The sequence below is a fragment of the Bacteroidota bacterium genome, assembly GCA_016713765.1.
GTDB lineage: Bacteria > Bacteroidota > Bacteroidia > AKYH767-A > 2013-40CM-41-45 > Pollutiaquabacter > Pollutiaquabacter aromativorans.
The window spans coordinates 865,071-922,741 of the sequence record JADJON010000001.1 but is presented as its reverse complement, the minus strand read 5'-3'; the positions used below and the strand labels follow the sequence as shown (position 1 = coordinate 922,741).

Annotated in this window: 44 protein-coding genes, 1 tRNA gene and 1 pseudogene (2 of these 46 cut by a window edge); 17 read left to right on the top strand and 29 right to left on the bottom strand. The window is 52.6% G+C overall.

Translation table 11 applies throughout. The features are described 5' to 3' along the window. The 6 genes from IPJ96_03565 to IPJ96_03540 all read right to left on the bottom strand — a co-directional run. Positions 1-1,135, bottom strand: partial view of an Ig-like domain-containing protein gene (locus IPJ96_03565; GenBank protein ID MBK7909426.1) — the 5' portion only. The gene continues 476 nt to the left of window position 1, outside the view; only the first 1,135 of its 1,611 coding nucleotides appear in the window; its start codon is at positions 1,133-1,135; its stop codon lies beyond the left edge, outside the window. Next, positions 1,132-1,620, bottom strand: a complete 489-nt coding sequence (locus IPJ96_03560; GenBank protein ID MBK7909425.1) for a GAF domain-containing protein — start codon at positions 1,618-1,620, stop codon at positions 1,132-1,134. The genes IPJ96_03565 and IPJ96_03560 overlap by 4 nt, the downstream gene beginning before the upstream one ends. A gap of 40 nt (positions 1,621-1,660) precedes the next feature. After that, positions 1,661-2,353, bottom strand: coding sequence for a ComF family protein (locus IPJ96_03555; GenBank protein MBK7909424.1), 693 nt, complete (start codon positions 2,351-2,353; stop codon positions 1,661-1,663). A 111-nt stretch (positions 2,354-2,464) separates the two neighbouring features. Continuing rightward, positions 2,465-6,256 (bottom strand): T9SS type A sorting domain-containing protein, encoded by a 3,792-nt coding sequence (locus IPJ96_03550; protein ID MBK7909423.1) that lies wholly within the window; start codon positions 6,254-6,256, stop codon positions 2,465-2,467. Between the two features lie 615 nt (positions 6,257-6,871). After that, complete coding sequence (locus IPJ96_03545) at positions 6,872-9,220, bottom strand: hypothetical protein (GenBank protein ID MBK7909422.1); 2,349 nt, start codon at positions 9,218-9,220, stop codon at positions 6,872-6,874. A gap of 180 nt (positions 9,221-9,400) precedes the next feature. Then, positions 9,401-10,072 (bottom strand): hypothetical protein, encoded by a 672-nt coding sequence (locus IPJ96_03540; GenBank protein MBK7909421.1) that lies wholly within the window; start codon positions 10,070-10,072, stop codon positions 9,401-9,403. Between the two features lie 41 nt (positions 10,073-10,113). On the opposite strand from IPJ96_03540, the gene IPJ96_03535 reads away from it, so the two are divergent. The 8 genes from IPJ96_03535 to IPJ96_03500 all read left to right on the top strand — a co-directional run bounded on the left by IPJ96_03535 (position 10,114) and on the right by IPJ96_03500 (position 22,837). Next, positions 10,114-10,647, top strand: coding sequence for a hypothetical protein (locus IPJ96_03535; GenBank protein MBK7909420.1), 534 nt, complete (start codon positions 10,114-10,116; stop codon positions 10,645-10,647). 469 nt (positions 10,648-11,116) lie between these two features. Beyond that, positions 11,117-13,354 carry a PAS domain S-box protein gene (locus IPJ96_03530; protein ID MBK7909419.1) on the top strand — a complete coding sequence of 746 codons (2,238 nt, stop codon included), beginning with the start codon at positions 11,117-11,119 and terminating at the stop codon, positions 13,352-13,354. Beyond that, positions 13,351-14,016: a response regulator transcription factor gene (locus tag IPJ96_03525; GenBank protein ID MBK7909418.1), complete on the top strand. Its 666-nt coding sequence runs from the start codon at positions 13,351-13,353 to the stop codon at positions 14,014-14,016. Before IPJ96_03530 ends, IPJ96_03525 begins: the two co-directional genes overlap by 4 nt. Before the next feature lie 173 nt (positions 14,017-14,189). Further along, positions 14,190-15,197 carry a glycosyltransferase gene (locus IPJ96_03520; GenBank protein MBK7909417.1) on the top strand — a complete coding sequence of 336 codons (1,008 nt, stop codon included), beginning with the start codon at positions 14,190-14,192 and terminating at the stop codon, positions 15,195-15,197. Between the two features lie 324 nt (positions 15,198-15,521). Continuing rightward, the gene (locus IPJ96_03515) at positions 15,522-16,367 is read left to right on the top strand and encodes an N-acetylglucosamine kinase (GenBank protein ID MBK7909416.1); all 846 of its coding nucleotides are present in this window, start codon (positions 15,522-15,524) and stop codon (positions 16,365-16,367) included. 96 nt (positions 16,368-16,463) lie between these two features. Beyond that, the gene (locus IPJ96_03510) at positions 16,464-18,095 is read left to right on the top strand and encodes an MFS transporter (GenBank protein ID MBK7909415.1); all 1,632 of its coding nucleotides are present in this window, start codon (positions 16,464-16,466) and stop codon (positions 18,093-18,095) included. A 181-nt stretch (positions 18,096-18,276) separates the two neighbouring features. Further along, on the top strand, positions 18,277-18,633 hold the full coding sequence (locus IPJ96_03505; protein MBK7909414.1) for a hypothetical protein: 357 nt from the start codon (positions 18,277-18,279) through the stop codon (positions 18,631-18,633). 34 nt (positions 18,634-18,667) lie between these two features. Beyond that, complete coding sequence (locus tag IPJ96_03500; protein MBK7909413.1) at positions 18,668-22,837, top strand: T9SS type A sorting domain-containing protein; 4,170 nt, start codon at positions 18,668-18,670, stop codon at positions 22,835-22,837. On the opposite strand, the gene IPJ96_03495 is transcribed toward IPJ96_03500, so the two are convergent. After that, a complete protein-coding gene (locus IPJ96_03495; protein MBK7909412.1) occupies positions 22,824-23,888 on the bottom strand; it encodes a hypothetical protein in 1,065 nt (354 codons plus the stop codon). The genes IPJ96_03500 and IPJ96_03495 overlap by 14 nt on opposite strands. Positions 23,889-23,973: 85 nt before the next feature. Here IPJ96_03495 and IPJ96_03490 point away from each other — a divergent pair, with 85 nt between their 5' ends. Further along, positions 23,974-25,839: a hypothetical protein gene (locus IPJ96_03490; protein MBK7909411.1), complete on the top strand. Its 1,866-nt coding sequence runs from the start codon at positions 23,974-23,976 to the stop codon at positions 25,837-25,839. Positions 25,840-25,856: 17 nt separating this feature from the next. Continuing rightward, entirely contained in the window at positions 25,857-26,618 is a 762-nt protein-coding gene (locus tag IPJ96_03485; GenBank protein MBK7909410.1) for an energy transducer TonB, read from the top strand. Between the two features lie 10 nt (positions 26,619-26,628). Here the strand turns inward: IPJ96_03485 and IPJ96_03480 are convergent, their stop codons facing one another. After that, complete coding sequence (locus IPJ96_03480; protein MBK7909409.1) at positions 26,629-27,330, bottom strand: DUF2807 domain-containing protein; 702 nt, start codon at positions 27,328-27,330, stop codon at positions 26,629-26,631. Between the two features lie 125 nt (positions 27,331-27,455). Between IPJ96_03480 and IPJ96_03475 the strand changes: the two genes are divergently transcribed. Beyond that, the gene (locus IPJ96_03475; protein MBK7909408.1) at positions 27,456-27,929 is read left to right on the top strand and encodes a hypothetical protein; all 474 of its coding nucleotides are present in this window, start codon (positions 27,456-27,458) and stop codon (positions 27,927-27,929) included. Positions 27,930-27,944: 15 nt separating this feature from the next. On the opposite strand, the gene IPJ96_03470 is transcribed toward IPJ96_03475, so the two are convergent. The 18 genes from IPJ96_03470 to IPJ96_03385 form a co-directional block, all read right to left on the bottom strand. Continuing rightward, on the bottom strand, positions 27,945-28,418 hold the full coding sequence (locus IPJ96_03470) for an OsmC family protein (GenBank protein MBK7909407.1): 474 nt from the start codon (positions 28,416-28,418) through the stop codon (positions 27,945-27,947). Positions 28,419-28,505: 87 nt separating this feature from the next. Continuing rightward, positions 28,506-29,078 carry a nucleotidyl transferase AbiEii/AbiGii toxin family protein gene (locus IPJ96_03465; protein ID MBK7909406.1) on the bottom strand — a complete coding sequence of 191 codons (573 nt, stop codon included), beginning with the start codon at positions 29,076-29,078 and terminating at the stop codon, positions 28,506-28,508. Then, positions 29,075-29,368 (bottom strand): hypothetical protein, encoded by a 294-nt coding sequence (locus IPJ96_03460; protein ID MBK7909405.1) that lies wholly within the window; start codon positions 29,366-29,368, stop codon positions 29,075-29,077. The genes IPJ96_03465 and IPJ96_03460 overlap by 4 nt, the downstream gene beginning before the upstream one ends. 260 nt (positions 29,369-29,628) lie before the next feature. Then, entirely contained in the window at positions 29,629-31,329 is a 1,701-nt protein-coding gene (locus IPJ96_03455) for a hypothetical protein (protein MBK7909404.1), read from the bottom strand. A gap of 257 nt (positions 31,330-31,586) precedes the next feature. Next, positions 31,587-31,657, bottom strand: a tRNA-Cys gene (locus tag IPJ96_03450). A 142-nt stretch (positions 31,658-31,799) separates the two neighbouring features. Next, positions 31,800-36,074 carry a T9SS type A sorting domain-containing protein gene (locus IPJ96_03445; protein ID MBK7909403.1) on the bottom strand — a complete coding sequence of 1,425 codons (4,275 nt, stop codon included), beginning with the start codon at positions 36,072-36,074 and terminating at the stop codon, positions 31,800-31,802. 171 nt (positions 36,075-36,245) lie between these two features. Further along, the gene (gene folB, locus IPJ96_03440) at positions 36,246-36,608 is read right to left on the bottom strand and encodes a dihydroneopterin aldolase (protein MBK7909402.1); all 363 of its coding nucleotides are present in this window, start codon (positions 36,606-36,608) and stop codon (positions 36,246-36,248) included. A 283-nt stretch (positions 36,609-36,891) separates the two neighbouring features. Next, on the bottom strand, positions 36,892-38,547 hold the full coding sequence (locus IPJ96_03435; GenBank protein MBK7909401.1) for a glutamine--tRNA ligase/YqeY domain fusion protein: 1,656 nt from the start codon (positions 38,545-38,547) through the stop codon (positions 36,892-36,894). Positions 38,548-38,599: 52 nt separating this feature from the next. Next, positions 38,600-40,153: a glutamate--tRNA ligase gene (locus IPJ96_03430; GenBank protein ID MBK7909400.1), complete on the bottom strand. Its 1,554-nt coding sequence runs from the start codon at positions 40,151-40,153 to the stop codon at positions 38,600-38,602. A gap of 126 nt (positions 40,154-40,279) precedes the next feature. Beyond that, a complete protein-coding gene (locus IPJ96_03425; protein ID MBK7909399.1) occupies positions 40,280-40,828 on the bottom strand; it encodes a hypothetical protein in 549 nt (182 codons plus the stop codon). A 429-nt stretch (positions 40,829-41,257) separates the two neighbouring features. Beyond that, positions 41,258-42,292 (bottom strand): RHS repeat-associated core domain-containing protein, encoded by a 1,035-nt coding sequence (locus tag IPJ96_03420; protein ID MBK7909398.1) that lies wholly within the window; start codon positions 42,290-42,292, stop codon positions 41,258-41,260. After that, entirely contained in the window at positions 42,264-42,761 is a 498-nt protein-coding gene (locus IPJ96_03415) for a hypothetical protein (protein MBK7909397.1), read from the bottom strand. The genes IPJ96_03420 and IPJ96_03415 overlap by 29 nt, the downstream gene beginning before the upstream one ends. After that, positions 42,758-43,690, bottom strand: a complete 933-nt coding sequence (locus IPJ96_03410) for a hypothetical protein (GenBank protein MBK7909396.1) — start codon at positions 43,688-43,690, stop codon at positions 42,758-42,760. Before IPJ96_03410 ends, IPJ96_03415 begins: the two co-directional genes overlap by 4 nt. A 348-nt stretch (positions 43,691-44,038) precedes the next feature. Then, entirely contained in the window at positions 44,039-44,965 is a 927-nt protein-coding gene (locus tag IPJ96_03405) for a hypothetical protein (GenBank protein MBK7909395.1), read from the bottom strand. Positions 44,966-45,149: 184 nt separating this feature from the next. Next, positions 45,150-45,767 (bottom strand): hypothetical protein, encoded by a 618-nt coding sequence (locus IPJ96_03400; protein ID MBK7909394.1) that lies wholly within the window; start codon positions 45,765-45,767, stop codon positions 45,150-45,152. Further along, on the bottom strand, positions 45,767-46,708 hold the full coding sequence (locus IPJ96_03395; GenBank protein ID MBK7909393.1) for an RHS repeat-associated core domain-containing protein: 942 nt from the start codon (positions 46,706-46,708) through the stop codon (positions 45,767-45,769). Before IPJ96_03395 ends, IPJ96_03400 begins: the two co-directional genes overlap by 1 nt. A 216-nt stretch (positions 46,709-46,924) precedes the next feature. After that, positions 46,925-47,188, bottom strand: coding sequence for a hypothetical protein (locus IPJ96_03390; protein MBK7909392.1), 264 nt, complete (start codon positions 47,186-47,188; stop codon positions 46,925-46,927). 2 nt (positions 47,189-47,190) lie between these two features. After that, positions 47,191-48,435 carry an RHS repeat-associated core domain-containing protein gene (locus tag IPJ96_03385; GenBank protein ID MBK7909391.1) on the bottom strand — a complete coding sequence of 415 codons (1,245 nt, stop codon included), beginning with the start codon at positions 48,433-48,435 and terminating at the stop codon, positions 47,191-47,193. Positions 48,436-48,588: 153 nt separating this feature from the next. Here IPJ96_03385 and IPJ96_03380 point away from each other — a divergent pair, with 153 nt between their 5' ends. Continuing rightward, the gene (locus IPJ96_03380; protein ID MBK7909390.1) at positions 48,589-48,837 is read left to right on the top strand and encodes a hypothetical protein; all 249 of its coding nucleotides are present in this window, start codon (positions 48,589-48,591) and stop codon (positions 48,835-48,837) included. Next, positions 48,834-49,262, top strand: a complete 429-nt coding sequence (locus IPJ96_03375) for a PIN domain-containing protein (protein MBK7909389.1) — start codon at positions 48,834-48,836, stop codon at positions 49,260-49,262. The genes IPJ96_03380 and IPJ96_03375 overlap by 4 nt, the downstream gene beginning before the upstream one ends. A gap of 366 nt (positions 49,263-49,628) precedes the next feature. Here IPJ96_03375 and IPJ96_03370 read toward each other — a convergent pair whose 3' ends face one another. Continuing rightward, on the bottom strand, positions 49,629-50,507 hold the full coding sequence (locus tag IPJ96_03370) for a class I SAM-dependent methyltransferase (protein ID MBK7909388.1): 879 nt from the start codon (positions 50,505-50,507) through the stop codon (positions 49,629-49,631). A gap of 181 nt (positions 50,508-50,688) precedes the next feature. On the opposite strand from IPJ96_03370, the gene IPJ96_03365 reads away from it, so the two are divergent. Continuing rightward, positions 50,689-51,393 (top strand): hypothetical protein, encoded by a 705-nt coding sequence (locus tag IPJ96_03365; protein MBK7909387.1) that lies wholly within the window; start codon positions 50,689-50,691, stop codon positions 51,391-51,393. A gap of 242 nt (positions 51,394-51,635) precedes the next feature. Here the strand turns inward: IPJ96_03365 and IPJ96_03360 are convergent, their stop codons facing one another. Then, positions 51,636-52,481 (bottom strand): hypothetical protein, encoded by an 846-nt coding sequence (locus IPJ96_03360; GenBank protein MBK7909386.1) that lies wholly within the window; start codon positions 52,479-52,481, stop codon positions 51,636-51,638. A 539-nt stretch (positions 52,482-53,020) separates the two neighbouring features. Here IPJ96_03360 and IPJ96_03355 point away from each other — a divergent pair. The 3 genes from IPJ96_03355 (at position 53,021) to IPJ96_03345 (ending at position 56,801) form a co-directional block, all read left to right on the top strand. Then, the gene (locus tag IPJ96_03355; GenBank protein MBK7909385.1) at positions 53,021-54,283 is read left to right on the top strand and encodes a hypothetical protein; all 1,263 of its coding nucleotides are present in this window, start codon (positions 53,021-53,023) and stop codon (positions 54,281-54,283) included. Between the two features lie 75 nt (positions 54,284-54,358). Further along, a complete protein-coding gene (locus tag IPJ96_03350) occupies positions 54,359-56,371 on the top strand; it encodes a hypothetical protein (GenBank protein MBK7909384.1) in 2,013 nt (670 codons plus the stop codon). A gap of 10 nt (positions 56,372-56,381) precedes the next feature. Then, positions 56,382-56,801, top strand: coding sequence for an ATP-binding protein (locus tag IPJ96_03345; protein ID MBK7909383.1), 420 nt, complete (start codon positions 56,382-56,384; stop codon positions 56,799-56,801). A gap of 232 nt (positions 56,802-57,033) precedes the next feature. Here IPJ96_03345 and IPJ96_03340 read toward each other — a convergent pair. Further along, positions 57,034-57,671 (bottom strand): annotated as a pseudogene (locus IPJ96_03340) (IS481 family transposase) (it continues 408 nt past the right edge of the window).

The window sequence follows — 57,671 nt, the reverse complement described above, 5'->3', positions numbered from 1 at the left end:
TTACCGGTACCGAATCTGCACTGAACCGGATGCGTGAAGAATCGATGCTGGCGACAGGTACGCGGAACTCGACGGAGAACGGCATCCGGCGCTGTTGTTTGCCGTTGACGAAACTAGTGGTCGCAAAATCCGAGGCGATGATCTTTTTGGAAATGCCCTGGTTCTTTTCCGCTTTCTTGAACAGCCGGAAGTCCGCCGTATCGATGCGGCCGGCTTGCAGGAATCGAATGGCCATTGAATCCGCGGTCTGATTTCGGTACCAGAGCGTGACCGAATCCTGTTTCAGGTTCCATTCCCAGCCATAGGGATTTACGTAAAGGCTATCGGTGATCCAGTCCCATTGCAAACCGGACGCAGGACCGGAAAACGCAAAGGCTGCTTTTCCCGCGACGATGGAGAAACCGCGGATCAGTTTTGATTCCGGGACTTCGCGGAACATGCGCAAGCGAAGCCCGGAAACCGGAACCTCGATCATGGAATCCGTAAAAGCGACACGCTCATCGCCTCCATCGTACCGGTAATTGCTGTTCAGGTCATTGACGGCAAGTACGTAGTACTTACCCGGTGATACGTTGCTGATCCTGAATTTTCCGTCGGAACCCGTGCGGGAGAAATTCGCCGGCAAGTCGGTCACCGGAACCGAATCCGGTAACGAACGATACAGCATCACCAGCGCGCCGTTGACGGGATTGTCGTTGTAGGCATCTACGACCGAGCCATCGACAGTGAGTGAATCAATAACGGATCCCGTGCTCAGCACCATCTGGTAGTCGGCTACCGGATTGGCCTCGTTGTTATCAACGATGCAATTCCCGAAACTGAACGTATAGGTCGTCGCTTCGCGCAAAGTATCGTCCCAGCTTACGAGAATGCTTTTTTTCCGGGCCTTGATCAAGGGAGGCTGGGCTAAGGGTGGCGATACCACGAACTGACTCGCAGCGTCTTTCAGTTGGACGTATTCATCGAAATCCAGCCGGATCGAGTTACCACGAAAACCGGCTGTATGATCCGGCGGATCGGCACGCAACAAGACGGGCGGTTTCGTATCACGCTCACCCCCTTGCGGTGCAACCTGGATCGCACAGGAAGAAACGACCAGCGCGATCAGCGCTAAGCAGCATAGACGGCGACTCATAAGCATTCCTCCAGCAGGGCGAGCACCTGTGAAAGTCCGCGTGCATCTACTTCGGAAAAGTCATTCAATTTGTCACTATCGACATCCAGGACGCCGACGATCGTTCCCTGCTTTCGGATCGGAAGCACGATTTCCGAACGCGAATCCGAGCTACAGGCGATATGCCCGGGAAACTGATCCACGTCCGGAACCACGATGACACGGCTCTCCGCCCAGGCGGTACCGCAAACGCCTTTGCCTTTCGCAATGGTCGTACAAGCCACCGGGCCTTGAAAGGGTCCAAGAACGAGTCGTTCGATAGCAGGATCGACCAGGTAAAAGCCGACCCAGAAGAAGCCGAATGCTTCCCGTAAGGCGGCGGCAACGTTGGCCATGTTGGCCACCGGACCGACCCCGGCATCCAGCAAGGCCTTCAGTTGCGGCAGCAGCAATTCGTACCGCTCCGCCCGGGTTGCCGACTTCGGAAGTTTGATGGATTCCGCCACGGCGCAAAGATGAAAAAAAGAGGGCAGATAGCCGTCAGCGTCAGGCGGCGGCCATCCCGACGATGCTGATCCGAACACCCGGCACTTCGAGCAAGGTCTCCGCGCACGACACGAGCGTGGAGCCGGTCGTGATGACATCATCGACCAGCAGGATGTGCCGACCGGTCAAACCAGCCGGGTCGGCCGCCTGGAAAACATGCTCGACATTCCTGAAACGATCGAATCGGTGCTTGCGTGTTTGGGTTGAGGTTGCCACCACTTTCCGAAGGCCATCCGGCAGAACCGTCTTACCCATGCCGATTCCGAGTCCTTCCGCAAAACAGGCCGCCTGATTGTAGCCACGCAGCCGGAGCTTCTCCGGGTGTAAAGGAACCGGAATGATCAGGTCGATCGAAGCGAAAGCGGGCACCTGAAGCAAGTCCCTGCCGTACCAGGCTCCTACCTCGACGCCTACATCCGGTCGTTGTTTGTATTTGAGGTGATGGATCATGCGCTGTACGCGTTCCCCTTTGCTGAAGTGAAAACAAGCCGCAGCCGCCACCAATGGTATCTTTCCCCAGAAGTGACGTTCCACGACATTGCCCGGAAAGTGATGGAAATGCGTTCGAGGCAAACGGTACCGGCAATGCGTGCAAATAGCCTTCTCCCCTTCCACCAGGTCGCGTTCGCAGGCGGCGCAGCGCAGGGGATATAAAAGCCAAAGAAGGTCCGTCCACAATCGAAGGATTCGCATGCCGCAAAGTGCTGCATGCTGCCCGCATTCACATCCACTTAATGCGGTTTCTTTAAAAGCAAACGGGCGATGACTGATCAGCCATCGCCCGTTCGTAGTATCAAGAAGAGCTTATCGTGCGGATTTGATCGCGCGCACCACCTTGGTGGCGGTCTGGTTGGTTACTTCCACCAGGTACATGCCGGGCGCGAAATCACGGCCTGCTTCAATGCGACCTTCGACCTGTTCCTTTCGGAACAACAGTTTACCGTTGGCGTCGTAGATGGTCACGGTTACAGGCTGGCCCGTCAGGATGATGAATTCTTCGGTGGTAGGGTTCGGGAACACATAAACTCCCGGGACCACTGCCGGGCCGGGTGTGATTCCCGCACAAGCGTCGAAGGTGATCAGCAAGGTATCCTGCGCGCTGCAGTTGGCCGCGTTGGTAACGGTCACCCAGACGGTCGCTACACCGATACCCGTGCCGGAACTGTCGACATTGATCGATTGCGTCGTCGCGCCGTTGGACCAACGGTACGTCACGAAGCCGGAGCCGGCGTTTACCTGCACGACAGCACTGCTACAAACGGTAGAGTCGTTACCCAGACTCACAACCGGAGCGGCGTTCACCGTGATTGATCGCTGTGCCGAATTCGTGCACCCGTTATTATCAGTGTATGTGTAGGTGATGTTAAATGTACCGGTACCGGAAACGGACGGATCGAATGCGCCGCCGGATACACCAGTGCCGCTATAGGTACCGCCCGCGGGAGAACCGCCGGTGAGGGTGAGCGGAGCGCTGTTGCTGCACTGCGCCGGCAGGGTGGCAAGTGCAACGGTCGGGAGCGGTCGCACCTGGACGTTCTGAGAGGCAGAACCGGTACAACCGTTCATATCGGTATAGAGATATTGGATGGAGTATGTTCCGATGCCGACCGACGGATTGAATTGTCCGCCGCTCACACCGGTACCCACATAGGTCCCACCTGCAGGCGATCCGCCGGTGAGGGTAACCGGTGAAGCGTTGAGGCAAACCGGATTGATCGTGGAGAACGTGACGCTTGGAGCAGCATTCACGACGATGTTCCGCTGCGCGGAATTCGTACAGCCGTTGTTATCGGTATACGTATAGGTTATGGCAAACGTACCGTTACCCGATACAGCAGGGTTGAAGGTGCTGCCACTCACACCTGTGCCGCTGTAGGTACCACCGGCAGGCGATCCGCCGGTGAGGTTCAATACAGGGGTGTTGCTGCAGACGTTGGGTAATGTTGCCAGCGTTACGTTCGGCAAAGCGTTGACGCGCCAGGTGGCGGTCGCGGAATTGCTGCAACCGGCGGCATCGGTGTAAGCGTAGGTGATCGTATGGTTACCAGCGCCTGCTACAGCGGGATCGAAACTCGTTCCGCTGACACCAGGTCCGCTGTACGTGCCGCCGGCAGGCGAACCGCCGGACAACGTCTGTACCCCGGCATTCTGACATACCGCTGTAAAGCTCCCCAACGAAACCGTCGGAGCGGCATTCACCGTGATGGCGGAAGTATCGTTTCCGGAGCAACCGTTGTTATCCGTATAGGCATACGTCAGTACAAAAGTTCCCGTACCGGCTGTTACCGGATTGAAGCTTGAACCGCTGACGCCGGTTCCGCTATACGTGCCGCCGGCAGGCGAGCCACCGCTCAGCGTGACAGCACTTCCATTGGAACAAGCCGGAGCAAGTGCAGCAAAGCTAACCACCGGAGCGGCATTCACCCGGATGGTCGCGGTATCGGTACCGGAGCAACCGCCGCTGTTCACCGTATAGGTGATGATGTGCACACCGGCACCGGCAGCGGAAGGATTGAAATTCCCGGCGCTGACACCAGGGCCGCTGTAGGTGCCGCCTGTTGGTGTTCCGGTCGTCAGCGCGAAAGCGGCGCTGTTGGTACAGACCGCATTCAGCGTATTCAGGATGACCGTCGGTTGCGTACCCACGGTGATGGTGACATGGGCAACCGCGATACAACCGCTGCCATCGTTACCGGTGACGGTATAAGTCGTGGTAACCGTAGGGGTGGCGGTGACGATCTGCGAAGTGGTAGAGGACAAACCCGTTGCTGGCGACCAGGAATAACTGGACGCGGTGCTGGCGGTGAGGGTAGCCGATCCTCCGTTGCAAAGTTGCGACGTATTGGTCGAAACCGTGAAGTTGAAACTGTTGGCGACCTGGTTGGCTTGCGGGTAGCCGGTCGTGAGGTAATTCGTTGTAAAGCCGGTGCCGTTGTATTCGATGACGGCGAAGAAGTAGCGTTCTCCGACCGTCAGGCCGGTTACAGTGACTGTTGTATCGGTTCCGTCATAGACGACATAATTTCCCGAGCCCAAATTGCTCCCCAATCCGAATACGCTGTTGGCCGTGTAATAACTTCCATCGATCGGAAGCGCGTTCACCGAGCCATTCTGTCGGGCAACAACAAGTCGTCGGGTTCCATTGCCGTTGGTCCAGCGCAGGGTAAGGTCATTGCAGTTACCGGTAGCAAGCGCAAGATTGCTGGTTGCCGTAGTCGGCTGACTGGCCTGTGCCAGGGTGATCTGGGTCACCACGAAATCGGCCAGCGGGTTTCCGTATAACGTTGTGCCGCCGAAAAGCGCGGTATCGTTGAAGAAGCCCGTAGCATAGACAGCACCATAATTATCCGCGACGGCGACTCCGAACGCGGCATCGCGCCAGGGGCTGCCGGCTTTCTTCACCCATTTGATGCGTCCGCTGGTATCGTAACAGGAGACAAAGAAATCGCGGTTGCCGTAGCCATAGACCGTCAACGTATCGAAAACGCCGCGGTCGTCGAACTGCCCTGATAGGTAGATCTCATCGCGGGAAGGACTATACGCCAGACCCTGGCCGAAATCTTCGTAGATATAACCGGCGCGCTTGAGCCAGATGGGATTTCCGTTGGGGTCAACCTTCGCAAAGAAGATGTCCCAGCTACCTGCGGAAGTGATCGACAGGGAACCCAGCGTCATCGTAGATCCGAAGTAGCCAGTCGTGTAGATGTTACCCGCGTTATCCCTGGTAATCGAATACGCGCGGATCGTATCGCAACAACCGCCCATGGGAAGGATCCATTGCAGTGATCCGGAGGTGTCGTACTTGGCCAGGAATGCGCCTTGTTGCGCGCTGTTGCTGGTGATGGTCGTTCCACTAAAGGTGGCGCTTGTTCCGAAAGACCCTACGACGTAGAGGTTACCCTGTCCGTCGAGCATGGCACCACGGCCGCGATCGTCTCGGTTTCCGCCGCCTTTCCGCACCCAGACGGCCTGACCGTTGGCGTTGTATTTTGCGATGTAGCAGTCTTGACCACCGTTGCTACTGGTGATGTTGATGCCGCCGAAATTGGACGTTCCGCCGAAGCCTCCGGTCCAATAAGAGTTACCATCGGCATCAACAGCAAGTCCGCGCGCGCGGCAGTCGCTGGAACCACCGGCTCGCCGAACCCATTGAAGGTTACCATTGTTATCATATTTCGCAATGAACGAGTCATTGGCGCCGCCGACGGTAATGGAGTCGGTAGGCGAGAAATAGCAGGTCGTTTCAAATTCACCGACGATGTACACATTGCGTTGCGCATCCAGTCCGATGGCCGAGCCGGCATCGCCGTCGCTTCCGCCGGCATGTCGCATCCAGAGGAGGGTACCGGTGGGTGAGTATTTACAAAGGAAGATGTCGTGCTGGCCGGCGGAATAAAAGGACACGCCTCCGCCGAAGTCGGTTCCATATTCACTCTGACCGACAACATATACATAACCGGAGTCGTCGGTGATGATACCGTTTCCGTACTCGTATCCTTCGGACAGTCCGGTTCGGGACCATTGGATGGTTTGCGCCTGGGTCGTAAGTGTGGTGGCTAAAACGGCAATAAACAGGACGCGTAACAGCTTAAGCATGGCGGATTGGATTTTTTCGCTCTATGGTAATCGAATCTGGGGCTACAAAGTTACCGCAGCGAGGGGCATGTAAATCACGGCTGTAAGGTTTTTACCAAATCTTCATGAAGACGCCACAAAAAACCGGAAGCCGGGCTGTTACGCCCGGTTCCGGTACACAAACACACACCTACACAAACTGTTTTATTCGACGATAAACCGCCCCTGTAGCCGTTTTCCGGAGGTTTGGCAATCGATGAAGTACTGATACAAGCCAGGACTTTTACCTTCCCGTTGATTTCAAAACGGTCAGAATTCGTCCTTATTTTTTCCAGAAGCCGCCCATTCAGATTAAAAACGCTTAATACAGCCTCTTCGGCGGCATCGTTTCGGAAGTATAATCTGGCTTTTTCACACTCGAGAGTATCAAAACGCCAATTCGAAAACTGCCCGCTTTACTTTTTGAACTCATTCGGAATAATTCTTTACCAGACATTCCGGCAAGATCAATGAAAATTCGCTTTTGAGAATTGTGATCGTGCCATCATTCATGATGCTGTTGTAAAGGATCTCGCAAGTCTGAAAAAACGGACCGCCTCACACCAGGCGATCCGTTTATTACACACACACTACCTGTTAATCCATAACAATCCGGCCGGAGTACGAGCGATCCGAAGAACTCCACATGATCACATACGAATATACTCCCGCTGCCAGCTTGCCGCGTTGCAGCTCGAAGCGGTCGCCGGTGGTCATTTGCTGTATGACTTCGCGTCCGTGGATGTCGATCACCTTCAGCATCACCTGCTCCGCTCCTTCGTTCCGGAACAGCAGGAAAGCGCGATCGTGCATCGGGTTCGGGAAGAAGACGGCCCGGTCGTTCGGTACCACCGGCACTTCAATCGCCGTCGGAATCACCGACACCATCGAGTTCCAGACGGTGTTCGTTTCCACCGGTGCGTTCAGATCGAAATAAATAAACGCCGTGTTCTCGACGCGGGTCTTTTCGGGGAGGCCCTGCACGGACTTGATACGGTAACGAACGAAGCCGTTACTGCCGGGCTCGTCCACGTTACTGTCGGGCAGCAGGATGTTATTGAAGGTGAAGACTGCCGCGCGGTTGCTGTCGATGCTCAGCTCCACCGGGTGACTGGAGGCCACCAGTTCGAGCGTAGTCAGGTCGAGGCCGGCATCGATCGTGTCGCGGATGATGACCACGAAGGCCGTATCGGTACCCGTATTCTGGAAGCGGATCTTGTAGTCCAGCGTATCGCTGAAGAGCGTATAGTGCTCGACCGAATCGACACCCGCCGGTATCACCGCCTTGTCGTTGGGGTCGTAGGAACAGGTAACAGTCTGTGACATGGACGTTGCATCGGAGAACATCGGTGTGCCGCCACTGTCGGTGACATTGACACGAACCCTGGTGGTGACGGTGCCGGAAAATGGCTGTACCACGCCATACGTAAACGTCTGACTCCCCATCGGCTGCAGGTTGGAAAAAGCCCAGGTCAGCGTATCACCGCTGATGACGGCCGTACCGGGACTGAAACCGCCCGTGTAAGTCTGGTTGGCCGACTTGATAACCTGAAGGGTCCCCTGGCTGACAACGTTGCTTCGGTTGGTGATGGTAACATAATTGACCACCGACCAGGAGCAACGGGCGATTCCCGGATTGAAGGAAATAGCAGTCGTATAATCGGCGGCAGTGGATCGCAGTCCGAAATCCAGGCCGGTCTGATTTCCCGTGTTGGTAAAGGTGTAGGTAGCAGGACTGGACGACAAATAAAACAAGCCGTTGGTCGATTGCCAGCTTACATCGTGTGTTCCCAGGACGGCTCCGATCGAGAACAGTCCGGCATTATTTGAAAATGAATAAGCGCTATCCGGCGAAGCAAACACCCGTTGCCCGCTGATCGGCGGTTCGCCTACATCAAAAGCGCCGTTATTGTTCGCGTCAAAATAGATGGAACCACTCAGGTACGAGGGCGCATCTACCACTGTAAAGACAGAGTCGAGGTAGTGTTGACCTCCGCTGATCACGATGTACAAACGGTAATCGCCCATAGCCTGTCCGGAAGGAATGTTGAATACCAATTGCACCTGATTTTGTGAAAGCACGTTGAAAACGGTATTGGTCAGGTACAAACTAGCACCACCTCCTACACGAGTAAGGTACCCGTAGCTGATATTTCCCCAGGGATTACCACTGGTGGTGAAGATGTTGTCGTACGCGTTAACCGTTGCGTTGATATTGGCTTGCCCCCGAAAACCCACGCGAGGCGACATCGCGTACAAGGGATCGATCGCGCCGATATCCAGGCCGCTCGTATTGTTATTGCTCACCGTGACCGGTATTGTGGACGGGCTGGTAAAATGATACTGCCGTCCGGGCGAACCTGCAGTCAAGGTGTAGGATCCATTCGCGACACCGAAACTGAAATCTCCATTGGTATTGGTATAGACGGTGTAGTTGGACGGTCCGGTCAATTGGACAACCATGTTTGACAAGCCGGTTTCACCACCATCTCGTATCCCATTGGCGTTTGCATCATAGTACAAGCTTCCGGAAACATACCCATCCGGCGGATTGATCGTGAAAGCGCTGTACAGCGTATCATAATAGTAGACCCAGGGCATACCCGGATCAAGGGTTGTCACACAAACGTCGTAAACCCCGGCCACTGCATTGGTAGGAATATCCCATGTAACATCCGCCACATCCTGGGTGTTCACAAAGGCATTCCAGTTGCCACCCATATAATTGAACACACTAATGCTACCGGATCCGTTGCGCAACTCGACATTTTCCAGGTTTCCCCACTGACTGATACTTGTGAAGAAAATGTTGCTACCGGTGATCGTGGTCGTGATCTGGTTCTGTCCGACTGTTCCGGAGTTCGGCGTGATCGCCGTTAACGATTGGGCGGAGAGTTGAAGCTGCAGGCCGACGAAGCCCAGCAGGAGCAGTAAAAGTTTTTTCATGGTCAGTGTGGTTAGACAGGGCGAAAAGTAGGCAAGTGGTTGATACACACAAAGAAAAACGAATCAAAATCCAAGTATTTTGATGATGAAACAGTTTTCATAGGTGAATGCATCTTTCCCGTGGGTGACCGAAACCGATCAATCGATTGCCCAGGATAAAAGAAATGGAAGTAAGCTGCCTCAGGCTCTCTCCGGAACGATCCGGTGAACATTGACCTGGATCGTAAGCTGGTTCCGCACTACCCGGATCGTGTGATGGGAATAACCCGGAAGCAACGACAACGATTTGAAGAACTCCGCTGCGAATGTACGGTTGGGTTCGCTGATCAGTATTACGGATCCTTTGTCGAGGTAATGTCCGATCAAGCTTCGGATAAACGGAAAAGCACGCGACTCATACGCAATATCGGAAGCCAGGACAAGATCGGCCTCCGGAAGATCTTCGCCTTGCCTCCAATCGAACTGGCGTACACTGGCCGGTCGTTGGATGTTTCGTTCCCAATTGTAGCGAGCCAACTCCAAAGGTTCGGAAAGATAATCTGTCAACAAAACTTCCGCACCCAGCCTTCCCGCCACTATGCCGGGCAGTCCGAGCCCACAGCCGATCTCAACGACTTTCTTTCCCATTACCAGGGACGGGTGCAGGAAAAGGTACTCCGCTAATCCGATCGCGGCGGGCCAGATCTCCGCCCAATAGGGTATCCGTTCATCCGTTACATCCGGGTGTGTGCTGGGCTGATTGAGCAGTTGGGCAAACAGCGCATCGATATCCGCCACCCGTGCCATGGAGAAATCATGACCGGCAAGCGTGATCAGCTCGTGCGACAAGGGGAAACCCTGAAACTCCTGCATCCGCGATAAAGGTCGGAAACCCGGTTGGAAATGCGGTATCTTTGATCGACAAACTCCTTACCGGCTTGCGGCTCGTCCAATACTTTTTATTCAGTTTCTTTTTGTTGGCGCTCACCCCAAGCACCAACGCACAATCCGCTTTTGTCACCCGCCTCGACCTCGGGCTGGGGAGTGAACGCAAGCTGCTGGTGGAATGGCTGATCCGACAGGGCTTCGAGACTGACACGCTCTCTCAACCCGTCACCGAAACGATGGCACAGGGCATCAGTACGGTATTAGGAAAGGAACTTTTCGGGGAGACCTACCAGAACCGGGAAGGCAATATCCGGGTGCGCCTGTTCACAGACCAGGCGAATGTCGTACAACGACTACAGGTACAGATGGCCAATCCTGCTCCGGGCGAAGCGTATAATTTGAAGTCGTCCTTCCGGACATCGGGCTACTCCACCGGCTCTGAGTTTACGAATCAGGAAGACAACACCCATTCACTCCTGCTGGAAAAAGAAGATCGTCGCTTTACCCTGGTGGAATCGGACGATGGCAGTTGGCTGCTGTTAAATGGGCAAATGCGCTAAGTTGTCATTGTCTCTGATCTTCAGGCACCGGAATTGTTCCATCGCTCGCCGGAAATGCAACCTGGGTTCAGGTTGATTATCATCCCATGAGCTGTTTGTTCTCTTTGTCACGTAACCGAATACTGCTACCGCAATGCCGCCATTTGTCCGTTTTGCGCCATTCAACAATAGCAATTCAGATTAATAAACGGCATGCCTGAGCCGGTTGATACCTGACTGAAAGTATCTGCATCCTCCGTTCGATCAGCGTTCCAGGCACATTTGGCAGGGCGGAAGCCGGCATTAAAAAGCTGAACAACGGGTCCGAACTACTGAATTACCCCGTCAAATCCTTATCTTTACTAAGGAGTAAAAAGTGGCGGAAAGTTGTTGCGACCGACTTTTCGAAAACGGTGACTGAATAAATACGGCAATCTCATTCCGTTTCAGAAGCCATCCTGCAGACTTGTACAATAATGGAATTGGCCTGATGGAACAATTCATTTCCCGCGTAAAGTCATCACTGGCCGAGCGGCTGGAGCTTGCCCAATCCTTCGGTAAAATCGGAGAATGGGAGTTCGATTTCCTGAGTGGATCGGCGATCTGGTCGAAGGAGGTGTATAATTTCTACGAAGTCGACTTGGATCTGCCACCGGTACTCTTCCACGAAAGCGATGAATATTATCGACCGGAAGAAAAAACAAGACTCTTCAGTCTCATTGAACGCCTGCGGCTTACGCGGACCGCTCAACAGGACGTATTTCAGGTCCACTTACCGAACGGCAAGGTCAAATGGCATCGTTCGCTCCTGATCCCGGAAGTCGATGTGAACGGACAATTGGTGCACATGCACGGCTTGTTGCAGGACATCACCGACGAGATGATGGCCCGGACACGACTGAAAGAAGAACAGGTTTTCTTCCAATCGGTGCTGGACAGCATTCCGGCTGATATCGCCGTATACAGCGAAGACCAGCGCTATCTATACATCAACGAGACCGCAGTGGCTGACGCCGAGGCGCGAAAGTGGATCGTTAACAAGAACGACTTCGACTACTTCACCATGCGCGGCCTGCCACTCGACCGGGCCTATAAACGGCAGGCGCAGTTTCGCTCCATGCTGGAGGGAAAGGAAAAAAAGTTCTTCGAGGAACATTCCGTTAAGAACGGGAAGGACATTTATAAGCTTCGACAGTTCGCTCCTATCTGGGACAAACAAACCGGCAAGTTGCGGTACGTCATCGGATACGGCGTCGACATCACTGACTGGAAATTGTCCGAACAACGCCTGGTCAGTTCCGGCATCGCAATGGAAGCTTCGACCGACGGTATCGCGATTCTGGGTGCTGACGAGACCTATCAGTATCTCAATAACGCACACATCTCGATGTTCGGATACGACGCCGAGGAAGACCTGAAAGGGAAAACCTGGAGAGCCATTTATCCGAAAACCGAAGTTGAACGCATTGAAAAGATCCTGCTCCCGCTCTTGATGCAGGAGGGTTATTGGCAGGGCGAGACGGTGGGCAAAAAGAAGGACGGAACGCTGTTTCACCAGGAGATCACCTTGTCCGCACTTCCCAACGGCGGGATGATCTGCATCTGTCGTGACATCAGTAAGCGACGGGAACGGGATGAGGAGATGCAGAAGCTGGCCCTGGTATCCAACCGCTCGAACAATATCATCCTCATCCTGGACAATCAGCGAAGAGTCGATTGGGTCAACGATAGCTTCCTGCGTCTGACGGGGCGCACCAAGGAGGAAGTGCTCGGCACGCGCTTTCCCTCCGAAACACCGGGCTGGAGCAACGACAACCTGCCGCCCTGGCTGCAATTCGGTATGCACCAGCACCAACACATGAAAGGCGAGCTGGCTTATTACACCGCAACCGGGGAAGAAATATGGTTACAGGGTGAGATCAACCCGGTGTACGACGATAACGGGGAATTTCGCTACAGCGCGTGCATCCTGAACGATATTACCCTCATCAAGGCAGCCGAAAAGAACGCGCTCACGGCCCTTCACAAGGAGCGCGCGCTGAGTGAACTCAAATCGCGGTTTGTCAGCCTGGCCTCGCACGAATTCCGTACGCCACTCGCCGGCATCCTGTCCAGTACCGACATCATCCGTGAATACGCCGACACGATCGAGGATGAGGCAGCCGCGCGTATTCTTAACCATACCGACCGGATCGCCGAAGAAGTGTTACGCATGACGGAGATCATGAACAATGTTTTGTTGCTGGGGAAAATGGATGCAGGCAAGATCCCATTCAGGCCGGGCTCGGGCGATATACACGAGTTCATTCAGACCCATCTGCGAAGAGTCAGTACCGCGTTTCGTGAACGCGTCCGCTTCAATGGCCCCGGACGCCCGGTCCACACCCGCTTCGACCCGAATCTTCTCGACCACATCCTCAACAACCTGTTGTCCAACGCGGCCAAGTACAGTCCGGCTGAACTGGACATTTTCGTCGATCTCCTGCCGGACGAATCCGATGGAATTCAGATCGTGGTCCGAGACAAAGGCATCGGCATTCCCGCCAAGGAACTGCCGTTCCTGTACGAATCTTTCTTCCGCGGCTCCAACACCAACGACTTTCACGGAACCGGGCTGGGTCTTCCTCTGGTCAAACAATTCGTGGATCTGCACGGATGGTCCATCCGCATACAAAGTGAAGAGAACAACGGAACCGACGTTACCATTATTATCCCTACCGAGTCATGAATGAAGTGAAGAAGAAGATCCTGGTCGTTGACGATGAAGTCAGATTGCGGGAGAATATTTGCGAGCTGCTCGACCTGAACGGCTTCCTGACAGCCGCGGCTGAGAACGGACAGCAAGCCGAGCAGCAGGTCCGGGAATTTCAACCCGACCTCGTGATCTGCGACATCCGGATGCCGCTGATGGACGGATACGAATTCCTGCAACGACTACGCGAAAACACGGAACGAAAAGACATCCCGTTGATCTTCATCTCCGCGAAGGTCGAACGCGACGACATCCGGAAAGGCATGAACCTGGGCGCCGACGACTACCTGACCAAACCGTTCATGAAAGATGAGCTCCTGCAAGCGGTCACGACACGCCTGAAAAGGAAAGAACAGATGAGTGCGGGTCATCAGACCGATGTGCAGAACGCCAAACTCCAGTACACGCGTGAAGAGGTCATGCAGCACCTCCGAAAACTCACAAAATCCGAACGGCACATCCTGCGAAGAGTGGCCGAAGGCAAGACCAGCAGGCAGATCTCCGAAGAACTCTTCATCAGCTTCAAGACCGTGGAAAATCACCGGTCCAACATATCCGAAAAACTCGGTATCAGCGGAACGCTTTCGCTGATCACCTACGCGTTTTCCATCAAACCATTCCTCGATTCCATCGAGTAAGGGTGTTCCCTCATTTTATCCCGCTCCATTGGAAATACGTAACCGACCAGAGATCTTACAGTGCAATTCGAACTTCAGTTCCGATTGAATGAGTTACTTGGTTGCAGCCCCGGCATCCCGCAAGATGCCGGGGTTCGCATTTATTCCCCCTGCAAGCCCGTACCTTTTCGGCCGTGAAACCCATCAGAATTTCCGTCCTGCTGCCGTTTCATCACGAAGGTTCCCTGCTGGAGGAAGCCATGGAGAGCGTACGTCATCAGCATTGTGATGGATGGGAATTGGTTCTGGTCGACAGTCAGGCGGATGACCGGACGCGTTCCATCGCAGCCCGATACGCAATATCCGACCCAAGGATCCGCATGGTCCCCGCGAACGCGCCGGGGATCAGTGCAGCCCTGAACACCGGTCTTTCCGAATGTGCCGGCGCTTACATCGCGCGCATGGACGCCGACGACCGGATGCATCCCGAGCGTCTCTTGAAACAAGCGGACTTCCTCGACAGTCATGCAGCAATCGACTTAGTCGCGAGTCGTTGTGCGGTCTTTCCTGAGACACCGGAGAATGAAGGTTACCGGCTATTCGTAGCCTGGCAAAACGAATTACTGACGCCGGAGGATCATCGACGCAACCGGTTCATCGAATCACCCATTGCCCATCCTTCCGTGATGTTCAGAAGATCCTTGATCGATCGTTATGGAGGTTATCGCGAGGATGGCGTTCCGGAGGATTATGAAATGTGGTTGCGTTGGATGGATGCCGGAGTTCGTATTTCCAAGCTGCCGGAGTTCCTGCTGGAATGGCGCGACCACTCCGGGCGATTGAGCAGGATTCATCCGGATTACTCCCTGGATGCCTTCCTCCGTGTCAAAGCCCGCTACCTGGCAAGCTGGCTGCAGCAACATCCTCCGGGTGATCGACCCTTGGTCGTCTGTGGCGGAAGCCGGAACATCAGGAATAAGCTGGAGGTCTTGCAAGGTGAAGGCATTCGCTTCGACGCCTATACCGATGTAGTGAATCGCCCGGGGCATCCGCTCCGCTATATCCCGGTCTCGTCCCTTCCGGCGCCAGGAGAGGCCTTTTTCATCACTTTGATCGGGCAACGGGGAGTTCGGACAGCGATCCGGCAACTTCTAATGGAACAGGGACATCAGGAGGAACAAGACTTTATTTTGCTCGCCTGATCCCGGTCGACTCCGGTTTTGTCCCATTCAGAAGACCCAAATACCTGACCGGCATGGTTCATTCGTCTCAAGGCACATCCCGACCATACTTTAGTGCAACATTGTCCGGCTCACTCCACGTTGTCAGGTGACCCCTGGCGACGCCAAACAGGAGTTTTAGTGATGTGTGTTTCCGGTTTTCAATGCCGCCGCCGGACTGCGCTGTGTGGACGCAGGCCGGCGGTCCATTTTATCCCAGCCCTGTTTACAGATTCATTTCGATCGCTCCTTTCCCCCCGCTTCGTTTTTGTATGATTGCAACTACGAACCAATGCAGGAAACAGCATGTTATTGATCGCCGACGGCGGATCGACCAAAGCCGACTGGGCCGTCCTTGAAGACAATGGCCAGGTACGGCTGTTGAGCTCGGAAGGATTCAATCCGAACCAGCATGATGCGCAACAGATCGCGTTGAAACTGGCAGGCGACCCGGCACTGATGGCGCTGGCGGAACAGGTCATCAGTGTCCGGTACTTCGGTTCGGGTTGTTCTTCGCCGGAACTGAAAGCCATCGCAGGCGCCGGACTTCGCGCCTTCTTCAAACACGCTTCCATTGAAGTGGACCATGATGTCCAGGCCGCAGCCCTGGCGGTTTGCGGAAACACACCGGGCATTGCCTGCATCCTGGGAACCGGCAGCAACGCCTGTTACTTCGATGGCAGGCACGCTCAGCCGGCGCGTTCGGGACTCGGCTATATCCTGGGCGACGAAGGCAGCGGCACCTGGTTCGGGAAGCGACTGGTCACCCGCTATCTGTACGGATTGATGCCGGACGACCTGAGCCGGGAATTCGACAAACACTACGCCTTGACCCGCGATGAAGTCATTCGTCGTGTGTACCGCGAAAGCGGAGCGAACAACTGGCTCGCTTCCTTCGCACCCTTCCTGAGCATGCATCGGGAACATCCCTGGATACTCGAAACGCTGGATGCAGGATTCGCGGAATTCTTCGAACTCTGCGTACGTCCGATCCAAGTCCCGACACCGCTACCGGTTCATTTCGTCGGCAGCATCGCCCACGCCTTTCAACCGGAACTGATCCGGACCGGTGCGCGGCTGGGGCAGCCGGTCGGCACGATCCTTCAAAAACCTATTGAAGGACTGGTTCGACACTTCCGTCAGCTTCATTAACCGCATAGCTGTACAAAGTCGGGCGAATAACTTTCATCAGGACCTTGCGTATCCAAGTACGATTTTACCGTATTTGACAGCATAACACTTCCCGGCATGGCGCAAACGAATCCGACGATCAGCAAGGGCGCATTACCGACGCTCATCACCGTCTTCTTCTTCTGGGGCTTTGTAGCCGCTTCGAACGGCATCTTCATCCCGTTCTGCAAGACACATTTCCAGTTGAATCAGTTTCAGTCGCAACTGATCGACACCTCCTTCTACGGCGCCTACTTCTTCGGTTCCCTGCTGTTATATCTGATGTCCGGAGTTTCAGGTGTCGACATCCTCAACCGAATCGGCTACAAGAACGGGATCATCATCGGATTGTCGATGTCGGTGATCGGCGCGCTTAGTCTGGCGTTCGTCTCGGTATCGGCTTCGGCCACGTTCGCGATGGTGCTCGCTTCGTTCTTCATCATCGCGCTGGGCTTTTCACTGCAGCAGACAGCCGCTCAACCGTTCACCATCGCGCTGGGAAGTCCGGAGACCGGCGCGCACCGGCTCAACCTTGCCGGCGGCATCAACTCGCTTGGCACATTGCTCGGTCCGCTGGCGGTGAGTTATATGCTGTTCGGCGATTTGCAAAACGGCGGCACCGCGACGATTAAGTCGATCCAAACCCTGTACCTCACCCTGGCAGGACTCTTTCTCTTCGTGGCCTTGTTCTTCCTGTTTTCGAAGAACCTCCCGACCATTCACCAGGAAGAGCACGTGGAAAAGAGTTCGAAGGCTACGAATATCCTTTTTCTCATCTCCATTCCGACGGTGCTCATCTTGTTCTTCAACGACCTTATACCTGAAGCGGACCGTGTATATGTGGTCATCGGTTCATTGATCGTAATACTTGGCCTGCTCTTCTACGCCATGGGGGCAGCCGCGAAGAACAAGCAGGGCTGGGGCGCCATGCAATACCCGCAACTGGTGCTGGGCATGATCGCGATCTTCGTGTATGTCGGGATGGAAGTGACGGTGCAAAGCAATATGGGCGCGTTGCTGAAACAACCGGAGTTCGGCGGGCTCGACGAAAAATACATTTCGCAGTTCATCTCGCTCTATTGGGGTAGTCTCATGATCGGTCGCTGGACCGGCGCGGTGGCGGTATTCAAAGTGTCGCCCTCGGTAAAGAAATTGCTGACCGTAATCGTTCCGTTGATCGCCTTCGGGGTCATCCTGTTCGTGAACCACCTGCGCGGAAACGATGTGGAGAACCTGTACGTCTATGTACTGTGCGTACTTGTCCTGATCGCCGCCTTCCTGTATGCGAATGAACAACCGGTTCGCATGCTCTTTACGGTCGCTGCGCTTGGGACCCTCGCGCTGCTTGTCGGATTGTTTACGACCGGGACGGTGAGCACGTACGCCTTCATCAGCGCGGGCTTGTGTTGCTCGGTCATGTGGCCCTGCATTTTCGCATTGGCGATCATGGGACTTGGAAAATACACCAGCCAGGGTTCGGCATTTTTGATCATGATGATCCTGGGGGGAGCCATCATTCCACCGGCGCAGGGAGTCATCTGCGATCTGGACAAACATGCGCCGGGCGGTATCCTTGGCATGAGTTACACGCACTTTTCATACGTATTACCCCTGCTTTGCTTCATCTACCTGGCCTGGCATGCACTGCGTACAGCCGGTATCCTGAAGGCGCAAGGGCTAAGTGTGGACCAGCCAACAACAGGACACTAAGGAACTTAATGGTTATTGAAAAGGCCTTCTGAATATCCAGAAGGCCTTTTTTATTCATTTATAACTGATTTTTTATCAAAAAAGGATGTTTCCCGTTCAGTAGTCCTTTCTTCCCGTTCGGCGCCATTTGTTAAGAAAATCCGGTGTGGAGGATTAATGTTGTGACATCAAATAGTGCACGATGGTCCGTCAACTGCGCCTGATCGCCCTGCTGTTAGTCTGCTCATTTCTGGTCAACGGAACTGCAAAGGCCACAGCACCTTCCTACATCTTCGTTGAAGTGCCCGGTATAAGCCTGGATCGGGGCTTCCCCCAATTGCGCGATGAACTTCGCGCCCTTCCCGAACTGGGCGAGATCGACTTCTGTGAAGGTCTCGGTCTGGCGATCATCGCCGTTCATGGCGACACCCATCTTGCTAAGCAACGAATCAACTCCCTGCTGCATAAGCTCCGGTACAAGTACGCGATCAAACGCGATGCCGATATCGGAGCCGTGAGGACCCTCTGCGAAAGGAAATCACACAACCGGCCACATTGAGGCCAACGGCAATCGGCCGGTAAATTTCAGGGCAATGCAACGAATCATCCGACTACTGGCTGTACTGACCATCGCGTACTGCTGGTCCGTCACTTCCGTCAATGCGCAAACGACGCTGATCAACCCGCTTACCGACGGGGGATTCGAAGCGGGCGCCACCTTCGCGGCCAATAACTGGATTGTCGTCAATACACCGCCGCTTCAAACGAACCAATGGTTCTGCGGCACCGGCGCCGTTGGTTTCACCGGCGCGCGCTGCGCTTTCGTAGGAACCGCGAGCAACAACAACAATTACAGTAACGTCACTTCCGTCGTACACCTGTACCGCGACGTGGTCGTGCCTCCCGGCCAGAACGATATCCGACTCTATTTCAGTTGGAAATGCCGCGGCCGGTCGAATGAGGATTATCTGTCGATCTACGCGATCGATCCGAGCATCACGCCCACAGCCGGTGTACCGGTTTCTTCGGGCTTACTGGCCGGAAACCTTCGCAATCAAACAACCTGGCTCAACGACTCCCTGGATGTTCCGTGTACATTTTCGGGATCTACCGTACGAATCGTCTTCAGTTGGATCAACGACGCGGCGAACGCGACGACTCCCGCGATTGCCATCGACAACATCGCGCTTATCTGCAACGGGAGTTCAAATTGCATCGCAGCGATGGGCCTTGGCCTGGTGAACGTCCCTTCTCTGCCCTACAACTCGGGGCCCGGTACAACTTGTGGGATGGATGATGATGTGACGGACGGCAACGTGACAGTCTGTGGGAATCCTGACTATTACAGCGATGAAGATGTGGTGTATGCATTCACACCGGCCACTTCCGGCCAGATCTCCATTGACCTGAATGCACCCTTGGCTTCTTCCACCGGCCTGATGCTCTATGACGGTTGTCCGGTCGCGGGCTGTTCGGGAGTAGGCGGGAGTTGCGTCGTCTACCAGCAAGATGTGGACGGCAGCAAGAGTATTTGTACCGGGGTGCAGGCGGGTCATACGTATTATCTGGTGCTGGATGGCGACGGTGTTTGCAATGATTACGATAATCTCTTCATCTCCTCGCCAAACACAGTGGCGACAGGCGGAACCTGTGCGAATCCCGTCGTCCTTGGGACCCTGCCGGTCTCTCTGATCAACGAGTCAACCGCCTGCATGGGCGACGACTACAACAACGCGACGGCAGGAAGCTGTGGTTCGTTGTTCGAATCGGGGGAGGACAAAGTCTATCGCTACATCTCGGAAGGGAACGAATGCATCAGCATTACGCTGATGAATGCTTCAAGCACCCTGATCGGCTACCAGGTTTATTATGGTTGTCCGGATGCGGGCGGCTACTGCGTGGCTACCGATGGTGGCTATGATCCGATCGTGAGCACCGTCACCCTCACCTTACCCGGAACATACTTCATCATCGTGGATTCCTGGGCGCCACCATCTTCCGTCGGCTACGACCTGAATATTGCTTCGTTCGGAAACGGTCCGTTGAACGACGATGTCTGTTCTGCCCTGTTCATTCCGAACGGCGTCTTCACATTAGGCAACAACAGTTGCAGCAGTGATATGGGCGAACCTCCCCCACCACTCTGCTGGTCGTTCCCGGGCATCGTCAACAGCGTGTGGTACAAAGCGATCGTACCCGCTTCCGGCAACGTGACTGTCAGCGTTCAACTGCTCACCCTGCAGGATTCGCAGATCGAAGTGTTCACCGGTAGCTGCAGTGCGTTGAATTCTCTTATCGACGGCTGCAACGATAACGCTGCCGACAATTGTGGTGGCGGAAGCCTGGCGTCGGAAGTTCACCTGTCGGGCCTGACGCCTGGCGACACCCTTTTCATCCGGGTCGATGGAACCTTTGATCAGGTTGGCACCTTCAATATCATGGCCAGCGATACCCTGAACAGCCAGGCCTTCAACCAGCAGGACTGTCTCGGCGCCATCAGCGTTTGTAATCCGGTCATCAATCAGACAACTAGTTTCTTTGGCTGCGGGCTTATTTCCGACATACCGGCGCCCTGCAACACCAGCAATCCGTGCGTCAATCCAACCAGTGGAAATTCGGGTTGCTTGTTGTCGGGAGAATTGAACATCATCTGGTATTCGATCCACATCACCGCTCCCGGCTTGTTGCGCTGGACGCACTCGCATCCCATGGGATACTACGACTGGATTCTCTTTGACCTGACGAACAATTCCTGTCAGGATATCGCCAACAATACCCTTTCACCCGTACGCTGCAACTGGAACGGTATCCCGTCGAATCTTTGCGGTATGCAGAATCCGGTACCCGGTGGCGGCAGCCCGTTCAACTTCGAAGCGCCGCTGTCGGTCGTCGCCGGTCAGACCCTGGTCCTGGCACTATCCAACTGGAGCTTTACAACAACCGGCTATACACTCGACTTCTCCGGCAGCAGCTGCGGGATCGGAAACGCCAGCGCGATTTCCTGGACCGGCACCACCAACACCAGTTGGATCACGAGTACCAACTGGGGAGGTTGTGCAGCACCGGCTTGCGGAATCGACGCGACCATCTACCCCGCAGCGAATCAGCCGGTCATCTCGACGAATACCTCCGTCAACAATCTCAACATCCTCGCGGGTTCCTCGCTGACGATCAACCCGGGAGTGACACTCTCCGTTTGCGGGGATTTCAATAATTACGGCGCCATCTTCATTTCACCGAACTCCAACCTGCTGTTCAACAACGGTTCGGTGGTGCAGCATTTCAACGGCAATCTGATCGGCACGAACCGGGTCGGCAACGTCATTGTGACCAAGTCTGGCGGTAGCCTCGTACTCAACGACGATTTGGATATCGGCGGGCTCCTGCTGACCAGCAATGCCACCAGTGTCTTCGACGCGAACAATCACTACGTCCGACTCGCAGGAAACTTCACCAATGCGGCGGGTTCAACGACATACATCAATCCGGGACCTACGGGCACACTTGAATTCAACGGCACGGCGCTTCAACAATATTCATCGGGGGGCATCCTGGATCTGGAAAACATCGTGATTAACAACACCGGCGCAGGGGTGAATCTCCTCAGTGGAAGTTTGCGCACCAGCACTACGGGTTCGCTTCATCTGCAACTGGGAAAGGTGCAAACGAACACGAATGAAGTGTTTGTCCGCAATCCTGATCCTGCATCCGTTTCGGGAGGTCATACCGGCAGCTTCGTCCTGGGAAACCTGCGAAGAGCGCTGAGCGGTGCAGCGGACGCATACGATTTCCCCGTAGGTCACGCGCTCAAGGGTTATCAGCTCGCCAACATCACCTTCACTACTGCCACGACCATTCCGGAATTGCTTGCCAACTTCCAGACCTATGCCACGGTACCCAATGGCCCGGTGACTACGGATTGTCCTGCCTTCGACTACAGCCTGGCGCCGGTCCTCAACAATGGTTATTGGAATTTCACCGCTTCCGCAAATCCGAACAGCGGAACTTACGATGCAACCCTTTACAACCTGAACTACACGAACACGGTGAGCTACGCGACGGTGGTCAAATCCCCGACAAGCCCGCCGACCGCCGCAACCTGGGTGCTGGACGGTAACTGCGAACCGGCCAGCACCGCGGCGGTATCCATCCGTCGCGGGATGAACGGCATTGCGGCGCTGGGGACAGGCACCTCCATTTCGCCGCTGCCTATCGAACTGCTCAGCTTCACCGGCTATCCGGAAGGGAATGCCAACCGCCTGAATTGGGTCACCGCCACCGAAACCAACAATGCATTCTTCACACTTGAACGTTCGGCGGATGGCGCATCCTGGCAGGCATTGGAACGGCAAAGCGGCGCCGGCACGACGAGCGAACGTCACGACTATCAGGCGTTGGATCAGCATCCGCCGGTTGCCCTTACCTACTACCGATTACGACAAACGGACTACGACGGCGCCAACAGCCTGAGCGAGGTCATTGCCATTCACAATCGACTTGACCAAAGAATCGCCTACGGCTACCCGAATCCCGTTGCCAACCAATTGCATGTACATCGGGCGGAACGTCAAGAAGAAGATCTGATCATCGAAATCGATGACGTTTGCGGACACTGCATTCGTCGCGAGACAATCCACGTCGCGAATGGAGAAACCGAACTCACTACGCAGGTCGGACAGCTCTCCAATGGCACCTACTACCTCCGACTGCTACACAACTACGATCAGCAGCCCGAGACGTTCGTCTTTGTCAAAAACCAGTGACCAACAGGCGCTCCAGGTGAACGAGTTTCTCATCCCGAACGATTCGAATCAGGTACATTCCGGGTGCCAGACGCGCCGGTGCCAGATCAAACGTTCGTGTGTCGGATGCCGGCCAGATAAATAGTTCCCTGCCATCTACTGCATGCATGGATACGCGACAACCGGAGGGAAGATTAATCATCCTGAGGCTTGCACGCTGATCAACCGGATTGGGGTAAACCAAAACAGGTTCAACCGACACCAATTGTTGCACGTCGACGGCTGATGGAAATCCATAAAAAGTGACCGTATTATTCCCCGCGTTGGGAATCGCCAGCGTATCATCCACCACATTGTAAAAGATATCGGCCGGATTGGAAAGTCCGCTCACCACCGTTGCAGGAGGAGCAGCGAAGGCGCTATCGAAGCGCACAATGGATTGACCGCTCCAGTTACTTACATAATAACGACCGATCGCGTCGCGGGTGATGCCGTCGCAGCTACCAAGCGTCGTGGTAACAACCGTGGTGACGGCATACGTGGCAAGGTCGATCGCACGGATCGGCGCGTTGCTACCCCAGTTCACGAAGACGCAACGATTGTTGTATCCGTCGAAGACGATTCCGTTGGGCGTATTCGGCAACGAAGTGGCAACCGGCGCGAAAGTCTGCGATGCGATGTGAACGCGGATGATGCTTTTCGTCGAGAAATCCGTTGCAAAAAGATTGCCCGCATTGTCGTGGGTCAATCCGTTCAGGAAACTTCCGCCGACATTCAGGTTGTAAACCGGCGTTCCATCGGAAAGCAGATACCCTTTGATACTGCCGCCGCTGCAACAGAACACCGTATCGCCGACGATCTCGATTCCGTACGGACCACTGGTGGTGGAGTTGACCAAGACGCTCAGGTTGCCCAGGCTGTCGCGGCTCAGGATCTGGTGACTGCTCGTATTTCCAATCAGCCAACGGCGGTTGACGTAATCGAATTCGGCGCTTTCGGGGCCATTATAGGATTGGCCGATGGCCAGGAGCGGGAGCATGGCCAGCAAGAGTGCGTAGAGGCGGTTCATCATGGCGGCAAGATAGAGAATCCGACGACCGGCTTCGCAAGGGTGAAATCAGGAAAACATTATCTTGTAGGACCATCTCCACAGCACCATGCGCCATACTTTCCTGATCGCCGTCTGCATTGGCCTTTTTCTTCATTCCCATGGCCAGGGTACGCTCCCGAAGGAACGCTCCGCGGAAATAGTCCAGAAGATCATCCGCGAAAAACTTCGTCCGGGATTTCTGGATAATCCGGAGGTCCGGAAACATCTGCCGGCCACCCTGCAAGCCGAATTTCAGCAAGAGGCCCGAACCGCGAATATCACCGAAGTGGTGGTGAGTGGCGGAAGTGAAGCGGAGTCGGAAGTGCATGCCACCGGCAGCCCTCAAGACAGCACCATCCTGATCGTTTCTTCCAATACGGTCGACCCCAACGGTTCCGGCGCAACCGATGTTCCTGTCAATCACATTTATTATAGCCATGATTTCGGTTCCACCTGGCAACGCAGCGCATTCGATCCATTGCCCGTAACAAGCGGCGTCACCATAGCCGGAGGCGGGGATCCGAATTTCTGCTACGACATGAACGGCAGGATCTATACCAGTTGGATCAATTTGTACTTACAGGGTTTCACCTCCATCACCTGGGACCTGCTCTGGGCCTATTCCGACGACGATGGCGTGACCTGGCAGCGGGGCACCGATCCCGCTATTATCAGTACGACGGGTCCGATTACTGCACTGTTCGATCCCACTCAGTTCAACGGGCCGATCGCGGACAAAGAATGGCTCGCTGTCGATCGTGGATTTTCATCGTACGCGAACACGGTGTACTGTGTTTACTATGAAGCCGGAGGCCCCGCGAACCTTAACGCGATAGCCGTTCGGCATTTAAGCCCCGGTTCGGGGAGTTTTTCGTCTTCCACGTATGTGACCGATAATTCGTTCGTCTTCGTCCAGTTCGGCTCCATCGATGTTGCCGCCAACGGGAGAGTACACGTTTCGTTTTTCGGTTCAACGGACAATGTCAACTACGGCGTGTACCACTCATTCTCCGACGACGGCGGGCTCACCTTCAATACACCACAACTTGTCAGTGAAGCGCAAGTGCCCAATTTCTCATCAGGTCAATCCGGACAGACCATTGCCGGCATCAACGTTGATCGCATGTACCCGTGCGTGTACCTGGCCGTGGACAAATCCTACATGCAGACCAATTCCGGGAATGCATATCTGGTCTGGTCGGCAAATGGTGTGAACGCGCAGGGAACGACGGGCATGGACATTTACTTCAGCAAGTCGACCGATGAAGGACAAACCTGGAGCCCGGCGATCGTGCTTAACAACACGGCACCCGGAGACGCCTCCGATCAATTCTACCCGAACCTGGCGGTGAGTTACGGAGGGATCGTCGCGGTCGGTTGGTACGATCGACGGAACCATCCCGGCACGGCCAACACCGACTATTACATGGCCTGGTCGTTCGACGGCGGAACTAGTTTCAACAACGACATTCCCGTCAGCGACGCCCCGACCGATTTCAATACGATCGGGTCCGTCAATCAGGATTTCGGTATCGGAGAATACAACGGACTCGTCGTGACGGAGAACTACGGCATTCCCGTATGGGGTGATGGCAGGACGAACGACGGCGAATTGGATCTGGTCGCGGCCCTGGTACCCTTTCGTTTTAACACCGGACTTCCCGCTCATACGGGCAGCATCGCTTCCATGGGCATTGCACCCAATCCGGCCGGCAGCTTCAGCCGGGTGGAGGTCAACCTCCTTACTGCCGGCACGTATCGCCTGCAAATCGTGGATGCTCGTGGACGCATTTGTACAACAAGCACCTTGCAACTCTCGGCCGGCGTCAGCAGGATTCCGATCGAAACCGATCATCTCGCAAACGGCCACTACACGATACTGCTGCGGAATGATAAAGGGTTGTCGCAGGCGGAACTGGTCATTAACCACTAATCCTATCGCGATAATCCATGCATACGTTTCGGACTTTTCTACTTTTCATATTAGCATTTACGCTGAATACAACAGCACAAACGGGCACCCCGCTGGATCCTACACTCGATCAATCGGTCAAGGAAGGCCTCTTGCAAAATCCGAATGACAAAGGCCTGCAATTGATCCAGTCACAGCAGTACTCGACCGCCGAAACGTTCTTGAACAACAGCCTGAAGGAAAACGACCTCGACCCGAAAGCCTACTTTCAACGGGGCGTCGTAAACTGGCAGCAGAGCGATACGCTGGCAGCCTGCCGCGACTGGAGTTCGGTGCTTGCGCTGGGTGACACGGCTACGTACATCCTGCTGACGAAAAACTGCGGCGGCAATGTGCACTTCGGCGACGAGGTGATGCCGGTGAAGACCTTCCGCCGGGCCCTGGTTACCAAACCCGAGCCGGTGATGAGCGCCGCGGAAGCCGATAAACAAACCGAACGTTATGTTGATCAGTTACCGGAATTCCCGGGTGGCACGGAAGGATTGTTCGGTTACCTGAAGAAAAACCTGAACACCGCCGCGGTAAAAGACGGCTCGGCCGGAACGCTGGCATTCGTGGAATTCATCATCGACCGCAAAGGCAAAGTACTGTATCCGCACGTCGTACGCGGCGCGAACAAGGACTTGAATACGGAAGCGGTCCGGGTGATACGGAACATGCCGGCATGGAAACCCGCGACGAAAAAAGGACAACCGGTCCTGGTACGTTATACGTTACCGGTGCGGGTGCACCTGAACTGAACCTGGTTCATTAATTGTCATCCACCACTTTACCGCTGCCGTTGACTTCCGACTTCATTTCGGGTTTGCCTTTGTAGTGAACGGTACCGCTACCGCTGACTTCAGCGTCGAGTTGCTTGATGACATACAAGTAAGCATCCCCGGAGCCGGTCACGTCCACATCCGCGGTATTGCAGGGCAAGGCCATCGCTTTCACGTCGCCGGAACCGGTGATGTCGATCACTTGTTCGTTCGCGGAACCTTCCAGCACGATATCGCCGGAGCCGGTTACTTCGCTTTCTATTCGGGCGGCGACAAGGCGTCCGTGAATGCTGCCGGAGCCGGTCACCGATAGCTCAATGGTTTCAACCATAAACGTGTCCAGCAACACGATATCACCGCTGCCGGTCACTTCCAGTTCGCGCAGGTCCGGTACGGTGATTTCGATCCGAACCGGCTCGTCCACCTCCATGCAGGATTCCGAATTCAATTCGAGTTTTCCGCCGCTCTCCTTGGCCACGATTTCATTCAGCAGATTCTCCTGCGCGTGGATGACAAGACCGGGGACATCACCTTTATGGATCGAAATCCGTGCATCGAAATTCAACTGGATCCGATCAAAGCGATCGAGTTTTCGATGATCGTCGACCACGGGGCCTTCGCCCTGGGTACAGGTCAGACTACAGGAACTGAAAAGGGATAGGCAAAGAATGCCAGGAAGAAGCAGTCGCATGGTCGATCGAAGCATGGTTAAACCTACAGCAAAGGACGTAAATCCGCAACACCCCGCAAGGCTGTTAGCATTTCGAGCATGAAACCATCCGTACCGAATCCGTCGTCCCTAACTTTGAACCCGATATGCGGCCCGCCACCTTAGCAGAAATCTCCAAAGAGCTCGCCACCCGATCTCCCAAGCAGTTGCTGGACTATTGCATCCGGCTGGCGAAACACAAAGCGGAGAATAAGGAACTGCTGACGTACCTCGTCTTCGAATCCTCCGATGAGGCGGGTTACCGAAAGCACATCCGCGACCAGGTGAGCGCCCGGTTCGGGGAAATGAACAGAAGTACGCTTTACCTGGCCAAGAAAAGCGTCCGCAAGGTCCTGCGCGACCTTAACCGCTACATCCGGTACAGCGGGAAGACGGAGACGGAGATCGAGCTACGCATGCATTTCCTGCAGACGCTCCGGGATTCGGACATTCCATTCCGCGAAAGTCCGGTGCTGGTGAACCTGTGGGAAGGTCAGCTGAAGAAGATCCGGCAGTCGGTCGCGAAACAGCACGAGGACCTGCAGTTCGACTACCAGCGTGAATTGCGCACGCTCGAATAGTAAGTCAGCAATCGATTAGGCGATCCGTATGACTGGCTCACAACGTACTGGAAAATTGACCGAGTTGGCGATGTAACAGATCTTGTGCGCCATCCCATGCAGTTGCTTTGCGCGTTCGAGCATGGAAGCATCCTGTACGGTAACTTCCGGCTTGAGCACCAATTCTTCGAACCGGCCTCCGCCCTTTCCCCATTCGATCATCCTGCCCTCCGCGTGATCCGTGTACGCGGTGACCACGACCCGCGCTTTCGCACACAGATAGAGGTACGACATCATGTGACAGGAAGAAAGCGCCGATACCAGCAGGTCCTCCGGATTCAACACACTGCGATCGCCATACAGGGCATTGTCCGTCGTCAGCGTAAGGACCGGTTTTCCGGGAACCTCGATCGTGTGCAGGCGGTCATACGCCCCGACATCCGACGTGCCGGTGCCGCGGTTGCCTTTCCAGGTGGTGGTGAGGCGGTAGTGATGTATTTGGTCAGACATCGGGATAAAGTTAATCAAACGCCTTTTCAAGATCATTCGGTCTCATCCGGAGTAAGGGCAAACGGCCTTTTATTCCGAACAACACTCCTAAAGACCAAACGACCTCACGCAGTTGGACACATCCTCCTTGACTTGTTTCCAAGAAATCTTACGGATGGAAACAGGGTCCGGCTCCAGATCTGCATCATCGAAATAGGTCAGACTCTTCAACGCGATGGCCCATTCCGATTGGGAATACTTCTCTTTATAAAATCCTAATAAGGCAGACAAAGAAAAATACCGAAGCAACTCATGAAGATCGAAAAAGTCCTTCTTGGCTCCCCGGTTGGCGATACTGTTCAACTTCATGGCTCCTATGTCTTCGGGAGAAGCTATTCGAACAACGTCGACAACAGCGGCAGGCTTGATCAATGGGTAATCATGACGAATGAAATCAACCTTGACAACATCCAGCGAAAGGGTTAGCGAATTCCTGGACAGAGCCCAAACACCTATTGCATGGTACTGATTGAGCTCATCGAGTATTTCGGAACTTTCAAAGACTCTCGGAGTAAAGCAATCGAGATCGGCGGAAATCCGGTGTCCGTAATGCAAAGCGAGAGCCGTTTCACCTGCAAGATAGAAGTGTTTCAGGGCGACTATTCCCTGCAGTACCTTCAATATCCCCAATGAGCGGGATTCGACTGCGCCAAGGTGTAGCATCGGAAGCTCTCCTTTGGCTCTTCCAGAATCAGACTGAAATAATTAAGTGTCTTCTTATCGAGGTAGCGGGCATGCAGTAGCTCGTGCCTGATCCGATCAACACCGTAGAGCTCCTTCAAGGCTTGCCAGTCCTTCCACCCGCCCAACATGCACACACGCGTAATGATGAATCCCGTGTGGTCTTCCACCGACAACGTACGGATGTCCGTATCCCAGAATAAGACCGGATTGAAGTCGTCGAGTTTCATGGTTACAAGTTAAATGGATTCCGGGTATCATCGAGCCGAAGCAGGCACTTTTGGGGCAGTAGGCAGTGGGCGGCAAGCAGTATGCGGTAGGCTGTATGCGGTAGGCTGTGAGCAATACGCTGAAGCTGTAAAATTCCTTCCGCTTCCTCGTAGATGCTACCGCAAAAACCCAACGTCCTTTCCACGCATCTCGCATCTCGCATCTCGCCCCCCGTCCCTCGCCCCTCGTCCCCCCCAAAAAAAGACGCCCATTCTTGATGTTATTGTATCACAATTTTTCTCACATCAATCGCATGACCTGCTAAATTAATAAGATATACAAAATAAACTCCGTTTCCTGTCCATGTACTCAAGTCAATAGTGTAAATCTGTTGACTGATTACATTTGAATGGACAGTTTGACCTAGTGAATTGTCTATTCTTAAAGTATATCCGGCAAGAGAAGAATAATTAGCACCATTGTCAACAGTTATATGATCGCTTGACGGATTTGGGTATATTTTTATAGAATTTTGATAAGTGAGTGGTTGTAAGCTAGTGAGGTTTGCATTGATGATAAGCGTATCGGTCACAGTAATAGTTTGAAAGCATAGACCAGCATTGTAAATTTGGATAACATCTTGTGCTGATAAATTTCTTTTCCAGATGCCAATATCGTCAACATCTCCTTCAAATGCATCACCGTTTGTTGAAGTGTATGGGTCGTTTTTTCCAATAAGAATTCTATTATTATTTACAATAGGGACAAACATTCCATTTCTACTTGAGTCCAAATAGCCATTGATGTAAATAAAGGCGGAATCATTCTTTTGAGACACAACAATGTTTGTCCATTGATTAAATGGTATTGAGTTAGTGGCAAGCAATTCGCTATTGTTAATTCCATCGTGAGTTACGAGATAAGGTATCCCATTTGGTTTTAAAGCAATCATGTAGGAAGCGTCACCGTTTCCGCCCCACTTCTGAATGATCGAATGATAATTTGGTCCTGTACCATAAGTGCTATTTATTGGCTTTACCCATACTGAAATACTGAATGTGTCTGTCAGTTGAAGCCCAAAGGTACTCGGAATGTCTATGGCGTCAATATTTGCATTGAATGAATAAGCAGCAGATGAACTTCCGAATCTATCAGCGGTGAGGATCGCACCATTTGCAGTTCCATTGTTGTTATTGCCACTTTCATCATTTGCGTTACCACAGAAAGGATACCACCCTACAATGTCGTTTGTTAAACTTAATGGTAAATAAGAAGAGGCGCAAGGTGTAGTATTTTGCATGGAAAAAATTTGATTGACTTCCAAATCAGTTAATGCACGAGACCAAATCCCAATATCATCAAAATTTCCATTGTAATACTCAATTGCGCCACCTCCAATATCACCCCCAAAGAATAAACTCATGTTAGATAAATAACATTGCATTGAATCTGCAGTATTCTGTTGTCCAATCAAAATTCCGTTAAGGTAGAATTTAGTACTTCTACCTTCATTTACAAAACACAAATTATTCCAAGTACTCAAAGGCACCCCATTAGAAATGGTATTGCCGTTACCATAAGTACCTGCACATGTCATCGGTGAAAAATATTCTTGAGTTAGCGACCAAAATAAACTCCAGCGCAATTCTGCTCCAATATTCCCCATCTGAACAATATTATGTATAGAATATGAGTTGGCAAGAGTCCAAAAATTTATTGAAAAAGTATCTGTGTTAAGAGAGTCAACAGATGGTAGGTTTATCATTTGATCAACTCCGTTCAAGGCAACAGCAGAATTTAACACGCCGTTTCTGTCGCTAATAAATGTTCCATTATTCGAAATGGCATTTAAGCCATTCCCGCTTTCGTCATTTGAGTTTCCATTGAACGGCCACCAACCAACTAGTCCACTATTTGGTATTTGAGCTGACATAAATATCGAAGTTAGTAGCGCATAGAACAAGATTATCGATTTTTTCATTTTAGTTATTTGGTTATTAAGATTAGAAAATTAACACTCGGAGTTGCAATGTAGAAAATGCCGATCTATTAATCAATGCATTTGGCAGTGTGTTTTTCTGTAGACACCCCTCTTTAGCGAATCACCCAAAACCCTCTCAGCGAAACCTCAGCGAATCACTTCCGCTTCCCAACGTCTCCTAACACCTTCTAATGAAAACAAAAAAGCCCCGTTTCGCTGAAACGAGGCTTAATGAGTCCGGATGAAACGAACTTCGGAGGTCCCGAGCGGATTCGAACCGCTGTAGGAGCTTTTGCAGAGCTCTGCCTAGCCACTCGGCCACAGGACCTTTTGGGGAGCGCAAATATAGCGTTTTCCCAAGTGCGAGGCCAATTTTACGGCGTTACGGACCTTGAAGTTGCCTTCTCCGCATATCGCCGATAGTCAATTTTCCCCCTGTTAATCAGGTAGTTGGCCAGACAGGCGCACGGTCACTGCTTCAGCAGCTTCACACTCTGTTTCAGCTCATCGTTCACGAAGATCCGCAGCAGGTAGAACCCGGCCTGCAGGCGACCCAGTTCGGCCGCCTGCAGGACACTCACCCCGCCGGTGGCCGGCAGGCGGTTACTGAAGACGCTGCTGCCGTTCAGGTCGCTCAGGTCGAAGAGCACGTCGCCGGCTGCAGGCAGGTAAATGACCGCTTTCATCTGGTCGGTGAACGGATTCGGCGCCGCGCTCATGAGCCGGAACTCTTCCGTCGCTTCACCGCGCTTCACCGAAACCGGATCGAACACTTCGAACTTTCCATCGTAGTCGGTCTGGCGCAAGCGGTAAAAGCTGATGCCGTCGAGCGGCTGCTCGTCGAGCCATTGATACTGCTTCCGCTCCGTCGTGTTACCCGCTCCGGGCAAGGTTTTCAGCACCTCGAAGTGCTCCCCGTCTCCGCTGCGCTCCACGTTGAAATAGTCGTTGTTGATCTCGCTCATCGTTTCCCAGCGCACGAGGACGTGCGCCCCGGTCTTCTCCGCGGAGAAGGCCGACAGTTCGATCGGCAGGGCATTGTTAGCCGTCGAGGATCCGAGCGTGAATTGCCCGAACTGGGTCACCGCTGGCGTCGACACCAGCGTTCCCGAAGCCGGGTTGCCCGAAGTGCCGCCATTCCCCTGGTTGCGCCACATCGTACCGCTGCTGTCCCAACGCGCCACACGCAATTGCGAGGGTACCGATACGCCGCAACTGGTCGTGTTCCAGCTCAGCGTGACGTTCACGTTCGAACTGCCGGCATTGCGGCGCAGGTTCCAGTATTCACAACGGCTGACCCGGTTCAGGGCTGCTTCCAGTCGTGTCACATCGCTGAAGCCGGCCGGATCGGACTGGAAATACTCGGCAATGAACTGGTCCGTTGCGGTCGAAGGTGCGGAGATGGAGATCGGCCGGTAATAGCCGTTCTTCCCGACCGGGAAGGTGAACGACTGGTTCCCGGTCTTGCGCACGGGGCCGTTCACGTAACTGGTGTTGGAGGTATTGCTGACACTGCTGAAACCGTTGGCGAAGGTCAGCAGGTTGTTGTCCGTCGTGGTGATCAGGCCGCTGGTCAGGGTGAGCGACAACGAGACGGTCAGTGGACCGTTGAGGGTAAGGCCCGGACCGGTATTCACCATGGTCAGTCGGCGCACCGTTGCCGGTTTCGCTGCTTCGTTGCTGAAGACCTGGGCCGAGGTGCCGTTGATCCGCACGGTACCGCTGCCGGCCCCGAAGGTGATGGCCGTCGTTGTGCCCAGCGTGGAAAGGTCTCCGGCGAAGGTGTTGCTGTTGTTATAGGCCGGGTTCATCGCTCCGCTGCCGTGCTGCTGGAACGTGGCCGCTGCGTTGAAGTCGTCCGGATTCGATACGGCTAGGTTGAATGCGCCGGTACCGCTGTTGGCCAGCAGTACGGGCCCGTTGAAGATGTTGTCCCCGCTGCTGTTGTTATCCGTCGCACCGGTCTTCTCGACCCGTGTGCTGCCGTTGAAGGTCGCTCCGTTCAGGTACACCTGCGGAAAGGCGACGGAGAGCGTGCCGTTGAAGACCGAACTCGTCTGGAAGTAGATCGAACCGGTCCCGCTTCGGACGTTGATATCGATCGCCGTGCTGCCCAGTTGGGTGAAGCGCCGCAGGTACAGGTCGCCGGACGTAAAGAGCGAATCGCGTACGATCAGGCGCTTGCCCGATGCCAGCACGGCCGTACCGCCCGACTGACCGAATCTGATCGAGCCCGTACCGGTATTGCTGAGTTCGAGGTCGCCGCCGAACACCGTGCCGGTGTTGTCGTTGTGGGCCACGTACAGGATGCCGGAACCCTGATTGCGGAGAAGAACATCGCTCAGGAACAGGTCGCGGGTGCTGTTGGCCAGTACGAGCTGGCCGTTGCCGCTCACACGCAGCTCCATGTAGCCGCCGGTTCTTCCGAACGTGTTGCCCCCGGACCAGTTGTTGCCGTTGTTGCCTGTCTTCTCGAGCACAAGCGAATCACCCTGGGTCCCCAGTTGGTTGGCGCCGGATAGCGTAATATCCGTCGCGCGCAGGCGCACATTGGAGAGCAGGTTGGCGCTCGTCAGGGCCGAAGCGCCGGTGCACTGCACGTTGACTGCGGTGATGAGGGTGGAGTTGTTGACCTGGAAGATCGTCGGCATGGCCTGGATCGTCTTGTCGGTGGTGCCGCTCTGGGTGATGCGCGAAAGCTGCAGGGGACCGTTGCGGTAATCGCCGGTGTAGATCACCTTGCCGGCCGCGAAGGTCGAGGTCCCGTTGGAAGCGCCCCACTGCAGACCGCCGGTAGAAATATTGTTCACCTGCACATTGCCGGCGAAGGTATTGGTACCGGCATGGGCGAAATAAAAGATGGACGAAGGTGTATTATTCGACAGGATCACGTCGGTATTGTACGTGTCACCAGATCCATTTCCGACAACGACCTGTCCCGAACCGTTGTTGGTGATCCGGATCACGCCGCTGCTGTTTCCAAAGGTGTTTCCCCCGTTCCAATAGTCGCCGCTCACACCGGTGAAGGTGATCTCCGCATCACCCGACTGTGTCGCCAACCGATTGCCGCCGCTGAAAGAATAGTCCGGGGCGGAAAAGCTCACGTTGTTCACGAGGTCGGAATTCTGGAGGTTGATCTGACCCGTTGCCACGATGCGGACAGCGGTGGTCAGATAACAATTGTTGAAGGTACAGGCGCCGGTGGTGGCGTCGATGGTCCGTGCCGTGGTCCCGCTCTCCGTAAGGTTACGGATCAACAAAGGACCGCGCGTATGGCTCTCGGTGTATAATGCCTTGTCCGGCGCAAAGGCCAATCGGCCGTTGGATTGGCCGATGTAGATACCTCCGCTCGAACCGCAACTTAGTGCGATGTCTTCGGTTGCATAGGAGGAGCCGTTGTGCGCGAAATAGAAGATACCGGAGGTCGTGGCATTCGTCAACGTCATCGGCGCGTTGATCGTATCGCCGTTCGTCCCGCCCAGCGCCAGGTTTCCACCACCCTGATGGATGATGCTCACCGTACCGCCCGCGTTACCAAACTGGTTGCCGCCGGTCCAGGTGTTGCTGCTACCGCCTTTCTTCTTGATAGATACATTGCCTGATACCGTTGCGAGCCGGTTCGACTGCCCCAGGTTGATATCATTGGCTTCCAGGGAAAAGTCGTTGTAGAAAGTGCCGTTGGTGATGTTCGCCGTTCCACTGCACACGAGGCTCATCGGCGCGATGCAGACCGCGTTGGTCGAGTTGAAGTTCGTGAGGGAGGCTGTAAAAGTCGAAGTGCTGCTACCACTTTGGTTCACGCGATTCATCGTCAGCGGACCGCCGCTGAAACCGCTCGTCAGGAAGGTCTTGTCGGCCGCGAAGTTGGAAGTACCACCGCTTGCGCCGATCTGGAAACCACCGGTTCCGCTGTTGTTGAGTGTGACATTCCCGTTAAAGGTCGATGTACCGCCATGCGAGAGGTAAAAGGTACCGGAGGAGTTGTTCGTGATCGTGACATCGGCATTGTACACGTCACCGTTCGAATTGGACATCACGAAATATCCGCCGGCCTGCAGCGTACACGTCAGCGCGGCCTGGAAGGTGTTTCCACCCGCGCTGGCATCGTTACCGCCGCCGGTCTTACGAATATCGACGGCCTTCTGGAAAATGGTACTGCGAAGTGAAATACTGTTGCTGCTGATCGAAAGGGTCGGCGCGAAGGTCAGCGTACCGCCACTCGCACCGATGGAAACCGTGGGGCCTGTCAGACTCACGCTGCCTGTGCCAGCGGCATCGGCAATGGTTCCCGGTGAGAAGTAAGCGTTGCCCGAAGCATTCAGGATGCCGCCTTCCAGGTCGAGTGCGCCACCCGACTGCTGGTTGAAGGTTCCGGTGACGTTCAGCGTCTTGCCGTTCAGCTTCAGGTTGGACCCGTTGTTCAGGGTAAGGTTCTGAACGCTCACATTCGCCGACAATACCGGTTGGTTGGTACGGTTGGGAATGGTCACGTTATCGGATGCGCCCGGTACGTTGGCTGGCGACCAGTTGCCGGCCGTATTCCAGTCGGTACTGATGTTGCCGTTCCAGGAAATATTCGCGACCGCGTAGGCTTCGCGACTATCGCCCAGATTCATGTAAACGAAAACGACGCCGGAAATCAGGAAGAACAGCAACAAACTGGCGACGACCAGCCGCTGGCGGAATCGCTGACGGGTTCGTGGCGCGAACCGGATCCGGGAGGGTGATTTCTTGACACTGCGCATGTACCTTATTACCCGGACGGCAGCGCATACGTTGAAAATATTAGACCGATCTCTTACATGTCCGGCGAGAAAAAATACCGTGCCGAATGAGAAAATACGAAAATTTCAAAACTTTTCCTAATTCCGATTTCCCGTTTCGGGAATCGTTCCCAAGCTGCAAATTCCCAAACGTCATTTTCCCGAACGGGAACGTCGCACGATAAACTGCACTTCCTGCACATCGCCGTTCATGGGCGGAGCGATCTTGGTGACGCGTACCGTAGTCGCATCAAGCAGGGCAATCTCATTAAGCAAAGCATCCGCGATCCTTGCCCCCACGTGTTCGATCAGCTTTGAACGAATGGCCATCTCGCGCTGCACGATGTCATAGACCTGACAATAATCGACAGTATCCTTCAGATCATCCGTCCGCTCCGACTTCCCCGAATCAAAATCCAAACGAACATCCACCCGGTAATTCCCGCCAATGCGTGCCTCCTCAGGCAGGCAGCCGTGGTAAGCGTAGGAGCGGATGTTCTTGAGGAAGATTGGCATGGTGAAGGGTGAGGGACGTGGGACGTGGGGCGAGGGACGAGGGACGAGGGACGAGGGACGTGGGGCGAGGGACGAGGGACGAGGGACGTGGGGCGAGGGACGTGGGACGAGGGACGTGGGGCGAGGGACGTGGGACGTGGGACGAGGGGGAGGGACGTGGGACGTGGGACGAGGGACGAGGTAAGGACGTACCAATCAACCCAACAACTTTCAACTTTCAACTTTCAACCTTCAACTCAACGCGAAACCCGGAACTCGAAACCCGAAACCCGGAACCACCAACTCACTTCTTCCCCCAGGAATCCTTCAACGAAACCGTCCGGTTGAACACGAGTTTTCCGTTCGCGGAGTCGGGATCGACGGCGAAGTAGCCTTTGCGCATGAACTGGAAGTGGTCGCCTTGTTTGGCTTTGGCAAGCCAGGGTTCGGCTACGGCATTCGGAATGACGTGCAGGCTGTCGGGGTTGATGTAGTCCTTGAAGTCGCCTTCCTCGGAAGCCGGGTTCTCGACTTTGAAGAGGCGGTCGTAGAGTCGTACTTCTACGGGTACCGCGCTCGGCGCATGCACCCAGTGGATGACGCCTTTCACCTGCAGTCCGCTGGTGTCGTGTCCGCTTTTGCTCTCCGGCACATAGGTGCAATGCAGGGTCGTGATGTTACCATGCGCGTCCTTCTCGAACGATTCGCACTTCACGATGTAGGCGCTTTTCAGGCGCGCCATCAGACCCGGACCGAGGCGGAAATACTTCTTCTCCGGCACTTCCATGAAATCGTCGCGCTCAATGTAGAGCTCACGACCGAAGGGCAGCTCGCGCAGCCCGGCGTCCGGATCCTCGGGGTTGATCTCGCTGGTGAGTGTTTCCGTTTTGCCTTCGGGGTAGTTGGTGATGACAAGCTTGATCGGATCGGTCACCACCATGGCGCGGGCGGCGTTGCGGTTGAGGTCTTCGCGCACGCAGTGTTCGAGCAGGCCCACGTCGATCACGTTCTCGCGGCGGGCTACGCCGACGAGCTCGCAGAAATTGCGGATCGCTTCCGGCGTATAGCCGCGGCGACGCAGTCCGCTGATGGTGGGCATGCGCGGATCGTCCCAGCCGCTCACGTGTTTTTCGTTGACGAGCTGCAGCAGCTTGCGCTTGCTCATCACCGTGTAGTTCAGGTTGAGGCGGGCGAATTCGTACTGCCGGCTCTTGAAGATCCCGAGTTGTTCGATGAACCAGTCATACAGCGGACGGTGCACCTCGAACTCGAGAGTACAGATGGAATGGGTGATCTGCTCGATCGAGTCGCTTTGTCCGTGCGCGAAGTCGTACATCGGATAGATGCACCAGGCGTCGCAGGTGCGGTGGTGATGCACGTGCTTGATCCGATAGAGGATCGGGTCGCGGAAGTGCATGTTCGGCGAAGCCATGTCGATCTTCGCGCGCAGGGTACGCTCGCCATCGCGGAACTCCCCGTTCTTCATGCGCTCGAACAGGTCGAGGTTCTCCTCCACGCTGCGGCTGCGGTAGGGCGAAGCCTTTCCGGGTTCGGTCGGCGTGCCTTTCATGGAAGCGATCTCCTCCGCGGTGCTGTCGTCGACGTAGGCCAGGCCTTTCCTGATCAGGGTCACCGCGAACTCGTACAGCTTGCCGAAGTAATCGCTCGCATAGAACTCGTTCGCCCACTGATAGCCGAGCCACTGGATGTCGCGCTTGATGCTCTCGACGTACTCGGTCTCTTCCTTCTCGGGATTGGTGTCGTCGAAGCGCAGATTGGTCTGGCCGTTGAATTTCTTCGCGAGGCCGAAGTTCACGTAGATGGACTTCGCGTGGCCGATGTGCAGGTAGCCGTTCGGCTCCGGGGGGAAGCGCGTGAGTACGCGTCCGCCGTGCTTGCCGGAAGCGACGTCTTCGCTGATGATTTCTTCGAGGAAATTCAGGGGTTTATCGGTGGTCATGATCGGTAGCGTAAAGGTAGGTAGGAATACAGCGACGGAAGCGCAGAACGGCTCAGGCCGTTTGCTGCAGTTTCACGAGGGCGGCCTGGATCCGGTCGATGCATTGTTGTCGGCCAAGCAGGGCGACCATGCCGAACAGGTTCACGCCTCCGCCTTGTCCGCTCAGGATCACCCGGAAAAGCTGCAGCACCTCGCCGGGCTTGAGTCCCTGCGCGGCAGCCACCGACTGAAAACTTTGCTCCGCGGTTTCTGCGTTGAACGGCTCCAGGGCAGCGAAGGCCTCGCACAGCGCGAGGAAGAACGCGGCGCGTTCGGGTTTCCAGCGTTTGGCGATCACAGCTTCGTCGTACTTCACGGGCGCTTCGAAGAGGTAACGACCGGTCGGCAGCAGCTCCGATTCGAACTGCACCCGGTCCTTCAGCAGGGCGACGGCCTGCAGGAGGTAGTCGTCGGACCAGCGGGGATCGTTCGCGTCGAGCGTATAGGCTTCGTGCACGCTGAGCCGCAGGCGCTGAGCGATCCCGGTATCGTCCTGTTTGCGGAGGTATTGTTCGTTGAACCACTTCGTCTTTTCCGGATCGAACTTGGCACCGGCCTTGCTGACGCGTTCGAGTGAGAACGCCTCGACGAGTTCGTCAATTGAAAACAGTTCCTGTTCACCGCTCGGGTGCCAGCCGAGGAGCGCGAGCACGTTGAGGAACGCCTTGGGGTAGTAGCCTTTTTCGCGGTAGCCGGACGACACCTCGCCCGTCACCGGATCGGTCCAGTTGAGCGGGAACACCGGAAAGCCGAGGCGGTCGCCGTCGCGTTTGCTCAGCTTGCCGTTGCCGTCGGGTTTCAACAGCAAGGGCAGGTGGGCGAACTGGGGCATCACGTCTTCCCAGCCGAAGGCGCGGTAGAGCAGCACATGCAGCGGAGCCGAGGGCAGCCATTCCTCCCCGCGGATCACGTGGGTGATCTGCATGAGGTAATCGTCCACCACGTTGGCGAGGTGGTAGGTCGGCATGCCGTCGCTCTTGAAGAGCACCTTATCGTCGAGCAGGTTCGACTCCACGCGCACCTCGCCACGGATGAGGTCGTGCAGCACGATGGTGTCGAGTTCGGGGACCTTGAGGCGGATCACATAGGGTTCGCCCGCCGCGAGGCGACGATCGACTTCTTCCTGCGTCAGGATCAGGGAATTCTTCAGGTTGAGGCGGGTGGCGCAGCCGTAGGAGAACGCGCCGCCGGCGGATTCCAGCTCTTTGCGACGGGCTTCCAGCTCCTCCGGCGTGTCGAACGCGTAGTAGGCGTGACCGCTCTCGACCAGCTTCAGGGCATACTGCCGGTAGATGGCCTTGCGTTCGCTCTGTCGGTAGGGCGCATGGGGACCATCGCCGAAACCGACCCCTTCGTTCGGTTCGATGCCGCACCATTTGAGGGATTCGATGATGTATTCCTCGGCGCCCGGGACGAAGCGTTGCTGGTCGGTATCCTCAATGCGCAGAATGAAATCGCCACCTTTCTGCTTGGCAAACAAGTAGTTATAAAGGGCCGTCCGAACCCCGCCCATATGCAGGGGCCCGGTCGGACTCGGCGCAAAACGAACACGGGTACGGCGGGACATGGGGTAAAGGTACGATAGAATGCCGTGGGGTTAAAACGGCCATGATCAGCGCAGGTAGTCTGCTATATATGCTTCATGAAGCGCGTCTTATTTTAACCTTGTGATCTGTGCTAATCCTGAAAACCATTAGTGTTTCATGAACTCTTGCTCCTGAACTCCGGCATTCGGAAAATACTTGCAAGAATAAATCAGGATATCCTCGTCGTACAGCTCCACATCCTCAATGAAGTTGGCGCTTCTGGTTTTCCGATAACTGATAAACAAACCATGCTTCTTTCCATCTTTAAAATTACCATCCTCCCCCTTTTCACCAGATGAATGATAGACCACGAATGGGCCATGCAGTACGCCGTTCTTGTAATTCAAAACCACAAATGGAACCGAGGTTTTAGTCCCCCTTGACAAGTAATGATAAATAATAAACCGACCATTCTTTAATGAATCACGGTATGTCCCTTCATACAACAAGGTGTTATTGCGATTTTCTCTTCTTGTAAATTTCTTAACACGATAGTATTTCCAAACTCCGTCAGGTAATCGCTCTATCAAGCCGACCGAGGTGCCGAATCGAGCCTTGTTTAATATTAGTGGCTCGTTACTTCTGAATAGCGAATCACTCATAATCTCATAAACATTCGATTGTCCACTGGCGAGTATCGGAATAATCAAAATCATGTGTATTAAGTGGAAAATTCTATCTGTGTTCATTTTGGGACCTCTTTTAACGCTTAAAACAATTTGATTACATGTAGTCCTTGGGGCTTCAGCATTCCTTACCTCTTGATCTCCTCATTTGTCTGCGAATTTGGCAGATTAAAACATAGATGTTTTTTACGGAAGTTTTCAAGAGCATATAACCCTAAAGTGATAAGATCTATTGAAATATTTATTTATTTTTAGCAGATTTTAATCTTATTTTTTTTAACATCACTATTAAGAATATCAATATTGCTATATTAACAATAATACAAATCCAGTTATATATTCTGGTGTTCAAAGGAATATTGTGGCTTGAACTCATCACCAAAAGTTCTGTGAAAAGAAAAAAAAGCAGGGTCAAGCTAAATATTATTATTGAAATGTAAAGAGTTGACTTCATGATTATTATCTTTCTATTTTTTGAATTGAATACATTCCTTTACCTTTTTCAGCATTCAGATTATATCCCGCTTTCTCGAATAATCCTTGTGTTGTTTTTAATTGGTCGGCTGAAATTCCTGTAAAATCGAAATTCATGCCGTTTTGCAAAGAGCTTGTATTTCCCTTAAATATTTGAAGCATTGTCCATGCAGACCTTGTTATTAATTCAGCTTGGTCAGTATTGCCATATGCATCATTATATAACATTCCCCATGTTTCGGAAGTATAAACACCAAAACTATTTGTGCCTAAATGTTCTTCCGTGCTTGCGTCCTTATGTGCGTATGCATCCTGCAATGCGTGTAACCCTTGCCCTAATTTGTTAATATCTTCCTTATCCTGCTGGGCAAAAATATTACTCCATCCAAATGATAAACCTCGTTGCATCGCTTCCTCATGTGTCATACCTGATGCAGCTTCCGCGTCCGACATCATAGAATGCCAATTACTGCGCCATTCTTCCTGAGAAAATTGTGTTTTTGAATAATCAATACCTGGCCTGTAAGAATTATTAGTCCCATGTAAAACATTATCAAGATTTAAAACGGAAAGCTCGGGATGGTCTGCATAAACACTCGCATGATGAGCAATATTATCTGCCACCGTATTACTATATCCTAACTTAATGAGGGTATTATAGGTGATATTGTAGTGTACTGACACTGCATATTGTCCGTCAGGGTCAATGTTTAAAATAGGATTGCACCACATGGCATTATATGGTGACCAACTCGGTGCAAGATGTGCTTTAGGGTCCACACTCCCCCACCTCCCCAGCACCGGATCATACATCCTCGCCCCGAAATCATTCACCCGCCAGTCCAGTCCGTTCTCGAACTCCTTCCCATTGAAACCGTAGCGTTGGTGGAAGCCTTTCTGCTCGTCGGAGCTAAGCGCTATGTTAAGCAGCCCGAACGGGTAGTAGTGGTTCTCTTGCAACAGGAAGCCGGGGTAGTGTTTGATGAGGAGGTTATCCGCTTTCCGAACACTCTTTGTCATAGTACCAATTCTCTACATAATGCTGATAGTAATCCTTATTAATTTGCTTTAATGTATTCTTACCCGATAATCTTATGAAATAATATGTGCATCTATCATCCCATGGAAGTGTTAGATAGAGATTATTTTCGCGATCAACTGTAACTGCCAGAACATCAAGATTATTAAAAGCACATATCACTTTTTTCAATTTCTCTTTGTCATATTCCGTTAACTCTAGTGCTTTATTATCAGAATATGCATATTCAATAGACAAGCTTTCAGTGATAAATACACCTCTGTTAACCTTGTAAGTAATTGATTTATATGTTATATAATATAGTCCCTTTCTATGCACTATCTCAATATCGTTAAATATTGAATAGTCAGCCCTCTTTAGCTTATTAAACCTATCTTCAAGTGAGGTTCTCCTAGTGTACCAGAATAATACCAACAAAACCAGGAAAATCGAAAGCAGTATGTACTTCATTTTTTTAGGTTCCTATAGTTTCTCTTCTTGGCATGATATGCTCCCAAAATAATTGAACGTTGATCATCATATGAATCCCATTGCGGTGGATAACCATTTCGCATTGGCATTAATAAACTATTAACATGAGCTCCCGATTGCAACCAAGAATAATCATATCCAACAATAAAACCTGTTGCTGCCCAAAGATAATTTCCAAAATTCATATAATTATGAACAGTGTTATCACCTTCAGCAAGAAAAAGAGCATTCGATTTCAAAGTTACTTTATCAAACTCTACATCAGGGTATCTTCTTGGAAGAACAGAAAATGAATAATCAAAATCCCCTCCCCCCATGCTCTGTAATGCAAAGTTCAATTTCCCTGATTCAAAAGCACCTTGTTCTCCCAACATCGACTGTATATTGTCCTCACTCACAGAGATTAGTCTATTTATTTCTCCTCTTTCTATTTGCTTTGGGTCATTTTGGGAATCTGAAAAATCAGCAAACTTATAGGATTCTTTTACCGAACCATCTTCAATTTTCTCAACCGTATGAATCATGACTCTATCTTCGCCGTCCATGTCTAACTTTCGTTTGTACGCCCCGGCCTGATCAAATTCATACCAATCCATTCCATTGGGGTCTATCATTGAAACTGGATTATTTGCAGCAAAATGGTATGGAGACCAAGACCAGTAATTACTTGCATGCGGGTCAACCATATCCCACCTCCCCAGCACCGGATCATACATCCTCGCGCCGAAATCATTCACCCGCCAGTCCAGTCCTTTCTCGAACTCCTTCCCATTGAAACCGTAGCGTTGGTGGAAGCCTTTCTGCTCGTCGGAGCTAAGCGCTTTGTTGAGCAGCCCGAACGGGTAGTAGTGGTTCTCCTGCAACAGGAAACCGGGGTAGTGTTTGATGAGCAGGTTATCGAAACTCACGTCGGACGGACACTTTGAACTTATTTCATTGTTCTGTATCTATCTTCCCATTTCTTGCTATCTGAATAATATATTTTAGACTCCCCCAATATCGTCCCAAACGATACCGTGTAATGTATACTGTCTCTTTTCTCATAATAAATAGGTGGGTCTAACTCACTCTTCACAGTTATACCAATGTCTGACAGTGATTCAGGAAGCCTAAAATAATCTTTCCGATATTGTTCTATTTTATCTACAAACTCATTACCTTTTTGCATTAAAGTACTCTCTCGACTATTCCAACAACCCCATAAACAAAAGAAAAGACTCGTCTTTACAAATAAACTCGCAAGTGTTTTCATACATTTATGGATTATCTTTTGTGTAAACTGGCTTTGTTGAATAATTAACTCTTGACGGTCTCTCTGTCGGCTCACTTGACGGCAAGTTGTTATAATTTGGTGCCTTTTCCGGTGTAGTAGCTTTCAAATTTTTGATTAAATAATTTCCAATCTGTTCTCCTAAGCTCAAATTACTATTAGGGTCAAAATGATTTGCTCCAAAATCAGCAGCAAACTTATCTGTGGGTAAATCCTCATAACTGTAAGATGACCATTTTGCGAATACTTTATCAGCCCATTCCTGTTGATATCCATCCTGAATAGTTTCACCAACAGGATCCATCATAGCACTTGATATAATATTTTTGGGAATTTCAGAATATGGAATACCCGCCTCTTTCATTGATTGTAACAAACTTTTTGCCTGCGCATTCTCTTGCTTATATTTATAAGCTGTACCAGCATAGAACATAAAATGTGACATATCGAGCCAACCACCTTTTTCTGTATAGATATACCTATCGGCTTGGAGATTGAAAGGTGCAGTTGTTGCAGGAGTTGGCTTGCCTCCACTCCAATCTACTTTTGCTAATCGAAATAATGCATCATGAGCAGCATTACCCCTCTGAATACCCATTTTGGTACTTGTGTTATTTAAGAATTCTATAAAACCAGACACTGTTCCTGCTTGGGGTAGAATTGGCTCCTGTCCATTAGGATCTATCAAAAGAACCGGATTATTTAAACAGAAAACGTACGGACTCCTAGAAGCAAATTTCGCCGCTTTCGGATCCACACTCCCCCACCTCCCCACCACCGGATCATACATCCTCGCGCCGAAATCATTCACCCGCCAGTCCAGTCCGTTCTCGAACTCCTTCCCATTGAAACCGTAGCGCTGGTGGAAGCCGGTCGGACTCGGCGCAAAACGAACACGGGTACGGCGGGACATGGGGTAAAGGTACGATAGAATGATGTGGGTTTAATATCATCTTATTTTTCGTCATACCTTATTTTACAAATCATAATATCTTCGTATTTGCCATGCAAGACTATTAATTTCGAGAGCGGCTGATTCCGAGGAAACCTTCAAGCCCGATACGGATTAGATTTAGAACGATCTCATAATCTAAACTTTAGTATGGTAGGCTTTCAATGGTCTGCTTTAACGCTTCTACAAAATCGTTATCCCCAATCCTATCTTTATAGAGTGAATCTATTTCATCTATTACTTCTGCTTTATTTCTATATTTTGCTTTCGTAACAAACAAATCTACGTATGCTTCCCTATCTGTGTAATTGACTCGCAAGTAGTTTTCTATAATAGTAGAAAGCTCGGAATATATCAGATTTCTTTTAGTTGTATCTCCTAGTTTTTCGTATTTTATTGCATCAAAACTACCTAGATACATACCCCTTTGATAGTCCTTATCAAAATCCATAGAGTCTAGCGAACGTACAAACTCTTGTCCTAGCCTATCGTCTTTGAGCAGAAGCAATATCGACAATTTTAAATTAATAAAACTGGTTTTATATTCTGGACACAAAGAAGTATTTGTATTAATATAAAATAACGCTGTATCTAAATGATTAGTAGAACTATCTCTATAATACAAATTGATATTAGACTTTGCAATATTAAAATATTTAATACAGTTATCCGCACCGCTGACTTTTACCTCTTGGTTACAAGAAAATACTAATGTCACCAACGATATTATTATCGGAATAAAATGTTTTATTGCTTTATTCATTAATAATGCTTGTTTTTAGGTATTGGCATTTCTACAGGCGATACACTCCATTTGTGTGAAAACGATTGAGGAATCGGTACCAATGGATGATATACAACTGGAGTTGGCAAATTTGCCGAGTTGGTAATCCACCATCCTCCACTAACATTTGCTGATAGTCCAGCATTTTTTGTAATACTAGATGCAGGTATTGAAAGACTTGCGACATTTACGCTAGTCCCTGTAGCCTTAATATATGCTCCAGCAGGTTCTTCAAAAGATGACATGAAAGCTTTGCCACAATAACTAACATTTAGGGCAGCTCCTGAATTCATTGAACCATCCAATTCTGAGTTAGATGAAATAATAGTGCTGGAAACAGTAATTCCATTAAACGTTCGCCCCATAGAATTATTCGCTGCTTTGTTATTCAAATTGAAACTGACATCTGCAGAAATTGAGATTGCGCTTTTCTCTCTAACATTTATCATATGATTAACCGCATATTTCCCTTCCTCAACATCTGCTGCGATATATCCAATTCTACTAGAAGTTTGTGATTGTTGAGAGCTACCGAAATTCGGGTTGATATCTTTTAATATATCTGACCCACTTGTCCCCACATAACTATATCCTACTGGTGTATTCTTTGCTGAGGTTACATTATCCATCCACTCATACTCCCCTTTACTATTGCTTTTGACCCATTCATCTATAGCTCCTGTAGGGTCAACTCTGTTTATCGGGTCATTGCTGCAATAGTTGTAAGTTGAGAACGACACCCTTTCATGTGCCTTTGGATCCACCCTCCCCCACCTTCCCAGCACCGGATCATACATCCTCGCCCCGAAATCATTCACCCGCCAGTCCAGTCCGTTCTCGAACTCCTTCCCATTGAAACCGTAGCGCTGGTGGAAGCCGGTCTGACTTGGCGATAATCGAACACAGGTACGGCGGGACATGAGGTAAAGGTACGATAGAATGCCGTGGGGTAAAATCACCTCAAATCCTGTCAAAGCCATCTTTAACAATCAAATTATCTCGAATATGCCTAACTAGATTGCTAATATGCAATGCAACTTTTATTGCGAGGAACATTCAAATGCTTTATAGGCACATTTTGCCTGTAAAGCAATATTTAAAAAGACAATTATTTTCCATGAATGCAAGACTTGTATTTATTTCAGTACTATTCTCTTTACAATTGGCATTCCTTTTATTATTATTATACTCCAAAATATTCCATTCAATAATAACATTAATATAAAATGGTTTTCAGATACATATTTCCATATACCAAAAGGATATTCAATGAAGAACTTTATTATTTTTTCTCCAATTGTTGTCTTGGTTCCAAAATTATAGCCTATAAATGGTGTAAGCAGCATACTGAATGCAACATAAACAATAACACCTATAGTAATTGAAATTATACTTTTCATTCCTAGTTTTTAACTCCGTTGTTTTTAATTTGATCTACTGCTTGCTGTATTCTTTTGTCTGACTCAATTCCGGGTCTTGCTAAATCAAAATGAGGCCCATTTTCATTTCTATTTTGCCAACCACCTAGAATATACTCCATTGAAGTCCCAGGATTACTAAATTTGTCATTGGGTATATCAATGCGGATAATGTTTTTGATATTTTTATTTCCGCTTAACTGTTTGAACAAATCTGAATTGTCCGATATTGGACTTCCTATTAAAATAAGATTATCCACTTCCACACCACCATTTGCTAATTTTAATGCAACTTGCGCTTGCAATACACTGCCATAGGAATATCCTGCCATATTTAATTGTTCACCGTCTTTCAATTGGTTATTTGCCAAATGTTGTTTGTACGTCTCAACCGTACGATTGATCATTGTATTATTTACTGGCAACTCTCGTCCCGTATATTCTCTATATGATCCTTCACCTGGATCTTTACGCGTCCTATACTCTTGCTCGGTACCAGAATTACGATATAAATTGGTAAACATTATGTCTCCTGCTTTCCCTTGACTTGCATTTATTCTCACGAAATCATTTACACCAGCACTTGCGAACGAGCTCCTCCATCTGTTAATATAATTCCAACCGTCTCTATCATTATTTGCACCACCGATAAAATACACCCTTCTGCCATCCGGATCAATTGCATTTATCGGATTATTAAGTACGAAGACATAAGGCGAGGCATTCGCATACGCGTGTGATAACGGATCCACACTCCCCCACCTCCCCAGCACCGGATCATACATCCTCGCTCCGAAATCATTCACCCGCCAGTCCAGTCCGTTCTCGAACTCCTTCCCATTGAAACCGTAGCGCTGGTGGAAGCCTTTCTGCTCGTCGGAGCTAAGCGCTTTGTTGAGCAGCCCGAACGGGTAGTAGTGGTTCTCCTGCAACAGGAAACCGGGGTAGTGTTTGATGAGCAGGTTATCGAAACTCACATCAGTCGGACTCTCATTGGTCACATAAACATAAAAATACCCTGTCGTATTGAACGAGATCTCTTCCGCACTGAGCATCGCAAGCTGATCAGGATTATTGGCCTTTCGTATCCCGCTTCTGGTTGGGTCAAGGTTGAAGTACTTATCGAAAAACCGGTACCTGAAAAAGGCGCGGGCCGTGGCGGATCGCTTGCTGCCGGCTGCTCCATTAACCACCCTGAGGAAAACCGACCTGACATAGCGCAATTTCATGCTGTCTGCCTTTCGAATTCTCATCGGCCCGATAATTCGTTCTAAATCTAGCCAAATTTTGAATCATCGGTCGTTTTGCGCCAAGTCCGTCCACAAGAGTACTTGACAAATCCGGTCAAAACACGTATATTTGTATTATAATTCACACGTGTCATGACCACCAAACTCACCCTTACGATCGACGATTCGGTGATCGCCCTGGCGAAGAAGTACGCCCGTAAGCAGGGAAAGAGCCTGTCCGACATCGTGGAAAAATACCTGATGTCCCTGACGTCGAAAGAATCTGCTGAAGAGACGATTTCCCCCAAGGTGCTTCGTTTGAAAGGCGCCCTATCCCTGCCGGAGGACTTCGATTATAAAAGCGAGCTCGGCAAGGCTTTGTCCAGGAAAAAGCAGGGATGAAGCACCTGTTTCTGGACACCAACGTACTGATCGACTTCCTGGCCGATCGTAAACCGTTTGCGGTTGCAGCAACGCGTCTTTTCGACCTTTCCGCTAAAAGGAAATTAACCCTATACGTTTCATCGGTTTCGTTTAACAACATCTATTACATCATCCGACAGTCCAAATCACATGCGGAAACGCTGAAACTCTTACTTACGCTAAGCGAACTGGTCGAGATCGTTGCTGTTACCCCGGCTGTCATTTCGAAAGCGCTAACATCCGATATCCGCGATTTTGAAGACGCGATCCAATACCATTGCGCAAAGACCATCATCAAGTTGGACGCTCTGGTGACGCGCGATACCCGCGACTACAGGAAAAGCACCCTGCCTGTACTTAATCCCACGGAGGCTATAGGCCTGTTGGAGAGTATGCGCGGCTGACAGGCCAGGTGGGGCTTGAGTCGTGGGCGGTTGGCGGTAGGCGGTGGTTCGTTGAAGGTTGAAGGTTGAAAGTTGAAGGTTGAAAGTTGAAGGTTGAAATTTATCGAGTTGATCGATGCAACAGTATCTCGTCCCTCATTCCTGATATTCAACGCGGAACCCGCCTGCCTGCCGTAGCTTTAGCGAAGGCAGGAAACTCGAAACTCGGAACACTACCGCCTGCCTGCCGTAGCATTAACAAATTAAAACAACTCGAAACGCGAAACTCGGAACACTACCGCCTACCTGCCGTAGCATTAACAAATTAAAACAACGCGAAACTCGAAACCCGGAACCCGGAACAACCAACCCTCACCGGCCCATCAATCAGCTCCGAACAACCCTCCCAAAAACCCCCAACGGCAACTTCACTCCGCTGGTCGCCTGTAAGTAGAGCTCGCCGGTTTCGAGGCCGGGACAATCGGCGAGGAGGTTTTCGAGGATGATGCTGGAAAAGCCGAGCGAGTAAGTGTTGAGGACGAGAAAGTGTTTCTCCTCGAGCAGCGCGCGGACGTGTTGCACCATCTCGTTGATCATGTCTTCGAGTTTCCATTTCTGCCGGTCGGTGCCGTGACCGTAGGCCGGCGGATCGAGGATGATGCCGTGGTATTTCTTTCCGCGCTTCACTTCGCGGCGCACGAAGGTCATCGCGTCTTCCACCAGCCAGCGGATGTCCTGCTGCTGGCTCAGCTCCATGTTCTCCCGTGCCCAACTGACGACCTGCCGGACCGAGTCGAGGTGGGTCACGTCGGCACCGGCAGCGCGCGCGGCAAGTGAAGCGCCTCCGGTGTAGGCAAACAGGTTGAGCACGCGCGGCTGCTCGATGTGGAGCGCTTTCACGGATCGGTAAATGTAGTCCCAGTTGACCGCCTGCTCCGGAAAAACGCCCACGTGTTTGAAGGCGGTGAGGGCCAGTCGGAAGGTCAGGGGCGCCGGCTTCTTACCGCCGCTTTCGGGAAGCTGATACCGGATCTGCCAGCGGTCGGGCGCGTCCTTCATCTTTTTCCAGCTACCGCTCGAGCTGCTCTTGGGCACAAACCGCAGGTGGGCTTTCTTCTCCCAATCGCGCTGCGTCAGCCGGGGATCCCAGACTGCCTGGGGCTCCGGACGAATGGTAATGACCGACCCGAAACGTTCCAGTTTTTCAAAGTTCCCGCAGTCGATCAGTTCGTAATCCGGGAAGCGTTCGGGGGCCAATAACAGCATGGGGCCTAAAAGTAACCATTCCGGTCAAGACCGCATTTTTTAGCTAAAAAACGAAAGTTCTTTATTATGAGCATTTTAAACATAATGATGATAAAAAAATGCAAAAAGGCCTTGCACGAATGAAAAAGCGAATACATTTATACCATCATTTAAATTGAAAACTGCGAACTTTCAATCCCGAATGGATAACCACAACATGCCCGAAAACCTGCAGCAGAAGCTGGAAAACCAGCAGTCGCTGATCCGCCAACTGACCCAGGAAAACGAGGAACTGTACCACCAGTTCAACCACCTGATGATCCGCAACAACAAGCTGTTGAAGCGAATCGACGACCTGCAGAAGATCATCGACGACCTCCACCTGCGCGTGGAAGAACTCCAGCTGATCAGCAACAACCAGCTCCAGTTGAACGACCGGCTACGCCGGGTACCGGGCGGGAAAGAGGTTTCCGGCGCGGCTTTGCCGGGGGTGGTCGCGGCCGATGAACAGTCGCTCGACCTGGACCTTGAGCAGTTGTACATCCGCTGGAAATCCTATCCCGGCCAGGTTGCCCAGAACGCGCCCAACCTCCGCAAGCAGGTACTCATGCTGGCGTACCTCTACCGCAACGGCTCGCTGCGCGCGAACGAATTGTTCCAACTCACCGGCGTGGGCGGCGTGACCGGCGCTCGATACGTATCCTCGCTCAAACGTTTCGGTCTGATCGCCTTCAACGGCGCGCGTAAGAAAGGTCACTACAGCATTACGCCGCAGGGCATCCAGTTCATCGAAGGAAAAGATGAGTACCGCGGTCCGGGCGGCGGGGTTTCGATGCCGGCCGGCATTCCGGTGAAGCACGCGCTGCGTATCCCCGATCCTACTTTGATGGATGGGGATGATCTCTGATAATGTTCTTTCTAAAAACAGAAAACCCGGTTACCTGATAGTGACCGGGTTTTTTATTGTTTTATTCTAGGCTGTTGCCTTACTCTTTATGGCACGCGGATTCCGCGGATCAGGCGGATGAACGCGGATAAAGCTATTCCGACTATATCCGCGCAAGTCCGCAACATCCGCGGCATCCGCGTGCTATAACTTACGAAGAACAAACAGACCGTTGGTATCGAAACCGGATTCCCGGTTTGACACTACTTCACCAAGTTGTTCCGCACGGTGGTTACGGACTGTTGAAGCGTTGCCAGCTTTTCCTTCGTGAGATCGCCCACCGCGTTGATGCCTTCGTAAGCGCTCAGCAATCCTTTCAAGTCGTTGAGCAGGGATGCGGAGCTGGGATACTCTTTCATATCCGACATCAGGTCGATCAGGTTCTGTACGTACTTCTTCTGGTCCACCACGCGTTGATAGAGCTGTTCCTGTCCGGGTGCGGACGGATCCTGCAGCAGGGACAAGCTCAGGTATTGCGACTCGATCACCGAACCGGTGAGCACGTGCGCGGCCACTTCGAGGCGGTGATTCGATTTGAGATACTCCTGGATGCCGGCATACGCGCGGTCCATGATCGACAAGAGCGAATCCTTCTCCGACTGGTACTGGTCCACGCCTTTCACAAACTCTTCGAACGGCTGTTCGACGCCCAGTTTCTTGGCCATCTGGCGGGTGGTCGAGAAGTAGTTGAGCGCGTCCTGGCTTTGTCCGTAAAACGCGGCATAGGACATGTCCACGCCGTAGATACCGTAGTTGACGGCCTTCTGGAAACCGGTCTTGTAACTGTCCGCCCGCTCGGTCGGGTTCAGGAGGGAGCTGTTGTAGGCAATATCCTTCCGGTTGATCAGGTCGAGCAGCTCCAGCGGCGAAGGCAATTCGCCGATCGTATAGAAGAACTTACGGCTCAGTTGCTCCGTGGCCTTGGTGACGGAAGTGTCGATCAAAGCCGTCGCGGCGGTATCGGCAGCCTGTTGCCGGCTATCATCGCCACCCGAACAAGCCTGTAGCAGCGCAGCGCCAAGGCCCAGGAATAAAAGGGAGTACTTCATCTCATCGAATTTGGCCGGAAATTTCGGAAAAGTCGGGGGTGGGATTTGGCAGAAAGCATGAAATCGAGGTTGATTGTTCCGGGTTCCGGGTTCCGAGTTTCGGGTTTCCGGTTGGAAGGTTGGAAGGTTGGAAGGTTGGAAGGGACGTGGGACGAGGGATGAGGACTGGGCACCGCCTACTGCCTACTGCCTACCGTGAACTGGGGCCTGTGCACTGCCTACTGCCTACCGAGAACTGGGGCCTGTGCACCGCCTACTGCCTACCACCTGCCGGGGACTGTGTGACGAGGATTCGAATCCAAATTCGGTCACCTACCTCTCAAAACCCCCAATACCCCAACTATTCGCTATTCGCTATTCGCTGTTCGCTCCCGCCTACGCTCCCACCTACGCTAAAGCTCCGGTGGGCAGGATTCACTATTCACTGTTCACTGTTTACTGTTCACTGTTCACTACTTCCCTTCAACTTTTAACGTTCCCTTACGTTACTACCGATCCCCCGCCCTGCGGGCGAATTCGTAGATTTGTGATACTCTATTATGGCACCGGATTCCTACCGATTGTTGATTGAGAAGCTGGACGGATTCATCCGGAAATACTACCAGAACCAACTCATCCGTGGCGCGATTTACGCGTTCACCCTTTCGTTGGGCTTTTTCCTGCTGGTCACCCTGCTCGAATCGTTCGGTCACTTCAGCATCGGGTTGCGCACCTTCCTGTTCTGGGCGTTCATCCTTGGCATCGGGTTCCTGCTGGTCCGCTTCGTCGCCATCCCCCTCGCCCATCTGTACCGCATCGGCAAGATCATCTCCCACGAAGAAGCTGCGCGCATCATCGGGAAGCATTTTTCCCACGTGCAGGACAAGCTCCTCAACGTCCTCCAGCTTCGTGAGCTGGCCGGCAGCGCCGGCGACAACGCCCTGATCGAAGCCTCCATCAGCCAGAAGGTCGACGAGCTGCGGCCGGTCCCGTTCGTCGCCGCAGTCAACCTGCGTGAGAACCGCCGATACCTCCGCTACGCGGCGCTGCCCCTGGCGGTGCTACTCGTGTTGCTCTTCGCGGCGCCCTCGTTGATCACCGACAGCACCAAACGCCTCATCGAGCACCGGACCTATTTCGAAAAGCCGGCGCCTTTTCAATTCGTTGTCGAGAACAAATCGCTCCGCGCGATCCAGCAGGAGGACTTCCGCCTCGACGTACGTATTGAAGGAAAAGAGATCCCCGCCGAAGCGTCCATCGAACTCGACGGCAAATTGTTTCGCCTCGAAAAAGAATCGGCAACGAAGTTCCACTACAACTTCCGCAACCTGCAACAACCGCAGGAGTTCCGCCTCACGGCCGACGGATTCTATTCGTCCACCTACCAGCTTGAAGCCGTTCCCAAACCCACGCTCATGAACTTCCAGGTGCGCCTCGACTACCCGGCCTACCTGAACAAGAAGAGCGAAACGCTGGAGAACAACGGCGACCTCGTACTGCCGGCGGGTACACGGGTCACCTGGACGTTCAACACCCGCAACACCGACGTTTTCCGTCTCGCGTTCGGCGACACGCTGCTGGCACTTCAACCCGAAGGCGAAGAGCGGTTCAGCCTGAGCCGTCGCTTCCTGCACAACGACAGCTACGCGCTGCTTCCATCCAATCGTTTCCTCGGCTCACCGGATACGGTGAAGTACGGCATCACCATCGTGCCCGACCAGTACCCGACGATCACCATGGAAGAACAGCAGGACTCGCTTTCGCCCAAGCGCACCTTCTTCCGCGGACTCGTGCGCGACGACTACGGTTTCAGCGCCCTTTAGTTCCACTATCATTTCCTGAAGTCGAACGACACCACCGGCACCAACCGCAACCGCACCTTCTCCGAGAACCTCCCGGTGAACCGCAGCCTGACCACCGACGCGTTCTATTATTCCTGGGATCTTTCCTCGGTCAACATCCAGGCCGGCGACGAAGTCGAATATTATTTCGAAGTGCGCGACAACGACGGCGTGAGCGGACCCAAAGCCGCGCGTACACCGGTGCGCGTGTTCAAAGCCCCGAGTCTGCGCGAGATCGCCGAGAGCAGTGAAAAGAGCAACCAGTCGATCAAGAGCGACCTCACCGAAAGCATCCGCAAAGCGCAGCAACTGCAGAAGGATGTGAACGACCTCAACCGCAAACTGCTCGAGAAGAAAGAAGCATCCTGGGAAGACCGGAAGAAAGCGGAAGAACTGCTGAAACGCGAACAGGAACTGCGCAAGCAACTCGAGGAGATCAGCAAGCAGAACCAGGAGAAGAACCGGCAGGAACAGGAATACAAGCGCGTGAACGAGGACATCCTCGCCAAGCAGGAGCAACTGCAGTCGCTGCTCGACAAACTCATGTCGCCCGAACTGGAGAAACTCATGCAGCAACTCCAGGAGCTCATGCAACAGCTCGACAAGACCCAGCTCCAGGAGCAACTCGGTCAAATGAAGAACGACAACAAGGACCTCCAGAAAGAACTGGAACGCACCCTGGAGTTGTTCAAGCAAATGGAATTCGAGCAGAAGATGCAGGAAAGCATCGACAAGCTGAAAGACCTCGCGAAGAAGCAGGACGACCTTTCCAAACAAGCCGACGACAAGAACGCCGACAGCAAGGATCTGCAAGCGAAGCAGGACGAGCTGAACAAGGAGTTCGATGATTTCCGCAAGGACATGGACGAGCTGGCGAAGAAGAACGACGCGCTCGAGGAAAAGCAGAACCTGGAAAACACCGACCAGCAGGAGCAGGAAATCCAGCAGGAGATGGAGAACAGCAGCCAGCAACTGAACCAGGGCAAGAACAACAAGGCGGGCAAGTCGCAGAAGAACGCAGCCCAGAAAATGGACCAGCTGGCGCAGAAGATGGAAAAGAACCAGCAGCAGATGGAGCAGGAACAGGCCGAAGAGGACATGGACGCGCTCCGCGCCCTGCTCGAGAACCTGCTCCGCATGTCCTTCGACCAGGAGAAACTGATGCAGGACCTGCGCGGGATGGACATCAACAACCCGCAGTACCTCCGCGCCGGACAGGAGCAACGTCGGCTCAAGGACAACGCGCGGGTGATCGAGGATTCGCTCTTCGCGCTTTCCAAGCGCGTCATGCAGATCCAGGCGAAGGTGAACCAGGAGATCGCGGCGATCAACCAGAACATGGGCGAGGCCATCTCCAACCTCGAAGAACGCAACGTACCCCAGGCGCGCAGCCGTCAGCAATTCGTGATGACCTCGGTGAACAACCTCACCCTGCTACTCAGCGAAGCGCTCCAGCAGATGCAGCAGCAGCAGGCGAACGCCCAGCCGTCGGCCTCCTGTAAGAAGCCCGGCAAGAAGAAATCGTCTTCGATCGCCGAGATGAAAAAGATGCAGCAGGAGCTGAACAAGAACATGCAGAAAATGAAGGACCAGCTCAAGCAGCAGGGTTCGAAGAGCCAGGGCAAGATCAGCAAGGACCAGTCGATGAGCGAACAACTCGCCAAGATGGCCGCGCAGCAGGAGTACATCCGCCAGCAGTTGCAGCAGCTCAACCAGGAAGACAACAAGGACGGCCGCAAGTCGCTCGGCAACCTCGAAGACATCGCCAACCAGATGGAGCAGACGGAGAAGGACATCGTCAACCGGATGATCTCCGACCAGACCCTGAGACGGCAGGAAGAGATCCTGACCCGGCTCCTGGAAAGCGAACGGGCCGAGCGCGAGCGGGACCAGGACGAACAACGCAAATCCGAGGAGGCGAAAAATCGCTTCGAGCGTAACCCTGCGGCCTTCGAGGAGTATAAAAGACTTAAGTTAAAGGAGATGGAACTGCTCCGGACGGTACCTCCGTCGCTCAGTTCCTTCTACCGGCAAAAAGTTTCAGATTACTTCCAATCCATTGAAAAATAGCGAACTGCTGATGCAGGGCAACGACCAATTACAGACCCTGGAGCTCCGGTCCCAGCCGGATAGTATTGGCGCCGTGGAGCGCATGATCGACCAGCTCCGCGACCAGTACGAAGTCAGCGAGGACATGTACGGCAACATGCTGGTGGCCCTCACCGAGGCTGTCACCAACGCCATTTACCACGGAAACCAATCGGATCCCGGTAAAAAGGTGCACATCAAATACGGCCGCGTCAATAACTCCCTGAATTTCACGATCTCCGACGAAGGCCGCGGCTTCGACTACTACAATCTCCCCGACCCGACCGCCCCCGAAAACCTCGAAAAAGAGTGTGGTCGCGGCATTTTTCTCATGAAGCACCTCACCGACCAGCTCATTTTCTCCGAAAACGGCCGGGTGGTCGAACTCCACTTCAAGCTCGGAAATAATTGATTATAAGATAGTTTGGTTAGACTAGCATTGAAAAAGAGTCGCGGTGGTGCGGCTCTTTTTTTTTAGGGACGTGGGGCGAGGGACGAGGGACCTGGGACGAGGGACGAGACCGAGACCGAGGAAAAGCGGTAGACTTATGTGTAATAGTTAGAACTTCACCTGACAGACAGGGTTGGTTAAAAGTTATTTCCGGTCTGACGGATTTTTAAGGATCCGTCGCCCGGAATAACTTTTAACCGGTTGCTAATTTATCGAGCATTTTACTTTGCGCCAAGGGTATGCTGTCCAGGAATGTCTCCATTGGTGTTTTACCAAAGCAGTATTTTCCGGTGTGTGTCCTTTCACAGTTGTACTCTTCTATCCACTGATGCAGATCCTTCTGTAATTCCTCCAGCGATCCAAAGACCTTTTTCGGAAGGCAACCGCATAAAACTCGTTCTGGATTGTCCGATGGAAGCGTTCGCAGATGCCGTTGGTTTGAGGATGCCGGGCCTTGGTACGGCTATGATCGATATCCTCCAGTGTCAGATAAAGACTGTACTCATGACTCTCCCGCTTGCCGTTGTACTCTGTACCCCGGTCTGTGAGTACCCGAAGCAGCGGCAAGCCATGCTCCTCAAAGAATGGTAGCACCTTGTCGTTGAGCATATCGGCTGCCGTCAAGGCGTTCTTACGGTCATACAATTTGGCAAAGGCTACTTTGCTGTAGGTGTCGATGAAGGTTTGCTGGTAAATCCGGCCTACACCCTTGATATTGCCCACATAATACGTGTCCTGGGCTCCAAGGTAACCGGGGTGTTCGGTTTCAATCTCGCCAATGGCTTCCTGCTGTTCCCGTTTCTTTTCCATGGCAACCAGTTGCGCTTCGGT

Bases quoted from the DNA above. Each gene is read 5' to 3' on its own strand.
- IPJ96_03555 (MBK7909424.1), bottom strand. From the start codon at position 2,353: ATGCGAATCCTTCGATTGTGGACGGACCTTCTTTGGCTTTTATATCCC.
- IPJ96_03550 (MBK7909423.1), bottom strand. From the start codon at position 6,256: ATGCTTAAGCTGTTACGCGTCCTGTTTATTGCCGTTTTAGCCACCACA.
- IPJ96_03545 (MBK7909422.1), bottom strand. From the start codon at position 9,220: ATGAAAAAACTTTTACTGCTCCTGCTGGGCTTCGTCGGCCTGCAGCTT.
- IPJ96_03540 (MBK7909421.1), bottom strand. From the start codon at position 10,072: ATGCAGGAGTTTCAGGGTTTCCCCTTGTCGCACGAGCTGATCACGCTT.
- IPJ96_03530 (MBK7909419.1), top strand. From the start codon at position 11,117: ATGGAACAATTCATTTCCCGCGTAAAGTCATCACTGGCCGAGCGGCTG.
- IPJ96_03525 (MBK7909418.1), top strand. From the start codon at position 13,351: ATGAATGAAGTGAAGAAGAAGATCCTGGTCGTTGACGATGAAGTCAGA.
- IPJ96_03515 (MBK7909416.1), top strand. From the start codon at position 15,522: ATGTTATTGATCGCCGACGGCGGATCGACCAAAGCCGACTGGGCCGTC.
- IPJ96_03510 (MBK7909415.1), top strand. From the start codon at position 16,464: ATGGCGCAAACGAATCCGACGATCAGCAAGGGCGCATTACCGACGCTC.
- IPJ96_03505 (MBK7909414.1), top strand. From the start codon at position 18,277: ATGGTCCGTCAACTGCGCCTGATCGCCCTGCTGTTAGTCTGCTCATTT.
- IPJ96_03500 (MBK7909413.1), top strand. From the start codon at position 18,668: ATGCAACGAATCATCCGACTACTGGCTGTACTGACCATCGCGTACTGC.
- IPJ96_03495 (MBK7909412.1), bottom strand. From the start codon at position 23,888: ATGATGAACCGCCTCTACGCACTCTTGCTGGCCATGCTCCCGCTCCTG.
- IPJ96_03490 (MBK7909411.1), top strand. From the start codon at position 23,974: ATGCGCCATACTTTCCTGATCGCCGTCTGCATTGGCCTTTTTCTTCAT.
- IPJ96_03485 (MBK7909410.1), top strand. From the start codon at position 25,857: ATGCATACGTTTCGGACTTTTCTACTTTTCATATTAGCATTTACGCTG.
- IPJ96_03480 (MBK7909409.1), bottom strand. From the start codon at position 27,330: ATGCGACTGCTTCTTCCTGGCATTCTTTGCCTATCCCTTTTCAGTTCC.
- IPJ96_03475 (MBK7909408.1), top strand. From the start codon at position 27,456: ATGCGGCCCGCCACCTTAGCAGAAATCTCCAAAGAGCTCGCCACCCGA.
- IPJ96_03470 (MBK7909407.1), bottom strand. From the start codon at position 28,418: ATGTCTGACCAAATACATCACTACCGCCTCACCACCACCTGGAAAGGC.
- IPJ96_03460 (MBK7909405.1), bottom strand. From the start codon at position 29,368: ATGAAACTCGACGACTTCAATCCGGTCTTATTCTGGGATACGGACATC.
- IPJ96_03455 (MBK7909404.1), bottom strand. From the start codon at position 31,329: ATGAAAAAATCGATAATCTTGTTCTATGCGCTACTAACTTCGATATTT.
- IPJ96_03445 (MBK7909403.1), bottom strand. From the start codon at position 36,074: ATGCGCAGTGTCAAGAAATCACCCTCCCGGATCCGGTTCGCGCCACGA.
- folB (MBK7909402.1), bottom strand. From the start codon at position 36,608: ATGCCAATCTTCCTCAAGAACATCCGCTCCTACGCTTACCACGGCTGC.
- IPJ96_03435 (MBK7909401.1), bottom strand. From the start codon at position 38,547: ATGACCACCGATAAACCCCTGAATTTCCTCGAAGAAATCATCAGCGAA.
- IPJ96_03430 (MBK7909400.1), bottom strand. From the start codon at position 40,153: ATGTCCCGCCGTACCCGTGTTCGTTTTGCGCCGAGTCCGACCGGGCCC.
- IPJ96_03425 (MBK7909399.1), bottom strand. From the start codon at position 40,828: ATGATTTTGATTATTCCGATACTCGCCAGTGGACAATCGAATGTTTAT.
- IPJ96_03420 (MBK7909398.1), bottom strand. From the start codon at position 42,292: ATGACAAAGAGTGTTCGGAAAGCGGATAACCTCCTCATCAAACACTAC.
- IPJ96_03415 (MBK7909397.1), bottom strand. From the start codon at position 42,761: ATGAAGTACATACTGCTTTCGATTTTCCTGGTTTTGTTGGTATTATTC.
- IPJ96_03405 (MBK7909395.1), bottom strand. From the start codon at position 44,965: ATGTCCCGCCGTACCCGTGTTCGTTTTGCGCCGAGTCCGACCGGCTTC.
- IPJ96_03400 (MBK7909394.1), bottom strand. From the start codon at position 45,767: ATGAATAAAGCAATAAAACATTTTATTCCGATAATAATATCGTTGGTG.
- IPJ96_03395 (MBK7909393.1), bottom strand. From the start codon at position 46,708: ATGTCCCGCCGTACCTGTGTTCGATTATCGCCAAGTCAGACCGGCTTC.
- IPJ96_03390 (MBK7909392.1), bottom strand. From the start codon at position 47,188: ATGAAAAGTATAATTTCAATTACTATAGGTGTTATTGTTTATGTTGCA.
- IPJ96_03385 (MBK7909391.1), bottom strand. From the start codon at position 48,435: ATGAAATTGCGCTATGTCAGGTCGGTTTTCCTCAGGGTGGTTAATGGA.
- IPJ96_03380 (MBK7909390.1), top strand. From the start codon at position 48,589: ATGACCACCAAACTCACCCTTACGATCGACGATTCGGTGATCGCCCTG.
- IPJ96_03375 (MBK7909389.1), top strand. From the start codon at position 48,834: ATGAAGCACCTGTTTCTGGACACCAACGTACTGATCGACTTCCTGGCC.
- IPJ96_03370 (MBK7909388.1), bottom strand. From the start codon at position 50,507: ATGCTGTTATTGGCCCCCGAACGCTTCCCGGATTACGAACTGATCGAC.
- IPJ96_03365 (MBK7909387.1), top strand. From the start codon at position 50,689: ATGGATAACCACAACATGCCCGAAAACCTGCAGCAGAAGCTGGAAAAC.
- IPJ96_03360 (MBK7909386.1), bottom strand. From the start codon at position 52,481: ATGAAGTACTCCCTTTTATTCCTGGGCCTTGGCGCTGCGCTGCTACAG.
- IPJ96_03355 (MBK7909385.1), top strand. From the start codon at position 53,021: ATGGCACCGGATTCCTACCGATTGTTGATTGAGAAGCTGGACGGATTC.
- IPJ96_03345 (MBK7909383.1), top strand. From the start codon at position 56,382: ATGCAGGGCAACGACCAATTACAGACCCTGGAGCTCCGGTCCCAGCCG.